This window comes from Streptomyces sp. NPDC047974 (assembly GCF_040653375.1).
In the GTDB taxonomy this organism is placed as follows: domain Bacteria; phylum Actinomycetota; class Actinomycetes; order Streptomycetales; family Streptomycetaceae; genus Streptomyces.
Genome location: NZ_JBEZNU010000004.1, coordinates 125,123 through 180,422, shown reverse-complemented (window position 1 = coordinate 180,422; position 55,300 = coordinate 125,123). Strand labels below are relative to the sequence as shown.

General features: G+C 73.2%; 53 protein-coding genes (2 of these 53 cut by a window edge). 27 read left to right on the top strand and 26 right to left on the bottom strand.

What is annotated here, in order from left to right; all coding sequences use genetic code 11:
- The 6 genes from AB0E19_RS08590 to era form a co-directional block, all read left to right on the top strand.
- Positions 1-377 carry the 3' portion of a helix-turn-helix transcriptional regulator gene (locus tag AB0E19_RS08590; protein WP_362175381.1) on the top strand. It extends 508 nt beyond the left edge of the window, so only the last 377 of its 885 coding nucleotides appear in the window; its start codon lies beyond the left edge, outside the window; the stop codon is at positions 375-377.
- A 27-nt stretch (positions 378-404) separates the two neighbouring features.
- Positions 405-767, top strand: coding sequence for a cytidine deaminase (locus AB0E19_RS08585; protein ID WP_360606212.1), 363 nt, complete (start codon positions 405-407; stop codon positions 765-767).
- A 198-nt stretch (positions 768-965) separates the two neighbouring features.
- Positions 966-1,448, top strand: a complete 483-nt coding sequence (locus tag AB0E19_RS08580; RefSeq protein ID WP_362175377.1) for a hypothetical protein — start codon at positions 966-968, stop codon at positions 1,446-1,448.
- Positions 1,449-1,653: 205 nt separating this feature from the next.
- Positions 1,654-2,991 carry a beta-xylosidase gene (locus AB0E19_RS08575; protein WP_362175374.1) on the top strand — a complete coding sequence of 446 codons (1,338 nt, stop codon included), beginning with the start codon at positions 1,654-1,656 and terminating at the stop codon, positions 2,989-2,991.
- Between the two features lie 93 nt (positions 2,992-3,084).
- Positions 3,085-4,032: a DUF916 domain-containing protein gene (locus AB0E19_RS08570; protein WP_362175371.1), complete on the top strand. Its 948-nt coding sequence runs from the start codon at positions 3,085-3,087 to the stop codon at positions 4,030-4,032.
- 38 nt (positions 4,033-4,070) lie between these two features.
- Positions 4,071-5,021, top strand: a complete 951-nt coding sequence (gene era, locus AB0E19_RS08565) for a GTPase Era (RefSeq protein WP_360606220.1) — start codon at positions 4,071-4,073, stop codon at positions 5,019-5,021.
- Between the two features lie 31 nt (positions 5,022-5,052).
- Here the strand turns inward: era and AB0E19_RS08560 are convergent, their stop codons facing one another.
- Positions 5,053-5,301 (bottom strand): protealysin inhibitor emfourin, encoded by a 249-nt coding sequence (locus tag AB0E19_RS08560; protein ID WP_362175366.1) that lies wholly within the window; start codon positions 5,299-5,301, stop codon positions 5,053-5,055.
- Between the two features lie 22 nt (positions 5,302-5,323).
- Positions 5,324-6,367, bottom strand: coding sequence for a M4 family metallopeptidase (locus tag AB0E19_RS08555; RefSeq protein WP_362175363.1), 1,044 nt, complete (start codon positions 6,365-6,367; stop codon positions 5,324-5,326).
- Between the two features lie 294 nt (positions 6,368-6,661).
- Between AB0E19_RS08555 and leuA the strand changes: the two genes are divergently transcribed.
- The 3 genes from leuA (at position 6,662) to AB0E19_RS08540 (ending at position 10,791) form a co-directional block, all read left to right on the top strand.
- A complete protein-coding gene (gene leuA, locus AB0E19_RS08550) occupies positions 6,662-8,425 on the top strand; it encodes a 2-isopropylmalate synthase (protein ID WP_362175361.1) in 1,764 nt (587 codons plus the stop codon).
- Between the two features lie 205 nt (positions 8,426-8,630).
- Positions 8,631-9,971, top strand: coding sequence for a choice-of-anchor A family protein (locus AB0E19_RS08545; protein ID WP_362175358.1), 1,341 nt, complete (start codon positions 8,631-8,633; stop codon positions 9,969-9,971).
- Positions 9,972-10,098: 127 nt separating this feature from the next.
- Positions 10,099-10,791, top strand: a complete 693-nt coding sequence (locus AB0E19_RS08540) for a TerB family tellurite resistance protein (RefSeq protein WP_362175355.1) — start codon at positions 10,099-10,101, stop codon at positions 10,789-10,791.
- Positions 10,792-10,848: 57 nt separating this feature from the next.
- On the opposite strand, the gene AB0E19_RS08535 is transcribed toward AB0E19_RS08540, so the two are convergent.
- The 4 genes from AB0E19_RS08535 to AB0E19_RS08520 all read right to left on the bottom strand — a co-directional run bounded on the left by AB0E19_RS08535 (position 10,849) and on the right by AB0E19_RS08520 (position 15,376).
- Entirely contained in the window at positions 10,849-12,498 is a 1,650-nt protein-coding gene (locus AB0E19_RS08535; RefSeq protein WP_362175352.1) for a helix-turn-helix transcriptional regulator, read from the bottom strand.
- 93 nt (positions 12,499-12,591) lie between these two features.
- On the bottom strand, positions 12,592-13,959 hold the full coding sequence (locus AB0E19_RS08530) for an FAD-dependent oxidoreductase (RefSeq protein WP_362175349.1): 1,368 nt from the start codon (positions 13,957-13,959) through the stop codon (positions 12,592-12,594).
- A gap of 124 nt (positions 13,960-14,083) precedes the next feature.
- A complete protein-coding gene (locus tag AB0E19_RS08525) occupies positions 14,084-14,902 on the bottom strand; it encodes a hypothetical protein (protein ID WP_362175346.1) in 819 nt (272 codons plus the stop codon).
- Between the two features lie 33 nt (positions 14,903-14,935).
- Positions 14,936-15,376 (bottom strand): hypothetical protein, encoded by a 441-nt coding sequence (locus tag AB0E19_RS08520; protein WP_362175343.1) that lies wholly within the window; start codon positions 15,374-15,376, stop codon positions 14,936-14,938.
- Between the two features lie 668 nt (positions 15,377-16,044).
- Between AB0E19_RS08520 and AB0E19_RS08515 the strand changes: the two genes are divergently transcribed.
- From AB0E19_RS08515 to AB0E19_RS08500, 4 genes are read left to right on the top strand one after another with little or no spacing between them, the layout of a single operon-like run.
- A complete protein-coding gene (locus tag AB0E19_RS08515; RefSeq protein WP_169084979.1) occupies positions 16,045-16,260 on the top strand; it encodes a hypothetical protein in 216 nt (71 codons plus the stop codon).
- A 46-nt stretch (positions 16,261-16,306) separates the two neighbouring features.
- Positions 16,307-17,056 (top strand): DNA repair protein RecO, encoded by a 750-nt coding sequence (recO, locus tag AB0E19_RS08510; RefSeq protein WP_362175340.1) that lies wholly within the window; start codon positions 16,307-16,309, stop codon positions 17,054-17,056.
- A gap of 13 nt (positions 17,057-17,069) precedes the next feature.
- Positions 17,070-17,894: an isoprenyl transferase gene (locus tag AB0E19_RS08505; protein WP_362175337.1), complete on the top strand. Its 825-nt coding sequence runs from the start codon at positions 17,070-17,072 to the stop codon at positions 17,892-17,894.
- A gap of 36 nt (positions 17,895-17,930) precedes the next feature.
- Positions 17,931-18,479 carry a YcxB family protein gene (locus AB0E19_RS08500; protein WP_362175334.1) on the top strand — a complete coding sequence of 183 codons (549 nt, stop codon included), beginning with the start codon at positions 17,931-17,933 and terminating at the stop codon, positions 18,477-18,479.
- Positions 18,480-18,545: 66 nt separating this feature from the next.
- On the opposite strand, the gene AB0E19_RS08495 is transcribed toward AB0E19_RS08500, so the two are convergent.
- Genes AB0E19_RS08495 through AB0E19_RS08480 form a run of 4 tightly spaced genes read right to left on the bottom strand, consistent with a single transcriptional unit; the run spans position 18,546 to position 21,681 of the window.
- Positions 18,546-18,956: a Fur family transcriptional regulator gene (locus AB0E19_RS08495; RefSeq protein ID WP_360606251.1), complete on the bottom strand. Its 411-nt coding sequence runs from the start codon at positions 18,954-18,956 to the stop codon at positions 18,546-18,548.
- Positions 18,957-19,015: 59 nt separating this feature from the next.
- A complete protein-coding gene (locus AB0E19_RS08490; protein WP_362175330.1) occupies positions 19,016-19,912 on the bottom strand; it encodes a metal ABC transporter permease in 897 nt (298 codons plus the stop codon).
- A gap of 2 nt (positions 19,913-19,914) precedes the next feature.
- Positions 19,915-20,682: a metal ABC transporter ATP-binding protein gene (locus AB0E19_RS08485; protein ID WP_362175327.1), complete on the bottom strand. Its 768-nt coding sequence runs from the start codon at positions 20,680-20,682 to the stop codon at positions 19,915-19,917.
- Between the two features lie 12 nt (positions 20,683-20,694).
- Complete coding sequence (locus AB0E19_RS08480) at positions 20,695-21,681, bottom strand: metal ABC transporter substrate-binding protein (protein ID WP_362175324.1); 987 nt, start codon at positions 21,679-21,681, stop codon at positions 20,695-20,697.
- Between the two features lie 166 nt (positions 21,682-21,847).
- Between AB0E19_RS08480 and AB0E19_RS08475 the strand changes: the two genes are divergently transcribed.
- Positions 21,848-23,230 carry a glycine--tRNA ligase gene (locus tag AB0E19_RS08475; RefSeq protein ID WP_360606259.1) on the top strand — a complete coding sequence of 461 codons (1,383 nt, stop codon included), beginning with the start codon at positions 21,848-21,850 and terminating at the stop codon, positions 23,228-23,230.
- A gap of 73 nt (positions 23,231-23,303) precedes the next feature.
- Here the strand turns inward: AB0E19_RS08475 and AB0E19_RS08470 are convergent, their stop codons facing one another.
- Together AB0E19_RS08470 and AB0E19_RS08465 are read right to left on the bottom strand one after the other, a co-directional pair.
- Entirely contained in the window at positions 23,304-23,897 is a 594-nt protein-coding gene (locus AB0E19_RS08470; protein ID WP_362175320.1) for a TetR family transcriptional regulator, read from the bottom strand.
- A 16-nt stretch (positions 23,898-23,913) separates the two neighbouring features.
- Complete coding sequence (locus AB0E19_RS08465) at positions 23,914-24,921, bottom strand: aldo/keto reductase (protein WP_362175317.1); 1,008 nt, start codon at positions 24,919-24,921, stop codon at positions 23,914-23,916.
- A gap of 244 nt (positions 24,922-25,165) precedes the next feature.
- Between AB0E19_RS08465 and AB0E19_RS08460 the strand changes: the two genes are divergently transcribed.
- Positions 25,166-25,345, top strand: coding sequence for a DUF6243 family protein (locus tag AB0E19_RS08460; protein ID WP_362175314.1), 180 nt, complete (start codon positions 25,166-25,168; stop codon positions 25,343-25,345).
- 60 nt (positions 25,346-25,405) lie between these two features.
- Here AB0E19_RS08460 and AB0E19_RS08455 read toward each other — a convergent pair whose 3' ends face one another.
- Positions 25,406-26,896 carry an MFS transporter gene (locus tag AB0E19_RS08455; RefSeq protein WP_362175311.1) on the bottom strand — a complete coding sequence of 497 codons (1,491 nt, stop codon included), beginning with the start codon at positions 26,894-26,896 and terminating at the stop codon, positions 25,406-25,408.
- Positions 26,897-26,949: 53 nt separating this feature from the next.
- Between AB0E19_RS08455 and AB0E19_RS08450 the strand changes: the two genes are divergently transcribed.
- The 4 genes from AB0E19_RS08450 (at position 26,950) to AB0E19_RS08435 (ending at position 33,610) form a co-directional block, all read left to right on the top strand.
- Entirely contained in the window at positions 26,950-27,813 is an 864-nt protein-coding gene (locus AB0E19_RS08450) for a helix-turn-helix domain-containing protein (protein WP_362175308.1), read from the top strand.
- Positions 27,814-27,877: 64 nt separating this feature from the next.
- Positions 27,878-29,014, top strand: a complete 1,137-nt coding sequence (dusB, locus tag AB0E19_RS08445) for a tRNA dihydrouridine synthase DusB (RefSeq protein WP_362175305.1) — start codon at positions 27,878-27,880, stop codon at positions 29,012-29,014.
- Positions 29,015-29,372: 358 nt separating this feature from the next.
- Positions 29,373-32,084: a pyruvate, phosphate dikinase gene (gene ppdK, locus AB0E19_RS08440; RefSeq protein ID WP_362175301.1), complete on the top strand. Its 2,712-nt coding sequence runs from the start codon at positions 29,373-29,375 to the stop codon at positions 32,082-32,084.
- A 497-nt stretch (positions 32,085-32,581) separates the two neighbouring features.
- A complete protein-coding gene (locus AB0E19_RS08435) occupies positions 32,582-33,610 on the top strand; it encodes a winged helix-turn-helix domain-containing protein (RefSeq protein WP_362175298.1) in 1,029 nt (342 codons plus the stop codon).
- On the opposite strand, the gene AB0E19_RS08430 is transcribed toward AB0E19_RS08435, so the two are convergent.
- A complete protein-coding gene (locus AB0E19_RS08430; RefSeq protein WP_362175295.1) occupies positions 33,580-34,740 on the bottom strand; it encodes an alkaline phosphatase PhoX in 1,161 nt (386 codons plus the stop codon). The two genes, AB0E19_RS08435 and AB0E19_RS08430, sit on opposite strands and share 31 nt — an antisense overlap.
- A 167-nt stretch (positions 34,741-34,907) precedes the next feature.
- On the opposite strand from AB0E19_RS08430, the gene AB0E19_RS08425 reads away from it, so the two are divergent.
- A complete protein-coding gene (locus AB0E19_RS08425; protein WP_362175292.1) occupies positions 34,908-35,936 on the top strand; it encodes a hypothetical protein in 1,029 nt (342 codons plus the stop codon).
- Here the strand turns inward: AB0E19_RS08425 and AB0E19_RS08420 are convergent.
- On the bottom strand, positions 35,908-36,474 hold the full coding sequence (locus tag AB0E19_RS08420; RefSeq protein WP_362175289.1) for a hypothetical protein: 567 nt from the start codon (positions 36,472-36,474) through the stop codon (positions 35,908-35,910). The genes AB0E19_RS08425 and AB0E19_RS08420 overlap by 29 nt on opposite strands.
- A 70-nt stretch (positions 36,475-36,544) precedes the next feature.
- Here AB0E19_RS08420 and AB0E19_RS08415 point away from each other — a divergent pair, with 70 nt between their 5' ends.
- Both AB0E19_RS08415 and AB0E19_RS08410 read left to right on the top strand, forming a co-directional pair.
- Positions 36,545-37,012, top strand: coding sequence for a group III truncated hemoglobin (locus AB0E19_RS08415; protein WP_362175286.1), 468 nt, complete (start codon positions 36,545-36,547; stop codon positions 37,010-37,012).
- 118 nt (positions 37,013-37,130) lie between these two features.
- Positions 37,131-37,544, top strand: coding sequence for a VOC family protein (locus AB0E19_RS08410; RefSeq protein ID WP_362175283.1), 414 nt, complete (start codon positions 37,131-37,133; stop codon positions 37,542-37,544).
- 24 nt (positions 37,545-37,568) lie between these two features.
- Here AB0E19_RS08410 and AB0E19_RS08405 read toward each other — a convergent pair whose 3' ends face one another.
- The 6 genes from AB0E19_RS08405 to AB0E19_RS08380 form a co-directional block, all read right to left on the bottom strand.
- Complete coding sequence (locus tag AB0E19_RS08405; RefSeq protein ID WP_362175280.1) at positions 37,569-38,336, bottom strand: SDR family oxidoreductase; 768 nt, start codon at positions 38,334-38,336, stop codon at positions 37,569-37,571.
- A 23-nt stretch (positions 38,337-38,359) separates the two neighbouring features.
- Positions 38,360-39,727 carry an MFS transporter gene (locus AB0E19_RS08400; protein WP_362175277.1) on the bottom strand — a complete coding sequence of 456 codons (1,368 nt, stop codon included), beginning with the start codon at positions 39,725-39,727 and terminating at the stop codon, positions 38,360-38,362.
- A gap of 91 nt (positions 39,728-39,818) precedes the next feature.
- Positions 39,819-40,403 (bottom strand): helix-turn-helix domain-containing protein, encoded by a 585-nt coding sequence (locus AB0E19_RS08395; RefSeq protein ID WP_362175274.1) that lies wholly within the window; start codon positions 40,401-40,403, stop codon positions 39,819-39,821.
- Between the two features lie 38 nt (positions 40,404-40,441).
- Positions 40,442-40,798, bottom strand: coding sequence for a nitrite reductase small subunit NirD (nirD, locus tag AB0E19_RS08390; RefSeq protein WP_362175271.1), 357 nt, complete (start codon positions 40,796-40,798; stop codon positions 40,442-40,444).
- Entirely contained in the window at positions 40,795-43,329 is a 2,535-nt protein-coding gene (gene nirB / locus AB0E19_RS08385; protein WP_362175268.1) for a nitrite reductase large subunit NirB, read from the bottom strand. Before nirB ends, nirD begins: the two co-directional genes overlap by 4 nt.
- Positions 43,326-44,516 (bottom strand): FAD-dependent oxidoreductase, encoded by a 1,191-nt coding sequence (locus tag AB0E19_RS08380; protein WP_362175265.1) that lies wholly within the window; start codon positions 44,514-44,516, stop codon positions 43,326-43,328. Before AB0E19_RS08380 ends, nirB begins: the two co-directional genes overlap by 4 nt.
- 182 nt (positions 44,517-44,698) lie before the next feature.
- On the opposite strand from AB0E19_RS08380, the gene AB0E19_RS08375 reads away from it, so the two are divergent.
- Complete coding sequence (locus AB0E19_RS08375) at positions 44,699-45,484, top strand: TSUP family transporter (protein WP_362175262.1); 786 nt, start codon at positions 44,699-44,701, stop codon at positions 45,482-45,484.
- Between the two features lie 10 nt (positions 45,485-45,494).
- Here AB0E19_RS08375 and AB0E19_RS08370 read toward each other — a convergent pair whose 3' ends face one another.
- The 4 genes from AB0E19_RS08370 to AB0E19_RS08355 all read right to left on the bottom strand — a co-directional run bounded on the left by AB0E19_RS08370 (position 45,495) and on the right by AB0E19_RS08355 (position 48,688).
- Positions 45,495-46,115: a class F sortase gene (locus tag AB0E19_RS08370; RefSeq protein WP_362175259.1), complete on the bottom strand. Its 621-nt coding sequence runs from the start codon at positions 46,113-46,115 to the stop codon at positions 45,495-45,497.
- An 84-nt stretch (positions 46,116-46,199) separates the two neighbouring features.
- Positions 46,200-46,712 carry a hypothetical protein gene (locus AB0E19_RS08365; RefSeq protein WP_362175256.1) on the bottom strand — a complete coding sequence of 171 codons (513 nt, stop codon included), beginning with the start codon at positions 46,710-46,712 and terminating at the stop codon, positions 46,200-46,202.
- Positions 46,713-47,059: 347 nt separating this feature from the next.
- Positions 47,060-47,866: a sporulation protein gene (locus AB0E19_RS08360; RefSeq protein WP_362175253.1), complete on the bottom strand. Its 807-nt coding sequence runs from the start codon at positions 47,864-47,866 to the stop codon at positions 47,060-47,062.
- Between the two features lie 9 nt (positions 47,867-47,875).
- The gene (locus AB0E19_RS08355; protein ID WP_362175250.1) at positions 47,876-48,688 is read right to left on the bottom strand and encodes an aminotransferase class IV; all 813 of its coding nucleotides are present in this window, start codon (positions 48,686-48,688) and stop codon (positions 47,876-47,878) included.
- Between the two features lie 90 nt (positions 48,689-48,778).
- On the opposite strand from AB0E19_RS08355, the gene AB0E19_RS08350 reads away from it, so the two are divergent.
- Genes AB0E19_RS08350 through cutA form a run of 4 tightly spaced genes read left to right on the top strand, consistent with a single transcriptional unit; the run spans position 48,779 to position 53,729 of the window.
- A complete protein-coding gene (locus AB0E19_RS08350) occupies positions 48,779-49,378 on the top strand; it encodes an NAD(P)H-dependent oxidoreductase (RefSeq protein WP_362175247.1) in 600 nt (199 codons plus the stop codon).
- 9 nt (positions 49,379-49,387) lie between these two features.
- On the top strand, positions 49,388-51,145 hold the full coding sequence (locus AB0E19_RS08345; RefSeq protein ID WP_362175245.1) for an ABC transporter ATP-binding protein: 1,758 nt from the start codon (positions 49,388-49,390) through the stop codon (positions 51,143-51,145).
- On the top strand, positions 51,142-53,013 hold the full coding sequence (locus AB0E19_RS08340) for an ABC transporter ATP-binding protein (RefSeq protein WP_362175242.1): 1,872 nt from the start codon (positions 51,142-51,144) through the stop codon (positions 53,011-53,013). The genes AB0E19_RS08345 and AB0E19_RS08340 overlap by 4 nt, the downstream gene beginning before the upstream one ends.
- Positions 53,010-53,729 carry a divalent cation tolerance protein CutA gene (cutA, locus tag AB0E19_RS08335; protein ID WP_362175239.1) on the top strand — a complete coding sequence of 240 codons (720 nt, stop codon included), beginning with the start codon at positions 53,010-53,012 and terminating at the stop codon, positions 53,727-53,729. The genes AB0E19_RS08340 and cutA overlap by 4 nt, the downstream gene beginning before the upstream one ends.
- Before the next feature lie 13 nt (positions 53,730-53,742).
- On the opposite strand, the gene AB0E19_RS08330 is transcribed toward cutA, so the two are convergent.
- On the bottom strand, positions 53,743-55,300 hold the 3' portion of the coding sequence (locus tag AB0E19_RS08330) for a molybdopterin oxidoreductase family protein (protein ID WP_362175236.1). 530 nt of this gene lie beyond the right edge of the window; only the last 1,558 of its 2,088 coding nucleotides appear in the window; its start codon lies beyond the right edge, outside the window; the stop codon is at positions 53,743-53,745.

The following is a 55,300-nucleotide window of genomic DNA, read 5'->3' as shown; positions in this document are numbered from 1 at the left end:
AGATGTACCGGGCACGGATGCGCGGCTGGGAGGAACTGGCGCCGAAGGTGGTGGCGCAGTTCCGGTCGGCGTGCTCGGAGTGCCCGGACGACGAGGGCTTCCGGGCGGTGGTCGAGGAGGCGAAGGCGGTGAGCGCCGAGTTCGCGGAGCTGTGGGAGCGGCGGGACATCCTGCCCGGCGGCCAGAACCGCAAGGAGATGGACCACCCGGTGGCGGGGCTGCTCGTGGTGGAGGCCACCCAGCTGAGGGTGCCGGCCCGTCCCGACCTGGTGATCGTGCTGCACACGCCGCTGCCGGAGGCGCGGACCGCCGAGAAGCTGGAGTGGCTGGTGTCGCCCGAGGGGCGGCGGGGGGCCCTGTACCCGCTGGCGGGCTGAGCCGGCGCCCCGACCTATGCTCGGTCCATGACACTCAGCAGTGAGCACGGCGACCTCGGCCCCGAGGACCAGAAGATCATCACGCTGGCGCGCAGCGCCCGCGCCCGCAACGGCGTGCCCGAGGGCGCGGCCGTACGGGACGAGACCGGCCGCACGTACGTGGCGGGCACGGTGGAGCTGGAGTCGCTGAAGCTGAGCGCGCTGCGGACCGCCGTGGCGATGGCGGTGGCGAGCGGGGCGCAGTCGCTGGAGGCGGCGGCCGTGGTGTCGGCCGCCGAGGCCGCGTCCGAGGAGGACCGGGCGGCCGTGCGGGACCTGGGCGGCCCCGGGACGCCGGTGCTTCTCGCGGGGCCCGACGGACAGCTGCGTTCGGCCGTCACGGCGGGCTGAGCGCCGCACGGGGGGCAGCGGGGTCCGGCCACGGCCGGGCCCTTGCGCGTTTGTGAAGGATCTCCGCGACTTCTCTTGCCTTCCCATGCGGTCTGCGTCTCAATAGGCGGCGGGCGGTCCGACGGACCGTCAGATCTCCGCCATTCCACGCAGTGCCCGCACCCCTGCGTTCGTCATCGGAAGGGGTACGAACCCGCCATGAGAAGAAGCACCTTAGGGGCGGCCGGGGCGCTCGCCGCGGGCCTCGCCAGCATGTCGCTCGTCTTCGCCCCCACGGCGTCCGCCGCGGTCTCGCCGGGCTCGGCGACGGCCACGTACGACTGCGGGAGCTGGGGCGGCGGCACCGCCACGCTCACCATGACCCACTCCGGCACCACCGGCCAGGTCTCCATCGCCGCTCCCGTGACCACGCCGATCGCGGTCGGCGCGGACTCGATCAGCTCCACGCTGATCCTGGACAACGCGACCGGCCCCGACCGGGTCTTCACCGGCAAGAAGAACCCGGCGATCCCGGCCGGTGGTGCGGCGAAGCTGGGGCCGCTGACCGCCACCAACGTGGTCGCCGGCGACAGCCTCAACTCGTACTTCGCCGGAGTCGCCCTCAAGCTGGTGATCTTCGGCGTCACGGTGAACTGCGACGCGGTGACCTCGCAGTCCCCGGGGCCGTTCGTCATCAGCTGATCCACCGCGCACCACCCGTGACCGGTGCCGCCGAGGGCGGCGCCGGTCTTCGGCATGCCCATCCGACATGCCGGAGAAGTCGCCACATCGACCGATCCTGCCATTATCTGATGGGTCATCAGTCAATGGGTTCCGTCGTTATTGACTTCTCTTGCCCCCCGGCCGTCAATGGCGCCCTCTCGACCCTCAGGAGGGGGCACACACTATGGCACTCACCCGAACCCGGGCGGCGGCCCGAAGACGGCGCTGGACCGCCGTACTCGGCGCCACCGCCCTCGCGTTCGCGGCCGGCGGCGCGCTCGCCGCCCCGGCGCAGGCGACCGGCGCCGGACTCTCGGTGGAATTCCCCACCCGCTGCGTCCCGCCGCCCATCGCGGGCATCCCGCCCATCGAGGGCGTCACCACCGCCGTGATCTCGGTCGACAACGCCAGCCCCAAGGTCGGCGACACGGTGAGCGTGACCTACGCGATCACCAAGCCCGCCGCGTCGAACCCGGTGGACCTCGCGCTCCCGGCCGACATCCTCACCCCCACCGGCAAGGTCGTCCTCGGCGGCGCGCAGACCGGCACGGTCAGCGTCACCGGACCCAAGAAGAACCCCCCGGTCCCCGGCAAGGGCGCCTTCCCCGGCTTCTCCATGACCGGCACCTTCACGGTCACCGCCCCCGGCGCGATCACCCTCTCGCCGGGCGACTACAACATCCACACCAGCTACATCATGGAGCTGGACACCCCCTGCACGGTCCTCAACCCGCCCGCCCCCGTCTCCGAGACGGTCCAGGCCGGCGACCAGACCGTGCCCAACGAGCGGACCCTGGAACTCGGTGCCGCCTCCGGCGCCCCCGGCGTCCGGGTCACCGTCACGGGTGCCGGGTTCACCCCGCTCACCGAGGTGACCGTGGCCGCCAGGGCCGGCGCGGCGGAGACCGCCGACCGGATGACCGCCACCACCGACAGCGAGGGCGGCTTCGTCGCCCGGCTCAAGGTGAACGACCTCGCCACCACCGGGATCGTCGCCTACGAGGGCGGTGCTTGGAACGCGGAGAAGGGCGCCGGACCGCTCCCGTACCAGGTGATCGACGACACCCCGGCCCCGCCGAACAGCCAGAAGATCACGGCCACCGTCCAGGCGGGCGAACTCTCCATGACCCAGGCCGGTGACGCCGTCGCCCTCTCCGCGGTCGACTTCGGCCAGGGCGGCGCGGCCACCGGAGCCCTCCAGACGGTGACGGTCAAGGACTTCCGCGGCGGCCCCGCCGGCTGGTCCGTGACCGGCAAGGTCACCGACTTCACCGGACCTGGCGGCGCCATCGGCGCCGACAAGCTCAGCTGGAACCCCGCCTGCGTCGCCAAGGAGGGCAGCCCCAGCGCCTGCACGGCCGGCTCCGCCGGACCCGTCGGCGCCGGCGCCACCCTCGCCTCCACGGCGAACGGCACGGTCACCGGAGGCGAGTTCACCCTCGACGCCGGACTCTCGCTGGACGTCCCGGCGTTCACCGCGCCCGGCAGCTACGCGGGCGTGCTGACGCTGACCCTGTCCTGACGGCGGCCGACGGGCCGGCCGGGCGCACCCCCGGCCGGCCCGTCGGCGGCCCCCCATCCGCCCCTCCCGACCGCACCCCCGGGGGTCCGCACCGTGCGACGCAAGCTGTACGTCCTCCTCCTGAGCGCCGCCCTGCCGCTCCTCGGGGCCCCGGCCGCCCACGCCGCCGAGAACGGCGAATGGGCCGTCTACCCGGCCGCCGCCCGGCTCGGCGAACGCCCCTACTACGTCCTCACCGCCGACCCCGGCGCCACCCTCCGCGACAAGGTGACCGTCGCCAACAAGACCGCCGCCCCGCTCACCTTCCGGCTCTACGGCGCCGACGCCTACAACACCGAGCGCGACGGCGGCTTCGCCGTCCGCACCCTGAAGGAGGAGCAGACCGGCGCCGGCGCCTGGATCGAGCCCGAGCGGACCACGGTCACCGTCCCGCCGCGCTCCGCCGTCACCGTCCCCTTCACGCTCACCGTCCCCGCCGACGCGGACCCCGGCGACCACCCCGGCGCGCTCGTCGCCCTCGACGAGCGGATCACCCCCGCGGGCGGCGGCAGCGTCGCCATGGGCGTCCAGAAGGCCGTCGCCGCCCGCGTCTACCTCAAGGTCAGCGGCCCCGCCGTGCCCGCCCTCGCCGTCGAGGACGTCACCCTGGAGCAGGACCGGCCGCTCGTCCCCGGCACCCGCGACGGCACCACCCTCGTCACGTACACCCTCCACAACCGGGGCAACGTCACCCTCGACCCCAAGGTCGTCCTCAGCGCCGAGGGCCTCTTCGGGCGGACCCTGCTCGAACGCGACCTCGACCGGGTGCCCGCCGAGCTGCTGCCCCGGCAGAAGATCCGGCTCACCGAGCGGTGGGCCGGCTCGCCGCAGCTCGACTGGGGCGAGGTGACCCTCACCGCCACCGCGAAGGACGTCCGCGAGAGCGCCGCCGTCTCCTTCCTCGCGGTGCCCTGGCTCGCCGCCGCGGTGCTCGTCCTGGGGGCCGCCGGAGGCCTCACGGGGTGGCGGATCCGGCGCCGCGGGGCCCGCCGGGGGCACTGAGTGCGTGACCCGGCCGCGCATCGGGGACAATGGCCCCCATGAGCGTGCGCCGTGAAGAGACCGATGAGAACACCGCCCCCCACCGGGCGGGCTTCGCCTGCTTCGTCGGGCGCCCCAACGCGGGCAAGTCCACCCTCACCAACGCTCTGGTCGGCCAGAAGGTGGCGATCACCTCCAACCGCCCCCAGACCACCCGGCACACCGTGCGCGGCATCGTGCACCGCCCGGACGCCCAGCTGATCCTGGTCGACACCCCGGGCCTCCACAAGCCGCGCACCCTCCTCGGCGAGCGGCTCAACGACGTCGTCCGCACCACCTGGGCCGAGGTCGACGTCATCGGCTTCTGCCTGCCCGCCGACCAGAAGCTCGGCCCCGGCGACCGCTTCATCGCCAAGGAGCTCGCCGAGATCAAGAAGACCCCCAAGGTCGCCATCGTCACCAAGACCGACCTGGTCGACTCCAAGACCCTCGCCGAGCAGCTGATCGCCATCGACCAGCTCGGCCGCGAGCTCGGCATCGAGTGGGCGGAGATCGTGCCGGTCTCCGCCGTCGGCGACAAGCAGGTCCAGCTCGTCGCCGACCTGCTCATCCCGCTGCTGCCGAAGTCCCCGCCGCTCTACCCGGAGGGCGACCTCACGGACGAGCCGGAGCAGGTCATGGTCGCCGAGCTGATCCGCGAGGCCGCGCTCGAAGGCGTCCGCGACGAGCTGCCGCACTCCATCGCGGTCGTCGTCGAGGAGATGATCCCCCGCGAGGGTCGCCCCGCCGACCGGCCGCTGCTCGACATCCACGCCAACGTGTACATCGAGCGCCCCAGCCAGAAGGGCATCATCATCGGCCCCAAGGGCAGCCGCCTGAAGGAGGTCGGGATGAAGTCCCGCAAGCACATCGAGGCCCTCCTCGGCACCCCGGTCTTCCTCGACCTGCACGTCAAGGTCGCCAAGGACTGGCAGCGCGACCCCAAGCAGCTCCGCCGCCTGGGCTTCTAGGGCGCGGCGGATCCGGGACGAACGCCCTGGATCACGCGCCTTCCTTGAGGACCCTCGTCACGAGGGTCCGCTGGGCGTTCGTGAGGTGCGGGTCGGCGCACCTCACCGTCCGGCCGTCGACCGTGATCTCGTACGAGAAGCCGTCCGGGACGCCCCGGGCGGCTTCCGGCGCCGCGAGGACGGCGGAGGCCAGGGACTCCCACTCGGGGCCCGAGACCTCCACCTCCGCCGACCGCTCGATGCCCGCGAAACCACCGGTGCGCCGCACTCGAATCCGCATGGGCCCTGTCTACCAGCCCGGCTCAGTCGGTGGGTACGCCCACGGCCGCCCACGCCTTCGTCACGGCCTGGATCTCCGCCGCGTCGCCGTACCGCGCCTTCGCCGCCGCCACCGTGGCCGCCGCGAACTCCGCGAAGCGGGTCTCGGGGGTGAGGGTGCCGCCGGTCATCACGTCGTACCAGATCCGCCCGGCCCGGTCCCAGGCGTGGCCGCCGAGCTCGGTCGCCACCAGGTAGAACGCGTGGTTGGGGATGCCGGAGTTGATGTGCACCCCGCCGTTGTCCTGGCCGGTGCGGACGTAGTCGTCCATGTGGGCGGGCTGCGGGTCCTTGCCGAGGACGTCGTCGTCGTACGCGGTCCCCGGCGCCTTCATGGAGCGCAGCGCCTTCCCCTCCACGTCCGGGTGGAAGAGGCCCTCGCCGATCAGCCAGTCGGCCTGCTCGGCGGTCTGGCCGAGCGCGTGCTGCTTCACCAGCGAGCCGAAGACGTCGGAGACGGACTCGTTGAGCGCGCCGGACTGGCTGAAGTACTCCAGGTTCGCCGTGTACTGGGTGAAGCCGTGCGCCAGCTCGTGGCCGATGACGTCCACCGGGAGGGTGAAGTCGAGGAAGATCTCGTCGTCGCCGTCGCCGAACACCATCTGCTCGCCGTTCCAGAAGGCGTTGCCGTACTTCTCGTCGTAGTGGACGGTCGCGAGCAGCGGCAGCCCGGCGCCGTCCATGGAGTCGCGCCCGAAGGCGTCCCGGAAGAGCGCGAAGGTGGCGCCGAGGCCCGCGTAGGCGCGGTTGACGGTGGCGTCGGCCGTCGCCTCCTCGCCCTCGTCGCGGACCTTCACCCCGGGCAGCCCGGTGCGGCGCTGGGCGTCGTACACGGTCCGGCGCGGGGCCGCGGGTTCCGCGGGCGCGCCGGCGGGGGCCACGGCCGTGCGGGGCAGGACCCGGGCGGTACGGGCCGAGGCGTCGGCGATCAGGGTGCGGCGGGCGGCTTCGGCGACGGCGGGGTTCGTAGACGCCGCGAGGTGCTCCAGGAGGTGGGGCGGGACGATCGTGCAGAAGGGGGAGGTCATACCCGGCAATGTGGCACTGCGCGACGTGACTGTCACGAGTTGTGACAGGGATTGGCGAAATGGAGTGATGGGTCACCTTTCGGGCTTGACGACACCGCCGTCCCGCATACTGAAACAGGACGTCCGCCTTCCCCGGGCCTGGGCTATGGTGACGCACATCATGCGTTTCGGGCTGCTTCTCCTTAGCTGCCGCGGCGAGGGCCTGTAGTCGTAGGCCGACCCCCTCCCCGCGGGTTTCGGTGTTGCGTTCGACAGTCGGCCGTCCCCCGTGAAGGACCCGAGGAGCCCTACGCAATGTCTCAGTCTCCGTTCGTCAGCCGTCCGACGCCGATCACCAACGCGACGCACACGCAGAAGCCGTCCGGGATGCCGATCCACAAGTACGGCCGGTACGAGGCCGTCGAGATCCCCGACCGCACCTGGCCCGAGCGGCGCATCACCCGGGCGCCCCGCTGGCTGTCGACCGATCTGCGCGACGGCAACCAGGCCCTGATCGACCCGATGTCCCCGGCCCGCAAGCGCGAGATGTTCGACCTGCTGGTACGCCTGGGCTACAAGGAGATCGAGGTCGGCTTCCCGTCCTCCGGCGAGACCGACTTCGCCTTCGTGCGCTCCATCATCGAAGAGGGCGCGATCCCGGACGACGTCACCATCTCCGTCCTGACCCAGGCCCGCGAGGACCTGATCGAGCGGACCGTGGAGTCCCTGGTCGGCGCCAACCGCGCCACCGTCCACCTGTACAACGCCACCGCGCCGACCTTCCGCCGGGTCGTCTTCCGCGGCTCCAAGGACGACATCAAGCAGATCGCCGTCGACGGCACCCGCCTGGTGATGGAGTACGCCGAGAAGCTGCTGGGCCCGGAGACCACCTTCGGCTACCAGTACAGCCCGGAGATCTTCACCGACACCGAGCTGGACTTCGCCCTGGAGGTCTGCGAGGCCGTCTGCGACGTGTGGCAGCCCGGCCCCGGCCGCGAGATCATCCTCAACCTGCCCGCCACCGTGGAGCGTTCGACGCCCTCCACGCACGCGGACCGCTTCGAGTGGATGTCCCGCAACCTGACCCGCCGCGAGCACGTCTGCCTGTCCGTGCACCCGCACAACGACCGCGGCACCGCCGTCGCCGCCGCCGAGCTGGCCATCATGGCCGGCGCCGACCGCATCGAGGGCTGCCTGTTCGGCCAGGGCGAGCGGACCGGCAACGTCGACCTGGTCACCCTGGGCATGAACCTCTTCAGCCAGGGCGTCGACCCGCAGATCGACTTCTCGCAGATCGACGAGATCCGCCGCACCAGCGAGTACTGCAACCAGATGGAGGTCCACCCGCGCCACCCCTACGCGGGCGACCTGGTCTACACCGCCTTCTCCGGCTCCCACCAGGACGCCATCAAGAAGGGCTTCGACGCCATGGAGGCCGACGCGGCCGCCCAGGGCAAGACCGTCGACGACATCGAGTGGGCCGTCCCCTACCTGCCCATCGACCCGAAGGACGTCGGCCGCTCCTACGAGGCCGTCATCCGGGTCAACTCGCAGTCCGGCAAGGGCGGCATCGCCTACGTCCTGAAGAACGACCACAAGCTGGACCTGCCCCGCCGGATGCAGATCGAGTTCTCCCGGATCATCCAGGCCAAGACCGACGCCGAGGGCGGCGAGGTCACCCCGGCGGCGATCTGGTCCGTCTTCCAGGACGAGTACCTGCCCAACCCGGAGAACGCCTGGGGCCGCATCCAGCTGCGCTCCGGCCAGTCCACCTCGGACACGGACGGCACCGACACGCTGCGCGTCGAGGCGGTCGTCGACGGCGTCGACACCGTCCTGACCGGTTCCGGCAACGGTCCGATCTCCGCCTTCTTCGACGCCCTGCAGTCGGTCGGCGTGGACGCCCGCCTGCTGGACTACCAGGAGCACACCATGAGCGAGGGCGCCTCCGCGCAGGCCGCCTCGTACATCGAGTGCGCCATCGACGGGCGCGTCCTGTGGGGCATCGGCATCGACGCCAACACCACCCGCGCGTCCCTGAAGGCGGTCATCTCGGCGGTCAACCGCTCCGCCCGCTGACCTCGCGCGCACACGGCGCCCCGTCCCTCCGGCCGAGGGGCGGGGCGCCGTCGTATGTGAGGTGCGTCACGGTTTCAGGTTCACTTAAGGAAGATCATGCGGACATGCCGGAATCGGTGCCATATGCGGGCAGTTGACGGCACATCACGGTCTGACGGATGGTACGGACCATCCCACCCCCGTACTCCCTGACCTGGAGTTCCGCATGCGTACGTCCGCTGCCGTGGCCACCGTCCTCGCGGTGACCGGAGCCGCCCTCGCCTGGGCCCCCACCGCTTCCGCCGCCGGCACGGAATGCGTCGTGACCCCGCTCGGCACCGCCGGGCTGTACGCGGAGTTCGTGGAGAAGGACTCGGTGCGGCACGCGGACTCCGAGGGCGCGGTTGCCGTCGGCGGCGACGCGGTCTTCGGCACCGCGAACCGGTCCGGCTTCTCGGTCGGCTCCCGCCTCACCGACGCCGACCTCGCCCGGCTGCCCGGCGGGCACAGCCTCGTCGTCGGCGGCACCCTCAAGGCCAACGGCGTGGTCCTGGTGAAGGGTTCGGGCACGGCCGGCAAGATCGTGGACGCCTCCGCCGGGGACGGCGGCTTCGGCGTCGACGGCCCCGTGGCCGAGGGCCCGTCCCCGGTCGGCTTCGGGGCGGAGTTCGCGAAGCTGCGGACCCTCTCGGCCGGCTGGGCGGGCGAGCGGCCCAACGGCGAGACGGCCGGCGGCCGGGACGGCCGGAGCCTCTACCTCACCGGCACCGACGCGGAGCTGAACGTCTTCGCCCTGAGCGCCGCCGACCTGGAGAAGGCCGGCGAGATCTACCTCAAGGTCCCGGTGGGCTCCTCCACCCTCGTGAACGTCATCGGCGCCTCGTACGACATGAGCGCCAAGCCCACCTCCGGCGTCTGGATCTCGGAGGGCGGCGCCTACGTCCAGGACGACTACGACCGGCACACCGACGGCCACAAGAGCATCCGCTCCAAGCTCCTGTGGAACTTCCCGCAGGCCGAGACCGTCACGAAGAACTCCTCCGCCTGGCCCGGCGCGATCCTCGCGCCCCGCGCCGCCGTCACCATGACCAGCGGCCACATCAACGGATCCGTCGTCGCCGAGTCCCTGGACACCGCCCCCGGCTCCGAGACCCACCAGATGAACTTCACCGGCTGCCTGCCCCGGGTGACCACCCCCGGACCGGTCGTCACCCCGGAGCCCCCCGCGCCGACCGACACCCCCGCGCCCAGCGCGACGCCGTCCACCACCGCGCCCGCCCCCGAGGGCACCGGCAGTCCTTCCGCCACCCCCTCGGGGCAGCCGTCGGCCACTCCCTCCGGCGCCCCCGCCGAGAGCACCGCGCCCCCGGCAGCGCCCGAGGAGACCGGGGAGACCGAGGAGAACGAGGAGACCGGGGCGGCCCCCGCCCCCTCCGCGACCACCCCGGAGGGTGATCTCGCGACGACCGGTTCGGCCATCGGGCCCGGCGTCATCGGCGCGGCCGTCGGCGCCCTGCTGCTCGGCGGAGGCTTCCTGGCCTTCGCGAAGCGGCGCCGCCGGGCCTGAAACCCGGGCGTCATGTCTCGGCCATCTCCGGTGCGAAGTACGGACGAGGTGCTGACGTCACATCAAGGATGTGGCTAACATCACGCCAACGCACCGGCAGTGCAGCCGGGCCGTTGAGGAGGTGCGCGTGCGTTCTGCCAGGAAAACACGTGGTGGGAAGCTGACCGTCTGCGGGATCCGCACCTCCTGGAACACCATCGGCGACGGCGAGTTCTTCTGCGAGGAGTGCGGCGGCGACCGCAACTACCGGCGCCGCACCGGCCGCCGCCGGTTCGCCGTCCTCGGCGTCCCGCTGGTGCCCCGGGGCTGTACCGGGCCGGTGGTGGAGTGCGCCGCCTGCCAGACCCGCTTCGGCACCGAGGTCCTGGAACGGCCCACCACCGGCCGGTTCTCCGCCATGCTGCGGGACGCCGTCCACACCGTCGCCCTCGCCGTCCTCGCGGCCGGCGGCACCGGCTCCCGCGAGGTCCTCGACCGGGCCGTGCACGCCGTCCGCTCCGCCGGATACGCCGACTGCACGGCCGTCCAGCTCGTCGACCTGGTCGAGGCCCTGGAGGCGGACACCGGGCGCTTCATGCCCGAGATCAACCCCGAGGGCGCCCTCCTCGCCATCGAGATCCACGAGGCCGTCGCCCCGCTCACCTCCCACCTGGAGCCGGCCGGCCGGGAGACGCTGCTGCTCCAGGCGGCCGGGATCGCGCTGGCCGACGGCGGCTACAGCCCGGCCGAGCAGGAGGTCCTGGGCACCGTCGGCACGGCGCTCGGCCTGCCGCCCGAGGACGTCCTGCGGCTGCTCGCCACCGCGCGCACGGTCTCCTGACTCCTGATCTCGCGGGCCCACGGCACGGGGTTCCGGCCGCGCCACCGGAGGGGCCGTTCAGGCCAGGCCGTGCGCGTAGGCGTAGGTGGTCGCGGCGGAGCGGGACGGGACGCCCAGCTTGGCGAGGACGGCGTCGAGGTGCCGGGCGACCGCGTGCTCGCTGATCACCAGGGCGCGGGCGACGCCCTTGTCCGTGGCGCCGCCCGCGACAAGGCGCAGCACCTCGGCCTCCCGGGCGGTCAGTCCGCCCGGCAGCCTGCGCCGGGCGGCCGCCGCGAGCAGTGCGGCGGCCCGGCGGGCGTCGGGTGCGGCCCCGAGCCGCTCGAAGCCTTCCCGGGCGACGGCGAGTTCGAGCCGGGCGGCCTCCTCGTCCCCGGCCGCCCGGTCGGCCGCCGCGACCAGCATCCGGGTCCGCGCCGCCTCGTACGGCACCCGCAGCCGCAGCCAGCCGTCGAGGGCCCGCCGCAGCACCGGCAGCGCCGCCACGGGGTCCTCCGCCAGGGCCACCGCGCCGGTCGCCGTGTCCGCGAGGGCGCGCAGCAGCGGCACGTCACCGGCGAGGGCGTCGAGCCCGGCCGCCGCGCCGGCCGCGTCCCGGGCGGCTCCGGCGGCGAGGGAGACCTCGGTGGCGGCGGCGAGGAGCCGGGCCCGGGCCAGCGGGCCGCGGTGGGTGTCCTGGCAGGCGAGCGCGAGCCGCAGTCCGGCGGCCGCCGCGTCGGCGCGGCCCTGGGCGAGCCGCAGCAGGGCGAGCCCCGGCTGGGGCAGCAGGCCCAGCTCGTGGGCGTGGGAGTAGGAGCGCGCGGCCTCGTCGAGCCGGCCCTGGCGGCGCTGCACGTCGCCGACGGCGCGGTAGGCCGCGGCCGCCGACTCCAGGCAGTCCACCGGCACCTCCCGGCAGGCCCGCCGGGCCTCCTCCTCGGCCGCCGTCCAGTCGCCGAGCAGGTCGAGGACCTCGACCCGGTGGGCCCGGCAGACCCCGCGGAAGGGGTTCCCGCCGTCGTCGGTGCCGGCGCACCACTCCATCGCGGTACGGGTCCACTCCACGGCCCGGCCGAAGTCGGCGGTCTCCATGCAGCGGGTCAGGGCCAGGTGGTACAGCCGGCCGGTGAAGAGGCCGCTCAGCTCGCCGGCCCCGGCCGCGCGCATGGCCTCGTCGAGGAGCGCGAGCCCCTCGGCGCGGCGGCCCTGGGCGAGCAGGGCGGCGGAGGCGGCCTGGCGGCCGAGGGCGAGGAGGTCGGGGCTGCCGGAGCGTTCGGCGAGCCGGGTCAGACGGGCGGTCGCGGCGAGCGCGGCGGTCCCGTCGCCGCGGGCGGTGGCCTCCTCGGCGTCGGTCCAGGCGAGGAAGGACTGCTCGGGGCAGGGCGGCAGGCCGTCCAGGTGGTGGCGGGCGCGGTGCAGCCAGCCCGCGGCGACGGCGGGCCTGCCCAGGCCGGCGTACTCGTGGTGGAGCCACCAGGCGTCCATTCCGGCGCCCCGGTGGTCGCCGGCGGCGACGTGGGCGGAGTGCGCCCGCAGCCGGGCGGCGACGGACTCGTCGAGGTGCCCGGACCACCAGGCGGCGTCGGAGAGCGCGGCGAGGTCCTCGGCGGTCAGCGCCCGGTCCGGATGCCGGTCGCAGGCGTGCAGCAGCGCGTACGCCTCGGCCCAGGCCTCGCGGGCCACGGCGTCCCGGGCCCGCCCGGCCCGGTCGATCACGGGTGCGGACACGTGCCTCACCCCTTCCGGTCCCTCCAGCCTAGGACCGGACGAGGGGAGGGGGCACCCGGTGGGTGCCCCCTCCCCTCGCGGTGCCGTGGCGGGTCAGTCGATCGCGCCGCTCGCGCGGAGCATGTCCTCGCGCTCGACGATCTTCACGCGCTCGCGGCCCTGCGGCTCGCCCAGCGCCTTCTCGGCGGCGTCGAGGGCGTACCAGCCCTCCCACGTGGTGTAGGTGACGCCCTTGCCCTCAAGGAAGGCGACGACCGCGTCGGTCTCCGGGCTGGCCGGGGTGAGGAGCCGGCCGGCGGCGAAGTCCTCCAGGAGGTTCGCGACGGTCTCGTTGGCGTCGCCCTTGGTGTGGCCGATGAGGCCGACCGGGCCGCGGCGGATCCAGCCGGTGACGTAGGTGGAGGCCATGTGGTCCTCGCCCTCCATCACGCGGCCGCCCTGGTCCGGGACGGTTCCGCTGACGGTGTCCCAGGGCAGCTTGGGCAGCTCGTCGGAGAGGTAGCCGACGGCGCGGTAGACGGACCGGACGTCCCAGTCGGTGGTGACGCCGGTGCCCTTCACGTTGCCGGTGCCGTCGAGCTCGGTGCGCTCGGTGCGCAGGCCGACGACCTCGCCGTTCTCGCCGAGGATCTCGACGGGGGACTCGAAGAAGTGCAGGAAGAGCTTGTGCGGGCGGTCGCCGATGTCGCGGATCGCCCAGTTCTCCAGGGTCTTGGCGACCATGTCGGTCTGCTTGTTCTTGCGCCGCTCGGCGATCGAGCCCTCGTCGTAGTCGATGTCCTCGGGGTTGACGATGACCTCGATGTTCGGCGAGTGGTCGAGCTCGCGCAGCTCCATGGGGCTGAACTTCGCCTGCGCCGGGCCGCGGCGGCCGAAGACGTGGACCTCGACGGCCTTGTTGGCGGCCAGGCCCTCGTGGACGTTGGCCGGGATCTCGGTCGGCAGCAGCTCCTCGGCGGTCTTGGCGAGGATGCGGGCGACGTCGAGGGCGACGTTGCCGACGCCGAGGACGGCGACCTTCTCGGCGGACAGGTCCCAGGTGCGCGGGACGTCCGGGTGGCCGTCGTACCAGGAGGCGAAGTCGGCGGCGCCGAAGGAGCCGTCCAGCTCGACGCCGGGGATCCTCAGCTCGCGGTCGAACATGGCGCCGGTGGAGAAGACCACCGCGTCGTAGAAGGAGCGCAGGTCGTCGAGGTGGACGTCGGTGCCGTAGTTCACGTTGCCGAAGAGGCGGACCTGCGGCTTGTCGAGGACCTGGTGGAGGGCGGTGATGATGCCCTTGATCCGCGGGTGGTCGGGGGCGACGCCGTAGCGGATGAGGCCGAAGGGGGCCGGCATCCGCTCGAAGATGTCGATGGACACGCCCGGCTCGGTGGCGGTGTCGGACTTCAGCAGCGCGTCGGCGGCGTAGATGCCGGCGGGGCCGGCGCCGACGATCGCGACCCGGAGGGGGCGGGGCATGACTGGTTCCCTTCGCATACGGCGTGCGGCGGAGCCGCCGACACTTAGGCCACCCTAATTAACCCCCGGCGGGAAGTGGTACCCGACCCTGGTCTATGCCCCCATAAGGCAGACTTATGACTTCTCAAAGTCCCTCTGGGGAGCTGAACGAGATCACGGTCAGCAGCGCGAGCGCGACCGTGCACGCGATCCCGCAGAGGAGCAGGAAGCCGCCGGCGACCGTGTTCACGAGCCGGGTGAACGGCGCCGACGGCACGAGCACGTCCGCCGGGTCCTCCGGCGGGTAGTACACGGGGAGGGCCGCCCCGGCCGGGCCGTGGAGGAAGCCCCGGTAGTCGCCGGAACCGTCGGGGTAGATGTACGCGCCCCGCGTCGTGGCCCGGGTGGCGGTCGCCGCGACTCCGTGCCGCTCCAGCCACCGCTCGCGCCGGCTGCGCCCGACCCCGTACGCGCCGAAGCCGAAGGCCAGCCAGCCGATGCCGCCCACCGGGATCTCGATGATGACGACGTCCCAGTGGCCCAGCGACCCGGCGACCACCGCGAGCGCGATCAGTGCGAGCAGGTGGCCGAGGACGCCCCACAGGAGCCGGCGGCGGAACCTGTCCCGCCAGGTCGGGGCCAGCGAGCGGATCACGGCGAAGCGGGTGCCGTCGACGTCGTCGCGGTCCGTCCGGTTGGCGAGCAGCTCGTTGATCGTGTCGGCGAAGAGGACCGCCCCGTCCGGGTCGACGTCGTCGATCCGGTGGACCCGCGGGGTCGCCCCGGCCTTCGCCCGCAGCTCGATCAGGACCGTCCGCCCCTCGGCGCGGATCCGGCCGAGCCCGTCGGCGGTGAAGGTGATCTGTTCCGTCGGGAGGTCGAGGACCAGGCCGCCGTCCTCGGCGGACAGGGCGGTCCTGTCCCGGCCCACGAGCACCGGGAGGGAGGCGATGGGTATCGGCATGAGCATGATCGTAGAGCCGGGAACGGGCCCTGGTCAGCCCCTCGTCGCGACCACCGCGATCACCGAGAACACCGCGAACACCGCCAGGGCGAGCAGGAGGACGGTGACGGCGACCGGCTTCCAGGGCGCGCCGTGGACGCCGGGGGCTCCGGCGGGCTCCGGCGGGGCGGGCGTGCGGGTGGTGACGAGCGCGGCGCCGTCGGGTGCCGGGTCCGCGGGGAGCGCGGCCGTCACGGCCTCCCCGAAGGCGAGCGCGGCGGCCTCGTCGACCCCCGTGACGCGGTAGATCGTCGGCTCGTTCGCGCCCGAGGCCGTCAGGACGATCGCGAGCGAGCGGCCCTCGGCGTGGACGAAGGAGATCGCCGCCAGCGGTATGTGGTGCTCCTTGTCCGGCCGGTGCAGGGTGACCGGCCCGCCCGCGAAGTGGAGAACCGATTCGCCACCGTGCAGGACCAGGGAAGGGGTGGCCGTCATCGTCCGCTTTCCTCCGCCGCCGTCGGTTCGGTCCCGGGGCGCCTCCGGGCGACAGGGCGACGCTCCCGCGCCGATCGTAGGGGCACCGGCCCGCCCCGCACCACGTCCGGCCCCCGGAAGCCGCCCCGACAGGGCCACCCCGCGCGCTCCCTTCGCGCGCCCCCGGCGTGCGCCGGAGCGAAAACCGAAGGCTCCGGGAACAATTCCAGACGCCCCGGGACGACAGTTCGACAATCCTCCGGATTTACGGGACTTCAGCGATTCCACGACCGACCCGACGGCCGCGAATCGAATCATCCGCTCGAACATCCCGCCCCCGGTGGCGTGCGGGAACGTCCCGAACTCCCTTGGTGCGTCCGACGATTCTACGGAGCACGGGTCACCCGGGAGTGGGGAAGCGGGAAATGGATTCAGAAAGGCATACGTTGGTGAAGGAACACAGCAGAAGAGAACGACCACGGGGGAAGTCGGAGCGAGCGCGGCGCGCGGAGCCGGAATTGCGCGGGAACGGCCCGGAGGGAATCCCCTCCGCCCGGACCCCGCCGCAGCCGGCTCCGCCGCTCCGCCGTCCCCTCGGCCGCTCGTTCGCTCGTTCGCAAGGGACACCGCACGGTGGCCCGGCCCGGCGCACCCCGCCGGCCCGGGGCCGCCGGGGAGGAGGGCCGGTCATGGCACTGCAGATCGGTGCGTACGTCGTGGAGATCCGCACCGGACGGGTCGCGAGAGTGATGGGCCACGAGGGCCCGTACGTCCAGATCCGCCCGCTCGGCGGCGGCCGCGAGTGGGACGTGGCCCCCGAGGAGGTCCGCGAGGCCACCTCCGCGGAGCGCCTCAGCGCCGCCACCGCCCACGCCAACGCCCGCAGCCGCGGCGAGGTCCCCTGAAGACGGGCGGCCCGCGCCGCCACCCGCGTACGGGACAATGGGGCCCATGAGTCTGTTCCGTGACGACGGCGTCGTGCTGCGCACCCAGAAGCTGGGCGAGGCGGATCGCATCATCACGATCCTCACGCGCGGCCACGGGCGGGTGCGGGCCGTTGCGCGCGGGGTGCGGCGGACCAAGTCGAAGTTCGGGGCACGGCTCGAACCCTTCTCCCACGTCGACGTGCAGTTCTTCGCCCGGGGCAGCGAGCTGGTCGGCCGCGGCCTGCCGCTCTGCACCCAGAGCGAGACCATCGCCGCGTACGGCGGCGGCATCGTCACCGACTACGCCCGCTACACCGCCGGCACCGCCATGCTGGAGACCGCGGAGCGCTTCACCGACCACGAGGGCGAGCCGGCCGTCCAGCAGTACCTCCTGCTCGTCGGCGGACTGCGGACCCTCGCCCGCGGCGAGCACGCCCCCCACCTCATCCTCGACGCCTTCCTCCTCCGCTCCCTCGCCGTCAACGGCTACGCGCCCAGCTTCTCGAACTGCGCGAAATGCGGACTCGACGGTCCCAACCGCTTCTTCTCGGTCGCCGCGGGCGGCGTCATATGCGGCGACTGCCGGGTGCCCGGAAGCGTCGTACCCTCGGCGGAGGCCATCGGCCTGCTCAGCGCCCTGCTCACCGGCGACTGGACGACGGCGGACGCGTGCGAGCCGCGTCACGTCAGGGAGGGCAGCGGACTCGTGTCCGCCTATCTGCACTGGCACCTGGAGCGCGGCCTGCGCTCCCTGCGGTACGTAGAGAAAAGCTAGGAGAGACCACGTCATGGCCATCGCACGACTCCTCGGGCGCCAGCGTCGGGAGTACAGGACCCCCGAGCCGCACCCGTCCGGCGCCCGCCCGCCGAAGCTCCAGGCCGAGCTCGTGCCGCAGCACGTCGCGATCGTCATGGACGGCAACGGCCGCTGGGCCAAGGAGCGCGGACTGCCCCGCACCGAGGGGCACAAGGTCGGCGCCGAGCAGGTGCTCGACGTGCTCCAGGGCGCGATCGAGATGGGCGTCGGCGCGATCTCGCTGTACGCCTTCTCCACCGAGAACTGGAAGCGCTCCCCCGAGGAGGTGCGCTTCCTGATGAACTTCAACCGCGACTTCATCCGCAAGACCCGCGACCAGCTCGACGAGCTCGGCATCAGGGTCCGCTGGGTGGGCCGCATGCCCAAGCTGTGGAAGTCCGTCGCCAAGGAGCTCCAGGTCGCCCAGGAGCAGACCAAGGACAACACCAGGCTCACGCTCTACTTCTGCATGAACTACGGCGGGCGCGCCGAGCTCACGGACGCGGCCCAGGCGCTCGCCGAGGACGTGAAGGCCGGCCGCCTCGACCCGGCGAAGATCACCGAGAAGACGATCCAGAAGTACCTGTACTACCCGGACATGCCGGACGTCGACCTCTTCCTGCGCCCCAGCGGCGAGCAGCGCACCTCCAACTACCTGATCTGGCAGAGCGCGTACGCCGAGATGGTCTTCCAGGACGTGCTGTGGCCCGACTTCGACCGCCGTGACCTGTGGCGCGCCTGCGTCGAGTACGCCCAGCGCGACCGCCGCTTCGGCGGCGTCGACCCGGCCGACCTCGCCGTCCTCGACAAGGCCTGAGCGTCCGCCGTACGGGGTGACGCTACGATCCGGCGCGTGAACGGGACAACGGACGACTCCGCGCTCCACGACCGGATCGAGCTCACCTACCTCCCCGTCCTCGCCGACGTGCGCGAGGCGGTACGCGTCACCCTGAACGCCGCCCGCTGGTGGCGGGCGCTGCGCCTGCTCGCGTACGGCGCCGCGGTCCTCGCCTTCCTGATCGCCGCCCTGGAACTGCTGCTCCCGGGCGAGCCGGACCCGGGGACGGTGGCCGAGATGGCGGGGCTCGGCGCGGCCGCCGTCGCCGTGGTCCACCTGATGGGCCGGGCCGTCGCGCGGGCGATCTTCCTCTCCGTCCGCGCGCAGGGCGAGGCCCGGGCCGCCGTCGACGCCGAGGGCGGCCGGTGGACCGCCCGGGACACCGAGCAGGTCATCCGCTGGGCGATGCTTCCCCGGTACGCGGAGACCGACCGGCTCTTCGTCCTGCTCACGCCGCGGAGGACCGGCTCCGGCTTCGCCTACCTGCCCAAGCACGGCCTCGCCGACCCCGCCGACACCGACCGGCTCCGCGCCCTGCTCGACCGGCACAGCACCCGCGTCTGACGGCACGCGCGAGGGCCCGTACCGGTGGACGTCCGGTGCGGGCCCTCGCGCGTGTCAGGTCTCAGCTCACTTCGCCGCGCACTCCGCGCAGGTGCCGAAGATCTCGACGGTGTGCGCCACGTTCACGAAGCCGTGCTCCGCCGCGACCGTCTCGGCCCACTGCTCCACCATCGGGCCCTCGACCTCGACGGCCTTGCCGCAGGAGCGGCAGACGAGGTGGTGGTGATGGTCGTCGGACGAGCAGCGGCGGTAGACCGTCTCGCCGTCGCTGGTGCGCAGCGCGTCCACCTCGCCCGCGTCCGCCAGCGACTGGAGGGTGCGGTAGACGGTGGTCAGCCCGACGGAGTCGCCGCGGTGCTTGAGCATGTCGTGCAGCTCCTGGGCGCTGCGGAACTCGTCCACCTCGCTCAGCGCGGCCGACACGGCGGCGCGCTGCCTGGTCGAGCGGCCGCGTACGGGGGGTCCTGCCGTCGCCACGGGGGCCTCCTTGATGTATCCGTTGCCCCCGCCATTCTGCCAGTCCCCCCTGTGCCGGGTCAGACCCTGACGTCGTCCGCCGGCTTGCGTCCCGCCGGGACCGCGCTGTCGCAGCCCTCCACGGCGGCCGCGGCGGCCGTCCGGGCCCGCCGGCGGGCCAGCGGAGCGGCGAGGAGGGTGAGGAGGACGAAGACGCCGATCGCGTACAGGACGATCGTCGCGCCGGGCGGGACGTCCTGGTAGTAGGAGGTGACCGTGCCGGCCAGGGTGACGGTGATGCCCGTCGCCACGGCGAGGACGAACGTCGCCTTGAAGGACTTCGTCAGCTGCTGGGCGGCCGCGACCGGGACCACCATCAGCGCGCTGACCAGGAGCAGGCCGACGACCCGCATGGCCACCGTGACGGTGACGGCGGCGGTGACCGCGATCAGCAGGTTGAGCAGCCGCACCGGCAGCCCGGTGACCCGGGCGAACTCCTCGTCCTGGCTGACGGCGAAGAGCTGGCGGCGCAGGCCGACGGTGACGAGGACGACGAAGGCCGCGAGGAGGCTGATCGCGGTGACGTCCTCCTCCGAGACGGTGGAGAGCGATCCGAAGAGGTACGAGGTCAGGTTGGCGTTGGAGCCGGTCTTGGACAGGCTGGTCAGCATGACGCCGCCGGCCATGCCGCCGTAGAAGAGCAGGGCGAGCGCGAGGTCGCCGCGGGTCTTGCCGTACGCCCGGATCAGCTCCATGGCGACGGAGCCCACGACGGCGACGAGGGTCGCCATCCACACCGGGCTGGAGTTGAGCAGGAAGCCGAGGCCCACGCCCGTCATGGCCACGTGGCCGATGCCGTCGCCCATCAGCGCCTGGCGGCGCTGGACGAGGTAGATGCCGACGGCGGGGGCGGTGATGCCGACGAGGACGGCCGCGAGGAGCGCCCGCTGCATGAAGGCAGGTTCGAGGAAGTCCATGGTCAGGTCAGCAGTCCCGTGCGGAGCGGCTCTCCGGCCGCGTGGGGGTGGACGTGGTCGTGGCCGGGCAGCGCGTGCTGCCCGAGGGCCTCGGGCGGCGGGCCGTCGTGGACGACGCAGCCGTCGCGGAGGACGACCGCGCGGTCGATGAGGGGCTCCAGCGGGCCGAGCTCGTGGAGGACGAGGAGGACCGAGGTGCCGCCGGCGACCTGCTCGCGCAGGGTCGCGGCGAGGATCTCCTGGCTGGCGAGGTCGACGCCGGCCATCGGCTCGTCCATGATCAGCAGTTCGGGTTCGGACGCGAGCGCGCGGGCGATGAGGACCCGCTGGTGCTGGCCGCCGGAGAGCGCGGAGACGGAGTCCCCGGCGCGGTCGGCGAGGCCGACGAGGTCGATGGCCCGCTGGACGGCGGCCTTGTCGGCCCTGGTCGCCCAGCCGAACTTGCGGCGGGAGAGCCGGCCCGAGGCGACGACCTCGCGGATGGTTGCGGGGACGCCGGCGGCGGCGGTGGTGCGCTGCGGGACGTAGCCGACCCGGGCCCAGTCGCGGAACCGCTTGCGCTCGGTGCCGAACAGCTCGATGGAGCCGCCGGTCAGCGGCACCTGGCCGATGACCGCGCGGACGGCGGTGGACTTGCCGGAGCCGTTGGCGCCGAGCAGGGCGACGACCTCGCCGCGGCGCACGGTGAGGTCGACGCCGCGCAGGACGGGGCGGGCGCCGAGCGCCGCGGTGGCGCCGCGGACGGAGATGACGGGGTCGTCGTCGCGCACAGGGGGGACCTCCTACTTGGCGCCGAGGGCGGTCTTGAGCGCGGCGAGGTTCGCCCGCATGACCTCGATGTAGTCATCGCCCTTGGACCGGTCCGTGATTCCCTCCAGCGGGTCGAGGACGTCGGTCTTCAGGCCGGTGTCCCGCGCCAGGGTCTTCGCGGTCTTGTCGCTCGCGAGGGTCTCGAAGAAGACGGTGGTCACCTTGTCCTCCTTCGCGATGTCCTGGAGCTGCTTGATGCGGGCGGGGCTCGGCTCCGACTCGGGGTCGACGCCGGAGATGCCCTCCTGGTCCAGGTGGTAGCGCTCGGCGAGGTAGCCGAAGGCGGAGTGGGTGGTGATGAAGGTGCGGGTCCCGGTGTTCTTCAGGCCCGTCTCGAACTCGGTGTCCAGGTCGCCGAGCTTCTTCACCAGGGCGGCGGTGTTCTTCTCGTAGTCGGCCGCGTGGTCCGGGTCGGCCTTCGCGAAGGCGGCGCCGACGCCCTTGGCGACCTCGGCGTACTTCACGGGGTCGAGCCAGACGTGGGGGTCGGTGCCGGCCTCGGAGCCGTGGTCGTGGCCCTCGTGGGACGCCTCCTCGGCGTGCTCCTCGCCCTCGTGGTCGTGGCCCTCGCCGGTGCCGTGGGCTTCGAGGGTGGTGAGGGTGGCGGCGTCGACGGTGTGCTCCACGCCGGCCTGGGCGATGGCCTCGTCGACGGCGGGCTGGACGCCCTTGAGGTAGAGGAGGACGTCGGCGTCGGCGAGCTCGCCGATCTGCCGGGGCTTGAGCTCCAGGTCGTGGGGCTCGACGCCGGGCTCGGTCAGGGTCTGGACGGCCACGTGCCCGCCGCCTATCTGCTCGGCGAGGTACTGCACGGGGTAGAACGACGCGACGACGTCCAGCTTGCCGTCCGTCCCCTTGTCGGCGGCCGAGGAGTCCCCGCCGCAGGCGGTGAGGGTGACGAGACCGAGGGCGACGGCTCCGGCGACGGCGGTGGCGGGTATCAGACGGCGTACGTTCATGACACTCATTTTCAACAAAACTGGAAACGGTTGTCAATTGCCCGGGGTGGTTCCGGGGTGTGGTCCCGGCCACCCCGGAGCCACCGGCATACCGATTTGATACGGGCCCCATGGGCGCCGGTAACCTGTGGCATTCGCACTTCGTCGTCGTAATGAAGAGAGCACCGTGGCCGCCGACAAGATCGACACCATCGTCAGCCTCAGCAAGCGCCGTGGCTTCGTTTTCCCGTGCAGTGAGATCTACGGCGGTCAGCGCGCCGCCTGGGACTACGGACACCTGGGCGTCGAGCTCAAGGAGAACATCAAGCGCCAGTGGTGGCGTTACATGGTCACCTCGCGCGAGGACGTCGTCGGCATCGACTCGTCGGTCATCCTGGCGACCGAGGTCTGGGAGGCCTCCGGTCACGTCGCGACCTTCACCGACCCGCTGACCGAGTGCACCTCCTGCCACAAGCGCTTCCGCGCCGACCACCTGGAGGAGGCGTACGAGGAGAAGCACGGCCGCCTCCCCGAGAACGGCCTCGCCGACCTCAACTGCCCCAACTGCGGCAACAAGGGCACCTTCACCGAGCCGAAGAACTTCTCGGGCCTGCTCTCGACCCACCTCGGCCCGACCCAGGACTCCGGCTCCGTCGCCTACCTGCGTCCCGAGACCGCCCAGGGCATCTTCACCAACTTCGCCCAGGTGCAGACGACGGCGCGCAAGAAGCCCCCGTTCGGCATCGCGCAGATGGGCAAGTCCTTCCGGAACGAGATCACTCCGGGCAACTTCATCTTCCGGACCCGCGAGTTCGAGCAGATGGAGATGGAGTTCTTCGTCAAGCCGGGCGAGGACGAGCAGTGGCAGGAGTACTGGATGCAGCAGCGCTGGAACTGGTACACCAACCTCGGCCTGCGCGAGGAGAACATGCGCTGGTTCGAGCACCCGCAGGAGAAGCTCTCCCACTACTCGAAGCGCACCGCCGACATCGAGTACCGCTTCTCCTTCGGCGGCAGCGAGTGGGGCGAGCTGGAGGGCGTCGCCAACCGCACCGACTACGACCTGAACGCCCACTCCAAGGCGTCCGGCGCCAACCTGACGTACCTGGACCAGGAGTCCGGCGAGCGCTACACGCCGTACGTCATCGAGCCCGCCGCCGGTGTCGGCCGCACCATGCTCGCCTTCCTCCTCGACGCGTACACCGAGGACGAGGCCCCCAACGCCAAGGGCGTCATGGAGAAGCGCGTCGTCATGCGCCTCGACCACCGCCTGGCCCCGGTCAAGGCCGCGGTCCTGCCGCTCTCCCGCAACGCGCAGCTCTCCCCGAAGGCCAAGGGCCTCGCGGCGGACCTGCGGCAGAACTGGAACATCGACTTCGACGACGCCGGCGCCATCGGCCGCCGCTACCGCCGTCAGGACGAGATCGGCACCCCGTACTGCATCACCGTCGACTTCGACACCCTCGAGGACAACGCGGTGACCGTGCGCGAGCGCGACACGATGAAGCAGGAGCGCGTCTCCCTCGACCAGATCCAGGGCTACCTGGCCACCCGCCTCATCGGCTGCTGACCTCGGTCGTACGCGTACGGGAAAGCCCCCGGTTCCGAGAACGGAACCGGGGGCTTTCCCGTACGTACGTGGCTCAAGGCCGGCGCAGCGCTCGCAGGACCAGGGAGACGACGGCCTCGAAGGCGGCCTGGATGCCCGGGGTGGACCAGTCGGCGACGTGCACCGGGTCGTGGAAGCGGTCGGTGGCGTCGAAGACGGCCCGGGCGGTGGCGGCGACGTCAGGGGTCGGAGTGGCGAAGATCCCCTGTCGGATCCCGTCCGCGACGATGGCGGCGATCTGCTCCACCAGGTGCTCCACGTGCCGGTCGACCACCGCGCTGTTCTCTTCGAGGAGGACCAGGAACGTCGCCATCAGCTCCGGGTCACCGCCGGCCTTCTGCCGCTTGAGCGCGAAGAGACGGTACAGCCAGCCGGACAGCCGCTCGTCGGCAGGGCCGGGACCCTTGGCGTACGGGCGGAGCTCGACCACGTTCCGCTCCAGCCACCGTTCCGTGACCGCCTCGCGCAGCGCCGCCTTGGTGCGGAAGTGGCGGTAGACGCTGCCGTGGCTCACGCCGAGCACCCGGGCCACGTCCACGACCGTCGCCTTCGCGGGGCCGTAGCGGCGCAGCACCTCCTCGGTGGCTTCGAGGATGCGCTCGGCGGTGAGGGATTCGGTGGCGGCCATGGACCGACAGTACCCGTCAGTGCTCGCTGTCCAGGTGGGCCATCTGCGCGGCCGGGTAGCGCTCGCCCGCGGCGGCGCCCGCCGGGACGGCCTCCTCGACCGCGGCGAGGTCGGCGGCGTCGAGGGTGACGTCCAGGGCGCCGAGCGCCTCGGCCAGCCGGGTCCGGGTGCGGGCGCCGACCAGCGGCACGATGTCGTCGCCCTGCGCCAGGGCCCAGGCGATCGCGGTCTGCGCCACCGAGACGCCCTTGGCCTCGGCGACGGCCCGCAGCCGGTCCACGAGGGCGAGGTTGCGGTCCAGGTTCTCGCCCTGGAAGCGGGGGCTCATGCCGCGGAAGTCGCCCGGGGCGAGCGCCCGGTCGCGGGTGAAGTGGCCGCTGATCAGGCCGCGGGAGAGGACCCCGTACGCGGTGATGCCGATGCCCAGCTCGCGGGCGGCCGGCAGGATCTTCTCCTCGATGCCCCGGGAGATCAGCGAGTACTCGATCTGGAGGTCCGTGATCGGGGCGACGGCGGCGGCCCGGCGCAGGGTGTCCGCGCCGACCTCGGAGAGGCCGATGTGCCGGACGTGCCCGGCTTCGACCAGCTCGGCGATGGCGCCGACGGTCTCCTCGATCGGCACGTCGGGGTCGACGCGGGCGATCCGGTAGACGTCGATGTGGTCGGTGCCGAGCCGCTGGAGCGAGTACGCGGCGAAGTTCTTCACCGCGGCCGGGCGCCCGTCGTAGCCGGTGAAGCCGCCCTCGACGGTGCGCAGCGCGCCGAACTTGACGCTGGTCAGGGCCTGCTCGCGACGGCCGGCGGGGGCGGTGCGCAGCGCCTCGGCGATGAGCAGCTCGTTGTGGCCCATCCCGTAGAAGTCACCGGTGTCGAGGAGGGTCACGCCGGCCTCCAGGGCCGCGTGGAGGGTCGCGATCGACTCGGCGCGGTCGGCCTCGCCGTACAGCGCGGACATGCCCATGCAGCCGAGGCCGAGGGCGGAGACGGCGGGGCCGGTGGTGCCGAGGGAGCGGGTGGGAAGCATGGCGGTCTCCTGAGGGGAGGAGGGGGAGGGGTGCCCTACAACCATGACATGACCGATGACAGATTTCAATATCTGTCATCGGTCATTCGGTAGGGCGTTCCGGACCCGGAAAACCGGATGCCCCGCACCCGGCCGCCCCGCTACCGTGCGGGCATGCATGCACACCTCCCGATCTACGAGTGAGAGCGGCGCCGCCCCGGCGGACCGACGACCCACCGCACACCTCACCGAAGGGGAGAACCCCATGGCCAAGAGCCGCAACAACCTCCTCGGCGTCGGCGGACAGCGCAAGAAGCTGTCCCGCGCCGAACAGCAGGGCGCGGGCGGCAGCCGCGCCGCCGACCGCCGCTCCGCGGAGGAGAAGAAGCAGGACCTCCTGAAGAAGATGCGCGAGCGCAACCACCAGGACGGCGCCGCCGAGTAGTCACCGACACCGGAGGGCCCGGGCCGCACACCTGCGGCCCGGGCCCTCCGCCGTACCCGCTCAGGCCGTCGTCCTCGGCAGCCCGAGGGCGTACAGGGCGGTGAACAGGGCCAGCGCCAGTTGGACGAGGAGGGTCGTCGCCAGGGCCTCGCCCAGGGGAACCGTCGCCGCCAGCGTCAGGAAGAGCGAGCCCAGCGTCGCCACGCCCAGCGCGAGCGCCGACTGCTGGGTCGTCACCATCACCCCGCTGCCCACGCCCGCCCGGTCCGCCGGGACCTCGGCGAGGACCACCCGGAAGAGGACCGGCAGCTGGAGCCCCTGGCCGAGGCCCGCCACCGCCATGCCCGGGGCCAGCGTCCACGGGGTGGCGTCCGGCCAGGAGGACCAGGCCGTCCAGGCCATCATGCCGAGGCCGGCCGCCTGCAGCAGGGCGCCCGCCGGGACGACCCGGGTGCCCCACCGGGCCACCAGGCGAGGGCCCGCCAGCGAGGCGGCGAAGAAGGCGAGCGCCATCGGCGCGAGGGCCGCGCCCGAGGCGACCGGACCCAGCTCCAGGCCCTGCTGGAGCGCCACCGCGATCACCAGGATGAAGCCGCCGAAGCCGCCCGAGAGGGGCAGCACGAGGACGAGGCCCCGGCGCAGCGGCGTCAGGCGGAGGAGGGACGGCGGGACCAGCGGGGTGCCGCCCCCCAGCTCCGTGCGCCGCTCGGTGCGCCAGAACGCCGCCGCCAGGAGCGGGAAGGCGGCGAGCGCGCCCCACGTCCACAGCGGCCACCCCGCCGCCCTGCCCTCCGTCAGCGGGGCGAGCAGCGAGACCAGGGCCAGGGCCAGCAGGACCGTGCCCCGGACGTCCAGCGGCGCCGGGGCCGCCGCGCGGGTCTCCGGGACCGTGCGGAGCGCCAGCGGCAGGACGAGCAGCACCGCCGGCACGTTCACCAGGAAGACCGCGCGCCAGCCGAGGCCCGCCACGTCCGCGGCGACCAGCAGGCCGCCCAGGATCTGGCCGGTGACGAAGGCGAGCCCGGTGGTCGCCCCGTACAGGCCGATGGCCCGCGCCCGGCGGGCGCCTGTCGTCGAGGAATGAAGGGTCGCGAGCACCTGCGGCAGCAGCAGCGCCGCCGTGGCACCCTGTGCCACCCGGGCCGCGACCAGCGACCAGGCGCTCGGGGCGAGCCCGCAGAGCAGGGACGTCACGCCGAAGGCCGCCAGGCCCGCGAGGAAGAGCCGGCGCCGGCCGAAGAGGTCGCCGAGCCGGCCGCCGAGGACCAGCAGGACCGCGTACGCCAGGCCGTAACCGGCGACGACCAGTTCGAGGAGCGACTCGTCCGCGCCGAGGTCGCGGCCGATCGACGGCAGGGCGACGTTGACGATGAAGAAGTCGACCAGGGGCAGCGCGGCCCCCAGGAGGACGGTGAACAGGCCCAGGGAGCCGAGGGCCGGCGCCGGGGCACCAGGGGCGGGGGCGGGGGGACGGGTGCGGGAGAAGCGGGTCGTCGTGGTCACGCCTTCGACCCTCGGCCCGCCGCCTGCCTGGTACCAGAGTCTCCTCATCCTGGTACCGGAACTGCCTGGCACCGGACTCCGCGGCCGGGCAGGCTGGGACCATGAGCATCGTCGTGACGACCGGGCCCGAGGCCCGGCGGCGGGAACTCGCCGCCTTCCTGCGCAGCCGGCGCGAGCGCGTCACCCCCGAACAGGTCGGCCTGGTCCGGGGCCGCCGGCGCCGCACCCCCGGCCTGCGCCGCGAGGAGGTCGCCCAGCTCTCCGCCGTCGGCGTCACCTGGTACACCTGGATCGAGCAGGCCCGGGACATCCAGGTCTCCCCGCAGGTCCTCGACGCCCTCGCCGGGGCCCTCCTCCTCGACCCGACCGAGCGCACCCACCTCTTCGCCCTCGCCGGACAGCCCGACCCCCGGCCCGGCCTGCCGAGCCCGGCCGTCACGCCCGCCGTACGGGCCATGCTCGACCAGCTGGAGCCCGTGCCCGCCGCCGTCCAGAACAGCCGGTTCGACATCCTCGCCCACAACCGCGTCTTCGGGCGGCTCTTCCGCGACCTCGACGCGCTGCCGCCCGAGGACCGCAACACCCTCTGGCTGGCCTGCACCGACCCGGAGTTCCGGGCCGCCGTCACCGACCCGGACCTGATCGTCCGCCTCGCGGGCAAGCTGCGCGCCCGGATGGCCGGGTGCCTGGTCGAACCCGCCTGGAAGAGGCTGGTCCAGCGGCTCGAAGCGGCCTCGCCCGAGTTCCGCGAGGTCTGGGCCCGGCACGACGTGGTCTCCTCCGAGAGCATGGCCAAGGTCATCCGGAACCCGCTGGTCGGGCCGCTGAGCTTCGAGCACACCGACCTGTGGCTCCAGCCCGGCCCCGGACCCGTCCTCGTCACCTACGTGCCGCTCGACGCGGAGACCAGGGCCGGCTGCGCCCGGCTCCTGGAGCTGGTGGCGGGGGAGCGGGCCGCGGCCTGAGGCGTACGAGGGGGCCGGGACGTACGGCAGACGGCCGTTCCCGGCGGTACGGGACAATGGGGCCATGACCGCGTTCTCCCCCCTCTCCATCGGCCCGCACCTCGTGCAGCCCCCGGTGGTGCTCGCGCCCATGGCCGGCATCACCAACGCCCCCTTCCGGACCCTCTGCCGCGAGTTCAGCGGCGGCAAGGGGCTGTTCGTGAGCGAGATGATCACGACTCGGGCGCTGGTGGAGCGCAACGAGAAGACGATGCAGCTCATCCACTTCGACGAGACCGAGAAGCCGCGGTCGATCCAGCTGTACGGGGTGGATCCGGTCACCGTCGGCAAGGCGGTGCGGATGATCGTCGACGAGGACCTCGCCGACCACATCGACCTGAACTTCGGCTGCCCGGTGCCCAAGGTGACCCGCAAGGGCGGCGGCTCCGCGCTGCCGTACAAGCGGCCGCTGCTGCGCGCGATCCTCCACGAGGCCGTGACGAACGCCGGGGACCTGCCGGTCACGATGAAGATGCGCAAGGGCATCGACGACGACCACATCACCTACCTCGACGCGGGCCGGATCGCGGTCGAGGAGGGCGTGACGGCGATCGCCCTCCACGGGCGGACGGCAGCGCAGCACTACGGCGGCACGGCCGACTGGGACGCGATCGCGCGGCTCAAGGAGCACGTGCCGGAGATCCCGGTGCTCGGCAACGGCGACATCTGGTCGGCGGACGACGCGGTGCGGATGATGCGCGAGACCGGCTGCGACGGCGTGGTCGTGGGCCGCGGCTGCCTCGGCCGGCCCTGGCTCTTCGCGGACCTGGTCGCGGGCCTGGAGGGCACCGGGGGGTACCGGACGCCGGGGCTCCGGGAGGTCGCGGAGGTGATGGTGCGGCACGCGACGCTGCTCGGGGAGTGGATCGGCGACGAGTCGCGCGGTGTCATCGACTTCCGCAAGCACGTGGCCTGGTACCTGAAGGGGTTCGCGGTCGGTTCGGAGATGCGCAAGCGCCTCGCGATCACCTCGTCCCTGGACGAGCTGCGCGCTCAGTTGAGCGAGCTGGACCTGGACCAGCCGTGGCCGGTGGGGGCGGACGGCCCCCGGGGCCGTACGTCCGGAAACAACCGGGTCGTCCTGCCGGACGGCTGGCTGAAGGACCCGTACGACTGCGCCGGAGTCAGCGAGGACGCGGAGCTCGACACGTCCGGGGGCTGAGATTTCCGGGCGACCGGGCGAGTGATCCTCGCCACCCTTGAGGGGGGTGGTGCTCAGATGAGCAGGTTAACGAGGGCTGTACGCCTTGAAGGGGTGGCACTGGGTGCCACCCCTTTTGCGTTCAAGAGTTGAACACAAATGCGCAGTGAAGCCGCTCATCTGAGCATGTTGTCCCTGGATTGGGTCAAGCGGGCTTCGGGGCGTGAATACGGAAGCTTCGCCTCGGTAACTTTCGAAGTGGGGGCGGACGGGTGGTTACGACTGCGTGACCGGTAGGCGTACCTCCCCAGAAGCCTTCGATCTGGGTATGTTCCTCGCCGTCAGGGCAGCCAACCGAGTCGTCGAGGAGTCGAGACCCGTGTCGGAAAACAATGATCAGAAGTTCGTGTACGACTTCACCGAGGGCAACAGGGACCTGAAGGACCTGCTCGGTGGCAAGGGAGCCAACCTCGCCGAGATGACCAACCTCGGTCTTCCGGTCCCTCCCGGCTTCACGATCACCACCGAGGCGTGCAAGGTCTACCTCGAGTCCGGCTCGGAGCCCGTCGCCCTGCGCGACGAGGTCACGGCCCACCTCGACGCCCTTGAGCGGAAGATGGGCAAGAAGCTCGGCCAGGCGGACGACCCGCTCCTGGTCTCGGTCCGCTCGGGCGCCAAGTTCTCCATGCCGGGCATGATGGACACGGTCCTCAACATCGGCCTCTCCGACGAGTCCGTCACCGGTCTCGCCCGCCAGGCCGACAACGAGCGCTTCGCCTGGGACTCGTACCGCCGTCTCATCCAGATGTTCGGCAAGACCGTCCTCGGCGTCGAGGGCGAGCTCTTCGAGGACGCCCTGGACGAGGCCAAGGCCGAGAAGAAGGTCGCCAGCGACACCGATCTGGACGCCGCCGACCTCAAGAAGGTCGTCGAGCGGTTCAAGGGGATCGTGAAGGCCGAGACCGGCCGCGACTTCCCGCAGGACCCGCGCGAGCAGATGGACCTCGCCATCGAGGCCGTCTTCAACTCGTGGAACACCGACCGCGCGAAGCTGTACCGCCGCCAGGAGCGCATCCCCGGCGACCTCGGCACCGCCGTCAACGTCTGCTCCATGGTCTTCGGCAACCTCGGCCCGGACTCCGGCACCGGCGTCGCCTTCACCCGCGACCCCGCCTCCGGCCACGAGGGCGTGTACGGCGACTACCTGCAGAACGCGCAGGGCGAGGACGTCGTCGCCGGCATCCGCAACACCGTGCCGCTCGCCGAGCTGGAGTCGATCGACAAGACGTCGTACGACCAGCTCATGGAGATCATGAGCACGCTGGAGACCCACTACAAGGATCTCTGCGACATCGAGTTCACCATCGAGCGCGGCCAGCTCTGGATGCTCCAGACCCGCGTCGGCAAGCGCACCGCCGGTGCCGCCTTCCGCATCGCGACCCAGCTCGTGGACCAGGGCCTCATCGACGAGGCCGAGGCGCTCCAGCGCGTCAACGGCGCCCAGCTGGCCCAGCTGATGTTCCCCAAGTTCGACGAGAACGCGAAGGTCGAGCAGATCGGCCGCGGCATCGCCGCCTCCCCGGGCGCGGCCGTCGGCAAGGCCGTCTTCGACTCGTACACGGCCGTCAAGTGGTCCCGCTCGGGCGAGAAGGTCATCCTGATCCGCCGCGAGACCAACCCGGACGACCTGGACGGCATGATCGCCGCCGAGGGCATCCTGACCTCGCGCGGCGGCAAGACCTCGCACGCCGCCGTCGTCGCCCGCGGCATGGGCAAGACCTGTGTCTGCGGCGCCGAGGAGCTGGAGGTCGACACCAAGCGCCGCCGCATGACCACCGCCTCCGGCGCGGTCATCGAGGAGGGCGACGTCGTCTCCATCGACGGCTCCACCGGCAAGGTGTACCTCGGCGAGGTACCCGTCGTACCGTCCCCGGTCGTCGAGTACTTCGAGGGCCGGATGCACGCCGGCGCCGACGACGCCGACGAGCTGGTCCAGGCCGTCCACCGGATCATGGCCTACGCCGACCGCGTCCGCCGGCTGCGCGTCCGCGCCAACGCCGACAACGCCGAGGACGCTTCCCGCGCCCGCCGCTTCGGCGCCCAGGGCATCGGCCTGTGCCGCACCGAGCACATGTTCCTCGGCGAGCGCCGCCAGTACGTCGAGCGGCTGATCCTGGCCGACACCGACGCCGAGCGCGACGACGCCCTCAAGGCGCTGCTGCCGCTCCAGAAGACCGACTTCGTCGAGCTCTTCGAGGCGATGGACGGGCTGCCGGTCACGGTCCGCCTGCTCGACCCGCCGCTCCACGAGTTCCTGCCCGACATCACCGAGCTCTCGGTGCGCGTCGCCCTCGCCGAGTCCCGCAAGGAGCCGCACGAGAACGACCTGCGCCTGCTCCAGGCCGTGCACCGGCTGCACGAGCAGAACCCGATGCTGGGTCTGCGCGGCGTCCGCCTCGGCCTGGTCATCCCCGGCCTGTTCACCATGCAGGTCCGGGCGATCGCCGAGGCCGCGGCCCAGCGGATCGACGCCAAGGGCGACCCGCGCGTCGAGATCATGATCCCGCTCGTCGGCACCGTCCAGGAGCTGGAGATCGTCCGCGAGGACGCCGAGAAGGTCATCGCCGAGGTCGTGGCGGAGACCGGCGTGGAGCTGAAGCTGGCGCTCGGCACCATGATCGAGCTGCCCCGCGCGGCCGTCACCGCCGGCCAGATCGCCGAGGCCGCCGAGTTCTTCTCCTTCGGCACCAACGACCTCACCCAGACGGTCTGGGGCTTCTCCCGCGACGACGTGGAGGCCAGCTTCTTCACCGCGTACCTGGAGAAGGGCATCTTCGGCGTCAGCCCCTTCGAGACCATCGACAAGGACGGCGTCGGCGCCCTGGTCCGCTCCGCGGTCCAGGCCGGCCGGGCCACCCGCCCCGACATCAAGCTCGGCGTCTGCGGCGAGCACGGCGGCGACCCGGAGTCGGTGCACTTCTTCCACGAGGTCGGCCTCGACTACGTCTCCTGCTCGCCGTTCCGGATCCCGGTGGCGCGCCTGGAGGCCGGCCGCGCGGCCGCCGAGGCGAAGGGCAGCGACAGCCGCTGACCCCGAGGGGCCCCGCGGGGCCCCGCGAAGCCCCCGGGGCCGCCGTCGGCCATCCCTTCCGAACCCTCACCGGCGGACGGCGGCCCCGGAACCGAAAAGGACGGGACGGACACCTTGTGCGGAGGTGTCCGTCCCGTCGTTTTCACGTCAGATTCATGCGTAATTACGTCCGCATTGAATTATTGGAAATTGAACGTCTGTGTTTGCGGGCGTTTCGGTCGCGGCCCCCGGATCCCCACCCGGGGGCCGCTCCCTTTTCACTGTGTCGGGCAGGTGAGCCGCAACCCTCGCCGACCGCCGCCGGACGGGCAAAGCCCCCCACGGTCTTCACCACGTCACCTCGGTCCTGAAGGTTTCCTGCCCGACCCGCACAGCATTTCCGTTGGGCTGTGTTCGCCGCGATGCTTTTCATCTGTGGCTGAAACACCCTGGTAACGTGCTGTGATGGTGTGCATACTCGATCGCGGGGTGGTTGCGAGTGCACAGGTGGGGACTTCATGCTTCGTATTCATTTCACTGCGGACGATCTGGCGGGGGTGCGGATCGCCGCCCGTCCTGACGTCCTGTGGGAAACGATTCTCAGCTTTCACCGTTTAAGGGACCGGCGTGGCCCGGTCGTGTTCGGCGGATGGCGCACGGAAACCAGGGCGCGGCTCGGCGGGGAGACCCGGCTGCTCGCCGCCCTCGTCCCGAGCCGCGGCTATTTTCCCGACTTCCTCACCCCGGCGGAGGGCCTCCACGGCCTCGACGACGGGCTCGGGGCGGTCCGCGCGACGCCCTCCGGCCGGCTCCGCTCGGAGCTCTCCCTGCTGGCCGCCGACCGGTCGGGCGGCCGCACCGTGCCGCACTCGCTGCGGGCCCTCGCCGACGGCGGCCCGGAGCCCTTCGACCGGCTCCTCGGGGCGCTGCGCAGCTACCACCGGGCGGCCGTGGAGCCGTACTGGGCGCACATCCGGGCCCGGGTGGAGGCGGACCGGGCGCGCCGGGGCCGGGCCGTCCTGGACGGCGGCGCGGAGGAGCTCCTCGGCTCGCTGCCGCCGATGCTGAGCTGGCGGGCGCCGGTCCTGGAGGCGACGTACCCGGTCGACCGGGACGTGCACCTGGACGGGCGGGGGCTGCTGCTCCAGCCCTCGTACTTCTGCCGGGGGACGCCGGTGATGCTGCGGGACCCGGCGCTGCCGCCGGTGCTCGTCTACCCGGTGACCCACGGGGAGGCGCCGACGGTCCGGCCGCCCGGCGTCTCCTCGCTGGCGAAGCTGGTGGGCCAGACGCGCGCGGAGGTCCTCCAGGCCATCGGGGACGGCGGGACGACCAGTGAGCTGGCCCGCCGGGCCGGGGTCTCGCTCGCCTCGGCGAGTCAGCACACCGGCGTGCTGCGGGACGCCGGGCTGATCGCGACCCTGCGGCACGGGAACGCGGTGCTGCACACGCTGACGCCGCTGGGCGCCGCGCTCCTCGGGGGAGGCGGGACCCAGCGGCGCCGTGAGGAGCGCTGTTACGCGCGGAACGGGCCGGTCACCTCGTAGGTGATGCCGCCCGAGGAGCTGCCCGAGGTGCCGCGCTGGCTGGAGAAGTACAGCCGCGTGCCGTCGGGCGAGAAGGCCGGTCCGGTGATCTCGGAGCCGGACTGGCCGGTGATCCGCAGGAAGGGCGCGACGGTGTCGTCCGGCGTGATCAGGCAGATCTCCATGTTGCCCCCGTCCTCGGCGATGTACAGGTCGCCGGAGGAGGCGCCGGTGACGTTGTCCACGCCGGTGAGCGGGGCGGCGCCGCCGGGCACCAGCGAGTCGTCGTAGGCGAGCTCGTAGGTGCTGTTCGTGAGGTTCAGCTGCCAGAGGCGGTTGTCGCCCTTGGTGGTGAACCAGACCTTGTCGTCGGCGTAGTGGCAGCCCTCGCCGCCGCTGAACTTCTTCGCGCCGGAGACCTGGGTGCGGGTGGTGGTCGGGGAGCCGTCCGGGTCCGGCACGTTCTGCCAGGTGAAGGAGCCGGAGGTGGCCGTGCCGGCCTTGAGGACCTGGAGGGTGCCGGAGGAGAGGTTGCCCCAGGTGTTCGGTATGAACCGGTAGAAGCAGCCGTCCGACTCGTCCTCGGTCAGGTAGACGACCTTGCGGACCGGGTCGGCCGCGGCGGCCTCGTGCTTGAAGCGGCCCATGGCGTCCCGGCGGACGGCCGCGTTCACGCCGTACGGGTCGGTCTCGTAGACGTAGCCGAGGCTGACCTCCTCGCAGGAGAGCCAGGTGTTCCACGGGGTCTTGCCGCCCGCGCAGTTCTGCCGGGTGTCGGACAGGATGCGGTAGGCGCCGGTGACGGTGCCGGAGGAGGAGAACCGCAGCGCGCCGGCGCCGCCGCTCGGGTTGATCTCCGAGTTGGAGACGTAGATCCAGCCGGTGCCGTCGGCGTAGCAGGCGCCGCCGTCGGGGGCGTTGTGCCAGGTGTACGAGGTGCCGGGGACGGTCTGTCCCGAGCGGGCGACGATCCGGCTGGTGAACCCGGCCGGCAGCATGATGCCGTTCGCGTCCGCCGCGCCGAGCGCGCCGTAGGGGCCGGCGCCGGGCTGGGCGGGGGCCGCGTAGGCGGCGCCCGCCATCAGGGTGCCGCCGAAGGCGGCCGCCGACGTGCCGATGACCGCTCCACGCAGGAAACTGCGTCGCTCCACGTCTTCTCTCCAGGGGTGTGGTGACCGCCCGCCGCACGGTCAGCGGCGGGGCCGCGCGAGGGGAATCTAGGAGGGCGGAGTTGACTGTGCATCAACAAACGGTGACGGGGAAGGGGCGCGGGAGGGGCGGGGGAGTCGCTGTCGGGGGCGGACGCTAGGTTCGCGCCATGACGATCACCGCGCAGTTGCTCGGATCGGTACGGCTGCCGGGTGCGGCGGACCTCGTGGACGGCCCGGTCCGCGCGGCCGGCGCGGGCGGCCTCGCGCTGCGGCGGAGCGACCGCCTGGAGGTCCACCGGCCGGCCGGGCTCTTCTCCGGGGCGCCGGAGCCCGTCGCGGTCTTCCCGGCGCCCTGGCCGGGCTGGGACCGGGGGGTCGACGCGGTCGCCCCGGACCTGGGCTTCGCCGTCTTCTCCGGCCAGCGGGCCGTCCGGGCGGTGGCCGCGGACGGGCGCACGCTGTGGGAGTACCGGCACGGCTGCTGGGGCCCCGTGGTCGGCCACCCGCACACCGGCGACGAGCAGCAGGTCTGCTACGGCCTGGAGCACGGCTCGGTGCTGGTCTCCGCCGACGGGCGGCACGTCTGGGCCCATGTCGTCGGGGAGGACGGGCCGGAGCGGTGGGTCGTGCTCGACGCCCGGGACGGACGCGAGGCCGGCCGGATCCCGCTGGAGGAGAGCGTCGCCTCGGGCTCGTACCAGCTCGCCCTGCCCGACGGGGAGCACATCGCCCTCTCCGTCGGCATGGGGCAGGACGGCTGCCTGCTGTACTGGGCCCGCCGGGACGGCGACGGGATCGTCGTGCGCGACCTCAACGAGGGCCTCGACCGGATCCTGCTCGACGTCCACCCCGACCGGGGCCGCCTCCTCACCGTCGAGCACAACGGGGCGGACCTCCAGGTCCACGGCCTCGACGGCGAGGTGCTCGCGGAGGAGGCGCCGCACCGCACCGGCGCCGTGTCCTGGGACTGGTGCGCGGGCCACGTCGACGCGGACACCGTGCTCGCCCTGGCCGAGACCGACGGCGACGAGGACGGCCCGGGCCACTGGCTCCTCGACGGCGACCTGCGCGTGCTCGGCCGCGTCGCCTATCCCGAACCGGTCACCGGCTACGTCCGTCCCCTCGGCGACGGCACCTGGCTCACCCGCGACCGGGCGGGCGGCACCCTCAGCCGCTGGACTCGAGCAGGGTCTTGAGGGCGGTCAGCCGGTCGCGCCAGAACTCCTTGGACGCCGCCACCGCCGCCGCGTCCGGCAGTTTCAGGTGGCCGAGGCCCACCAGGGTCTTCGTCTCGCCCTTCGGTGTCAGATGGACCGCGATCCGGCTCGGGCCGCCCTCCCAGTCGGCCGTGAGGGACCTCCCGGGCCGGTGGGTGCGGAGCTCCAGACCGCCGTCCGGCAGCCAGCGGCGGCGCAGCTCCGGGTCGACGAAGGCGTCCGTGACCCGGGCGGCGGGGGCGGCCACGGTCCTGCTCGCGCTCGCCTGCCAGTCGCCGTCGCCGGACTGGCCGACCTCCCGCAGGCCCCGTTCCTGCTCGTAGCCGACGGTCACCGACTGGGCGTGCCAGCCGCCGACGCCCTCGTCGTCGACGAGGTGGCGGGCGATCTCGGTGTGGGTGCGGGCGGTCGCGCCCCAGGCGTCGAGCCGGGCGAACCACTCCGCCCAGCCCCGGCCGGTCGCCGCCGTCAGGGCCTCGTCCGAGAGCTTCTCGGTGATGCGCTTGCCGGTGCTCATGGTCCGAAGCTATCCCCGGCGGGGACCTTCGGCACTGGGGGAGGACGTCTCCGCCCGGCAGACTGGGCGCATGCGCGAAACCCGGGAGCCCGCCGACATCGGCGGCCGCGACGACCTCGACGTGCTGCTGCGCCGCTTCTACGCGGCCGCCTTCGCCGACCCCCTCATCGGCCCGTTCTTCACCGAGGTCGCCGGCACCGACCTGGAGGTCCACCTCCCGCGCATCGCCGACTTCTGGGAGCGGGCCCTGTTCCGCACGGCCGTGTACGGGCGGGACGCCTTCGCCCCGCACGCCGCGCTGCACTCGGCCCGCCCGCTCACCCCGGCCCACTTCGGCCGCTGGGTGCAGCTCTGGCACGCCACCGTCGACGGGCTCCACCGGGGTCCGCTCGCGGACCGGGCCAAGGCGACGGGGGAGCGGATCGCCGTCTCGATGCTGAAGCGGCTCGGCGGCCCCGGCGCGCAGGCCGAGGCGGCCGCCGGCGGGACCGGCGGGTTCGTCCCGCTGGCGGCGCTCGCCCTGCGCGCGGCCGCCTGATCGAAAAAACTTCTCCGGGGAGCGATGAGTCCCGGCCGCCCGGCCCGTCTCTCCTTCCGAAAGCACCGCACACGACGGAACCGCACGGCGGACCGCACGACGGAGAAGAGAGCACACCATGGCCCCGCAGATGATCTTCGTGAACCTGCCCGTGAAGGACCTCGACGTCAGCAAGGCCTTCTACGAGAAGCTCGGCTACTCGATCAACCCGCAGTTCAGCGACGACACCGCCGCCTGTGTGGTGGTCAGCGACACCATCTTCGTCATGCTGCTCACCGAGGAGAAGTTCGCCGGCTTCATGGCCCCCGGCAAGGCGGTGGCCGACGCCGCCGCCACCACCCAGGTGATGCTGACCCTGAACGCCGAGAGCCGCGAGAAGGCCGACGAACTGGCCGACCGGGCCCTGGAGGTGGGCGGCAGCCCGGCGAAGGAGGCCATGGACATGGGCTTCATGTACGGCCGCTCCTTCGCCGACCCGGACGGCCACCACTGGGAGGTCTTCTGGATGGACCAGGAGGCCGCCCAGGGCTGAGCGGGCGCTCCGGGGGCGGAGGGCTCAGGCGGAGACGCCTCCGTCGACCACCAGGTCCGCGCCGACGGTGGAGCCCGCCGCGTCCGACGCGAGGTGGAGGACGGCCGCCGCGACCTCGGCGGCCGAGGTGATCCGGCCGAGCGGCGACTGCTCCTTCATCCGGAGCTCCCGCTCGGCCTCGCTCTCGCCGGGCAGCAGCGACATCGTGGACTCCGAGGCGCCGGGGCTGACCGCGTTGATCCGCACCCCGTCGGCGATGTGGTCGCGGGCCGCGGCGCGGGTGAGGGCAGAGACGGCCGCCTTGGAGACCTGGTAGCCGAAGACGCCCGGGATCCGGACGTGCGCGCCCAGGTTGGACGAGATGTTGACGATCGCCCCGCCGCCGTGCGCCCGCATGTGGCCGACCTCGGCCTGGAGGGCGTTCAGGACACCGGTGACGTTGGTGTCGAGCAGGGCCTGCCAGTCGTCGAGGGGGAAGTCGGCGGCGCTGTGCCCGCCCCGGAAGATCCCCGCGTTGTTGACGGCGACGTCGAGCCCGCCGTACGTCTCCACCGTGCGCCGGACCAGCGCGCGGGCGGACGCGGGGTCCGTGACGTCGGCGGTGACGGCGGTGGCGGTACCGCCCTCGGCCTCGATCAGGGCCACGGTCGCGTCGAGGGCCGCGGCGGTGCGCCCCGCGGCCACCACCCTCGCGCCCTCGGCGGCGAAGGCGCGGGCGATCTCGCGGCCGAGGCCGGAGCCGGCGCCGGTGACGAGGACGGAACGGCCGGTGAAGCGGGCGGCTGCGGACATGGGAACTCCCCTGGAATCGATGGTCACTTGGCGAGACGGACGGTGAGGACGGCGAGGGCGGCGAAGAGCGCCGCCGCCGCGGCGAGCGGCGCGGCGGAGCCGCCGAGGGTGAGCAGGGCGGCGAAGAGCACGGTCGGCCCGAGCTCCATCGCCGTGTTCAGGACGCCGCCGGCGAGTCCGGCCCGGTCGGCCGGGACCCGTTCGGTGGCGAGGACGGCGGCGGCCGCGAAGGAGAGCGCCCCGCCGGCGGGCAGCAGGAGCAGCCCGGGCAGCAGCCCGTACGCGTACGGGAGGGCGGGGTCGGTCGTGCCGGCCGCGAGCAGCGCGAGCCCGGCGCCCGCCGTGCCGAGTCCGGCGGCGGTGACCCGGCCGGGCCCGTACCGGCCGAGCAGCGGCCCCGCGAGCCGGCCGGCGCCGAGCAGCGCGGCGGCGAAGGGCACGAAGGCGGCGGAGGTGAGGGCCGCCGAGTAGCCGCGCTGCCGCTGGAGGTCGAGCGAGAGCAGGACGAAGACGGTGGCCGTGCCGGCGGCGGTGAGCGCGATCGCGGCGAGCCCGAGGAGCCGCCGCCGGTCCCGCAGGAAGTCCGGCGGGAGCAGCGGGTCGGGGGCCCGGCGCTCGGCGCGGGCGAAGCCGGCGAGCAGGGCGAGCCCGCCGAGCAGCGGTACGAGGACGGGCGCGGAGCCCCACGGATGGGCGTCGGTCAGCACCAGTCCGGTGCTGGCGAGCACGATCCCGGCGGTGGCGAGCAGGGCGCCCGGCAGGTCGAGGGCGCGGTCCCGGCCGGGCGGGGTGGCGGGCAGCAGCCGGGGCGTGAGGAGCAGGGCGGCGAGCGCGACGGCGACCGGCACGGCGAAGGAGGCGCGCCAGGAGGCGGCGGCGGTGATGGCGCCGGAGAGCAGGTTCCCGGCGGTGGCGCCGAGGACGGAGAGGCCGCCCCAGGTGCCCATCGCCCGCCCGTACGCGGCGGGTTCGGGGTACAGGGCGCGCAGCGCGCCCATCGCGGCCGGGGCGACGAGCGCGGCGCCGGCGCCCTGCGCGAAGCGGGCGCCGAGCAGGGCGGCGTATCCGGTGGCGAGCGGGGCGAGCGCGGAGGCGGCGGCGAAGAGGAGCAGTCCGGCGGTGAGCGCCCGCCGGGCGCCGTACCGGTCGGCGAGCCGTCCGCCGAGCAGTAGGAGTCCGGCGAAGGTCAGTCCGTACGCGGCGCTGAGGAGGATCAGCCTCCCTTGGTCCAGGCCGAATTCGGCGGCGATCCGGGGGAGCGGCACGGCGAGCGAGGCGAGCGTGAAGATGAGCGTCGCCTGCACGGTCCCGAGCAGCGCGAACCCCCGGCGGGCGGCCCGGCCGTCCCCTGGGGGCGTGATCGGTGCCGCTGTTTCCTCGTACGTCGTCATGCCGTCCCCCGTATCATCTGTACTTGACCGTTCATTCCAGAATGAACGCCGAGAAAAGGCGCCCCTCAAGGGCGCCCGTCCTTCCGGCCGCTCAGTCGAGCAGCCGCAGGGCCTCCTCCGCCGCGTCCCGGACCCTGGCCGGGTCCGTCGACGCCTTCCCGACCACCCGGATCCCCTGGAGCAGGACCAGGAGCATCCGGGAGAGGGTGCGCGGATCGCGGCCCTCCGGCAGTTCCCCCTGGGCGCGGGCCCGGGTGAGCGCCGAATGCAGGAGGGTCTCGATCTGTTCCCAGCTGAGCTCGACCCGGCGGGCCACCACCGGATCGCGCGGGGCCAGCTCCGCCGCCGAGTTGGTGACGAAACAGCCGGTCAGGCGCAGGCCCTCCGCCGTCGCCTCGGCGGCGAAGCGGCGGACGAGCGCCCGGACGGCCGGCAGTGCCGGGCCCGGCGCGGACAGCTCCTCGACGAGACCCGGGTCCCGGGTCTCCAGATAGCGGTCCATCGCCTTCAGGTAGAGCTCGTGCTTGTTGCCGAAGGTCGCGTAGATGCTGGCCCGGCCGATCCCGAGGCGCTCCACGAGGTCCGCCATCGACGTCGCCTCGTAGCCGCGCGCCCAGAACAGGTCGAGCGCTGCCTGGAGCGCGGCCTCGGGATCGAATTCCTTGGTCCTGGCCACGTGGTGGACAGTACGCCTTTCTGGAACGATCGGTCAAGCTAGATGGTGCGGACCGGATAGACCGCCACCGTCACCTCGTCGTCGTCCAGGCACCGCCCCGTCTCCAGGTCGAAGCGCTGCTTCAGCAGCGGCGAGGCCACGAACGGCCGCCCGTCCGCCGTCCCGAGCAGCCCCCGGGACAGCACCTGCGCCCCAGTGAAGGGGTCGCGGTTGTCGATCGCGTACGCCCGCCCCGCCCGGTCCCGGAAGACCGCCGCCTGCCGGCCGTCCGGCAGCAGCGCCGCCAGGCCCCGGCCCGGGGTGAGCCGGGCCTCCTCGCAGACCGTCATCCAGGCGTCGGGGGCCGGGGAGAGTTCGAGGCTCGTCGGTGTCGTCGGTGTCGTCGGTGTCGTCATCGGGATGTGGCTCCTTCCAGGGTGCCGATCGTCAGGATCGTGAGGTCGGGCTTGATCTGGTCGCGCTCCGGCACGAAGCGCACCGTCGGGTCGGGCGTCTCCGGCGCGTTCACGAAGGAGACGAAGCGCCGCAGCCGCTCCGGGTCGTCCAGGGTCTGCGCCCACTCGTCCTGGTAGTCGGCGACGTGCGCCGCCATCAGGCCCTCCAGCTCGTCGCAGAGGCCCAGCGAGTCCTTCACGATCACGTCCCGGAGGTGGTCGAGCCCGCCCTCCAGGCGCTCCAGCCACACCGACGTCCGCTCCAGGCGGTCCGCCGTCCGGATGTAGAACATCAGGAACCGGTCGATGAGCCGGATCAGTTCCGCGTCCGACAGGTCCTGGGCCAGCAGGTCGGCGTGGCGCGGGGTCGCGCCGCCGTTGCCGCCGACGTACAGGTTCCAGCCGTTCGCCGTGGCGATCACGCCGAAGTCCTTCGACTGGGCCTCGGCGCACTCGCGGGCACAGCCGGAGACCGCCGACTTCAGCTTGTGCGGGGCGCGCAGGCCCCGGTAGCGCAGTTCGAGCTGGATGGCCATCTTCACCGAGTCCTGGACGCCGTAGCGGCACCAGGTCTGCCCCACGCAGGACTTCACGGTGCGCAGCGCCTTGCCGTAGGCGTGGCCGGACTCGAAGCCGGCGTCCACCAGGCGGGTCCAGATCGCCGGGAGCTGGTCGACGCGGGCGCCGAAGAGGTCGATCCGCTGACCGCCGGTGATCTTCGTGTAGAGGCCGTAGTCGCGGGCCACCTCGCCGATCACGATCAGCTTCTCCGGGGTGATCTCGCCGCCGGGGATGCGGGGGACCACCGAATAGGAGCCGTTGCGCTGGAGGTTGGCGAGGTGGTGGTCGTTGGTGTCCTGGAGCGCGGCCTGCTCGCCGTCGAGGATGTAGCCGCCCAGGCCGATCGCCGGCGCGAGCGAGGCGAGGATCGAGCCGACGGTCGGCTTGCAGACCTCGCAGCCCTCGCCGCCCTTCGCGCCGTCCCGGCCGTGCGAGTCGAGCAGCGCGGCGAAGGAGGTCACCCGCAGGGTGCGGGCGATCTCGTAGAGCTCGCTGCGGGAGTACGGGAAGCAGCCGCAGAGGCCCTTGTCGGCCGCCTTCGGCAGCAGCTTCTCGATGACCTTCACGCAACTGCCGCAGCCCGTGCCGGCCTTGGTGCACTTCTTCACCTCGGGCAGCGAGGTGCACTGACCGATCGCGTGCTTGGTCACGTTGTGGCAGGAGCAGATGACGGCGTCGTCCGGCAGCGCGGACGGGCCGAGCGCCACCGGCGCGCCCGCGCCCGCCGGAAGCACCAGCTGCTCGGGGGAGACCGGCGGCTTGGTGCCGGTCATCGGACGCAGCAGGCCGTACGACTCGGCGTCGCCGACCAGGACGCCGCCGAGGAGCCGGCCCTCGCCGTCCACCACCAGCTTCTTGTAGACGCCGGCGCGGGAGTCGGAGTAGACGACGTCGAGGCAGCCCTCGGTGGTGCCGTGCGCGTCGCCGAAGGAGGCGACGTCCACGCCGAGCAGCTTCAGCTTGGTCGACAGGTCGGCGCCGGTGAAGCCGTCGCCGGGCTCCTCCTCGGCGAGCACCGAGGCCACCGTCTGCGCCATCTCGTACCCCGGCGCGACCAGGCCGTAGACCCGGCCGTCCGCGGCGAGCGCGCACTCGCCGATCGCGAAGACCGCCGGGTCGGAGGTGCGGCAGTGCGCGTCGACGGCGATGCCGCCGCGCTCGCCCACGTCGAGCCCGCAGTCGCGCGCCAGCTGGTCCCGGGGGCGCACGCCCGCCGAGAACACCACCATGTCGACGGCGAGTTCGGCGCCGTCCGACAGCTTCATGCCGGTCACGGACCCGTCGGCCGTCACGACCTCCTGGGTGCCCGTGCCGGTGTGCACGGTCAGCCCCATCTGCTCGATCGTCCGCAGCAGCGCCGCGCCGCCGCCCTCGTCGACCTGCACCGGCATGAGGCGCGGCGCGAACTCCACGATGTGGGTGTCGAGCCCGAGGCCCTTCAGCGCGCCGGCCGCCTCCAGGCCCAGCAGACCGCCGCCGACCACGGCGCCCGTCGTCGCCGTCTTCGCGTACTCCTCGATGGCGAGGAGGTCCTCGATCGTGCGGTAGACGAAGCAGCCGGTGGCGTCCTTGCCGGGCACCGGCGGGACGAAGGGGTACGAGCCGGTGGCCAGCACCAGGTGGTCGTAGGCGACGACCCGGCCGGAGCGGGCGGTCACCGTCCGCGCCGCGCGGTCGATGCCCACGACGGGCTCGTCCGTGTACAGCTCGATGCCGTGCCGCTCCATGAAGCCGTCCTCGACCATCGACAGGTCGTCCGGCGTCTTCCCGGAGAAGTACGAGGTCAGCTGGACCCGGTCGTACGCCGGGCGCGGCTCCTCGCAGAGGACCACGATCCGGGCCCGCTCGGTGACGCCCCGGTCGGCGAGCGCCTCCAGGAACCGCTGGCCGACCATTCCGTGGCCGACCAGGACGATGGTGGGGGTGGTCATGCGGAGCCTCCGTCGTGGGTGAGCAGGTGCAGCAGGGGGGCCTCGGGGAGGGCTTCGTCGCCCTCCCAGGCCCGGGCGAGCGCGCCGACCGCGGCCAGATCGCCGAGGAGGACGCCCCCGACGAGCCGGTTGTCGCGGACGACGACCTTGCGGTAGGCGCCCTTGGTCGCGTCGGCCAGCTGGACGACGTCGTCCCCCGGCCGCGGGGTGGCCTCGCCGAAGGCGGCGAGGTCCAGCGGCTGCGCGCCGCCGAGGGTGAGCCGCGTGAGGGCCCGGGTGCCGGTGTAGCGGGGCCCGGCGGTGCCGGACAGCACGTCGGCGAGGACGTCGGCCTGTTCGAGCGCCGGGCCGGCCAGGCCGTAGACCCGGCCGTCGTGCTCGGCGCAGTCGCCGATCGCGTGGATGTACGGGTCCGAGGTCCGCAGCTCGTCGTCGACGACGACGCCGGAGCGGACGTCGAGTCCCGCCGCGCGGGCCAGCGCCACCCGGGGACGGACCCCGCAGGCCAGGACCACGACCTGCGCGTCCAGGACGAAGCCGTCGGCCAGCTCGACCGCCGTCACCGCCCCGTCCCGCTGCCGCAGGCCAGTGACCCGGCACTCGGTGTGCGTCTCGACGCCGAGCCCGTCCAGGTGCTCCCGGAGCAGCGCGGAGGCGTGCGGGTCCAGGTGCCGCTCCATGAGGCCCTCGCCCTGCTGGGTGAGGACCACCTCGGCGCCCAGCGCGGCCAGCGCCCGCGCCGCCGACACCCCGAGGAGCCCGCCGCCGACGACGACCGCCCGCACCCCGGGCCGGACGACGGCCCGCAGCGCCAGGCAGTCGTCGAGCGTGCGGAAGGAGTGGACGCCCCGGGGGAGCTCCGGCCCGCGCAGACCGCGCAGCGGCGGCAGCACCGGGTTCGAGCCGGTGGCGAGCACCAGCCGGTCGTACGGCACGAGCTCGCCGTCCGAGCACTCCACCGTCCGGGCCGCCCGGTCGATCCCCACCACCCGCACCCCGCGGCGCACCGGCTCGCGCGGTTCGGGCAGGGCGACGACCTCGGGGGCGTACCGTCCGGCGAGGACGTCGGCGAGCAGCACCCGGTTGTACGGGGTGTGCGGCTCCTCGCCGAGGAGGGTGACCGGCAGGCGCTGGGCGAGGCGGAGGCCCGCCGTTCCGCCTCCGACCACCACGATCCGTGTACTCATACCCGGAAGGGTGCGGTCCCGGTGTTTCCCGGTGGCATCCCGACTGTTTCCCGCACGGAACGCTGATCTCCGAGGGGGAGGGGGCGGGCTGTGAGGGCGCGGGGCCGCCCCAAGCTCAGAGCTTGCTCAAGATTCGGGCGATCGATGGCGGGGCCAACGATCTCGTCCCTAGGGTCGCAGTCATGCCCGACATCACCCTCACCACCCTCGTCCTGCTGTGCCTGGCCGCGCTCGTCGCGGGCTGGATCGACGCCGTGGTCGGCGGTGGCGGGCTGCTGCTCATGCCCGCGTTGCTGATCGGGCTGCCGAACGCCTCGTACCCCTATGTCACCGGCACCAACAAGGCGGTCTCGATCGTCGGCACGACGGGCGCGGCGATCACCTACGCCCGCAAGACGAGGGTGCCGGTGCGGACGGCGGTACGGGTCGGGCTCGCGGCCGTCGTGGGGTCGTCGGCCGGAGCGCTGTTCACGACCGCGGTCGACGAGGAGGTCCTGCGGCCGCTGATCATCGTGGTGCTCGTCGCGGTGGCGGCGTTCGTGATCCTGAAGCCCTCGTTCGGGGCGCGCCCGGAGGGCGAGGACCGGGCGCCGCTCACCCGGGCCCGGGTCGTCACGGCGATCGTCGTCGTCGGCGGCGGGATCGGCTTCTACGACGGTCTGTTCGGGCCCGGCACCGGCACGTTCCTGGTGCTCGCGCTGACCGCCGTGCTCCACCTCGACCTGGTGACGGCCTCCGCCACCGCCAAGATCGTCAACGTCTGCACCAACGGGGGCGCGCTCGCCATGTTCGCCTACCAGGGCACCGTCTACTGGCAGCTGGCCGCACTCATGGCGGCCTTCAACCTGGCCGGCGGGATGGCCGGCGCCCGGATGGCGCTGAGCAAGGGCTCGGGCTTCGTCCGGGGGGTGCTCCTCGTGGTGGTCCTGTCGATGGCGGCGAAGCTGGGCTGGGACCAGTGGGCGTGAGGCCGCCGGCTCAGCGCACGCCGATGAGGTGCCCGAAGGCGACCACGTTGCCCTGGTAGCCGCCGCCCTTCTCGGAGAAGCCGCCGCCGCAGGTGATGACGCGGAGCTCGGCGCGGTCGGTGGCGCCGTACACCTTCTCGTCGGGGAAGGCGTCGTTGTCGTAGACCTCGACGGCGTCGACGGTGAAGACGGCCGTCTTCCCGTCCTCCCGGTCGATCTCGATCCGGTGCCCCTTCTTCAGGGCGCCGAGCGTGTAGAAGACGGCGGGGCCGCCGGCGTTGTCCACGTGGCCCGCGACGATCGCGGTGCCCTTGGCGCCGGGCGTGACGCCGTCCCCGTACCAGCCGGCGAGGTTCCGGTCCTCGGCCGGCGGCACCTCCAGGGAGCCGTTCGGGGCGAGGCCGAGCCGGGTCATCGGCGCGTCCACGTCCGTCTCCGGGATGCGCAGCCGCACCGGCGGGGACGACGGCAGCGGGTCGGCGGCGGCGTCGGTGTGGACGCTCGGCCCGGCGGCGAAGGCCTGGGCGGCGGACGGGACGGGCGGGGTGACGTCCTGCGAACCGTTCTGGACGAGCCAGAGGCCGACGCAGGCGGCCACCGCCATGCCCCAGCCCTTGCTCCTGTTGCTCACGTCGTTTCCTCGGGATCGGGGGAAGGGCCCGCCCCCGGCCGGCCGTGTGCGGGAGCCGGGCGGGGGCGGGCCGGGGCGGTGTGATCAGTGGCCCTGGGCGCCGCTCGCCCGGCGCCGCATGAGCCACACACCGCCGACGGCAGCCGCGGCCAGCACCGCCGCGCCCGCCGTGACCTGGGCGGTGTCGGGGCCGATGCTGCCGCCGACACCGGTCTTGACATGACCGCTGGGCTCGCGGTGCTTCACGGTCAGCTCGCCGCGGGCGGTCCGGCCGTTGTCGCAGGCGACGGCGATCCAGTGGGTCCCGGGCTTGGCGTGCTGGGGCAGGGTGAACTGACCCACCACGACCTCCTTGTGCGTGCTCGGGCTGAGCTGGAACTCCCCGGCGCCGACCGAGTTCGCGTCACCGACGCCGTGGCCGTTCTTGCCGCAGGCCAGGGTGTTCACGGTGACGGTGGTGCCGGGAGAGGCGGTGGAGGGATAGATCTCCAGCGTCTCGGGTCCGTCGTTGTTCGCGTACGCGGCCGGCGCGGCGAAGGCGCCGAGCGCGACGACCGTCAGCGCGGTTCCGGTGAGCAGGCGGGTGGTGGGGCGCATGGTGGGGTCCTCCGGGGCGCGCGGTCGTTCGGTCGTACGGTCTTCCGTACGACCGAGCAAACGGCCCCGGCGCGCCCCCCGCCTGCTGATGGCGCGTCAGGATTGCTCCGTCCGATGCGGCGCGTCGGCTGGAATCAGGGCGTTTTCGCAGGTCGGAGCTGGTTATGAGGCGTCAGCTGACATGTCGTGCCGAACGGGTGAGCGGGTCCCCCAGGGGGCACCCGAGCCCCCGGCCGCCGCCCGTCAGCCCTCGTCGTCCCCGTCGCCCGTCAGCCCTCGTCGTCCCCGTCGCCCGTCAGCCCTCGTCGTCCCCGTCGCCCGTCAGCCCTCGTCGTCCCCGTCGCCCGTCAGTCCTCGTCGTCCCCGTCGCCCTTGCCCTGCTGCAGCGCGGCGCCCTCCAGCCACTGGCGGACGTCCGCGCCGAAGTCGCGGGTCCCGACCTCGTGGTGCGCGGCGACGAAGCGCAGCGGCTGCGGCTTGTCCCTCCAGTAGCCGTCGGCGCTCTGCCGGAACCGGCGCAGGAAGATCTCGCAGCCGACCGCGTTGGTGTGGAAGGTCAGCTCCAGCCGCTGCGGGCGGCCTTCCCCGCCCCGCCGGTCGCTCAGCCGGAAGCCCTGCCACAGGTACAGGTGGTACTCCGAGGGGGCGATCGAGTTCTCGTACACCCGGGAGTTCTCGAAGGCGTACCCCTCGGCCTCGAAGGCGTCGAGGACCGCCTCGTGCAGCGGCAGCGTCTCCACCCGCACCGGGTCCAGGTCCGTCGCCGCCTTGACGCCGACGGCCTCGACCTCGGTGCGGACGCCGATCGAGACGCCGAGCCGCTCGCCGCGCGTCTCGTTCGGCGGGGTCTCCCACTTCAGGCGCTCGGAGAACGGGATGCGCCGCTCCTCGCCCTTCTTCAGCTCGAACCAGCCGCTGGCGCTGGGGTAGCAGACGGTCATGCCGTCGTCCGTGCCGTCGCCGTCCCCCTTGTGCGCGAGGGAGGCGTTGACGACCATCCGCATGCGTATCGACTCGATCTTCAGATCGCGTTCGGGGGCGCGGACGACGACCTCGCCGCGCAGCTTGCCGCCCGGACGGACCGGCTCGTCGGGGATGATCGTGTCGATCTCCAGCGGAACGCCGCCATTGCCGAAAAGTCTCTTGAACACCATGGCCGCAGGCTAACCGGCGAGATCGCTCCCGTCACCGGAAACGATCTTCTCGGCCGGCACCTCCGTGTAGGCCCCCAGGACCCGCGCCATCAGCGCCTCGTCCACCGGGTACGCCACCCCGTCGACCGCCGTCACCGGCGCGATCGTCCGCGAGTTGGCGGTGAACGCGGCCCGGAAGTCCGCCAACCCGTCCAGGGGGACCGGGCGGTGGACCGACGGCAGCCGGGGCGCGAGCAGCGCCATGGTGATCCCGGTGAGGTGCGGCGCCGTCGGCCACACCAGCGAAGTGCCGTCCCAGAAGGCGATGTTGGCGACCGCGCCCTCCGCGACCTCGCCCGCCGGCGTGGTCAGCAGCGCCTCGTCGAAGCCCGCCCGGCGCGCCGCGTCGCCGTGGTACCTCTGCCCGAAGCCGCCCAGGTGCTTGAGGTGCGCCGCCGGGCGCAGGTAGTCGACCGCCGTCAGCCGCTGCGGCGCGCCGAGGCCGTCGGGCGCGGCCTCGCGGACGGCGACCGCCGTCAGGAAGCCCGCCCCGTGCTCGTACGCGTACACCCGCGCCGACGCGTCCCGTCGTCCCGCCCGCCCGAGCGCCCGCGCGAGCAGCTCCCGCACGCGCTCCCCGGGCAGCGGTTCGCCGAACAGCTCGCGGGTGGCCCGGTCGAGGCGGTCGAGGTGCAGGCCGAGGCCCTTCACCCGGCCGTCCCGCACCTGCATCGCGGTGAAGTGGCCGTAGCCGCCCATCACCGCCGAGAGGGAGGCGGGATCGGCGGCCGGGACCCCGTCGATCTCGATGTGCGCGGGGGCCGGAAGGGGGGAAGTCGTCATGGCCCCACCGTAGTCACGGAAGACGGCCCGGACGGGTCCCGGAAATCCGTGCTTGACCTCAACCAAACTTGAGGTACCACGATCCTCGGCATGGACATCACCAGCGCCACCACCGCCCCCCTGACCCTCGCCCTCGTCGTCGCCAGCGACCGCGAAGGCCGGTTCGCCCCCGTCATCGCCGACTGGTTCCGCTCCCGCGTCGCCGAGCGCGACGACTTCGCCCTCACCGTCCTCGACCTCGCCGACGTCACCCTCCCCACCTCCCTCTCCTACGACCCCGACCCCGCCGTCCGCGCCGAACTCGCCCGCGTCACCCCCGTCCTGGAGGCCGCCGACGCCTTCGTCGTCCTCACCCCCGAGTACAACCACTCCTTCCCCGCCTCCCTCAAGAACCTCATCGACCGCCACTACACCCAGTGGCGCGCCAAGCCCGTCGGCTTCGTCTCCTACGGCGGGATCTCCGGCGGCATCCGGGCCGTCGAGCAGCTCCGCCAGGTCTACGCCGAGATGCACGCCGTGACCGTCCGCGACGGGGTCGTCCTGCCCAACGCCCACGGGCAGTTCGACGAGGAGGGCCGCTTCAAGGACCCGACCGGTCCCGAGGCCGGCGCCAAGCTCATGTTCGACCAGCTCGCCTGGTGGGGGACCGCCCTGCGCGACGCCAAGTCCGTCCGCCCGTACGCCGCCTGAGGACCCGTCATGACCCTGCTGCGCCTCCTGGCCGGGCGGCTGCGCCCGCACCGCGCCCGGCTCGTCTTACTCGTCCTGCTCCAGCTGGTCCAGAGCCTCGCCTCGCTCGCCCTGCCCGCGCTCAACGCCGGCGTCATCGACGAGGGCGTGCTCCGCGGCGACACCGGCCGCGTGCTGTCCGGCGGCGCCGTCATGGCCGCCGTCACCCTCCTCCAGGCCGCCGCGGCCGCCGCCGTCACCTACACCGCCGCCCGGATCGCCCTCGCCGTCGCCCGCGACCTGCGCTCCGAGGTCTTCCGGCGGATCCAGGACCTCTCCGTCCTGGAACGCGGCCGCTTCGGCACCGCCTCGCTCATCACCCGCGCCACCAACGACGTCCAGCAGGTGCAGACCTTCGCCGTCCTCGCGCTCACCATGCTGGTCGCCGCCCCGCTGCTCTGCGTCGGCGGGCTCGCCATGGCCCTGCGCCAGGACGTGCCGCTCGCCCTCGTCCTGCTGCTCTTCGTCCCCGTCATGACCCTCGCCGTCGGCACCGTCGTGCTCCGCATGCGGCCCCTCTTCCGCGGCATGCAGGAGCACCTCGACGGAGTCACCCGGGTGCTGCGCGAGCAGATCACCGGCGTCCGGGTCGTCCGCGCCTTCGTCCGCGACGGCCACGAGCGCGCCCGCTTCGCCGGCGTCAACTCCGCCCTCCTCGACACCGGTCTGAGGGCCGGCCGCCTCCAGGCCGTCATGTACCCGGTCGTCCTGCTGGTCTGGGAGGCCACCACCCTCCTCCTCGTCTGGGCCGGCGCCCACCGCATCGACTCCGGCGCCGTCCAGGCCGGCACCCTCGTCGCCTTCCTCGGCTACCTCCTCCAGACCGCCATGTCCGTGATGATGGCGCTCTTCCTCCTCATGCACCTGCCCCGGGCCGAGGCCGGCGCCGCCCGCGTCCGCGAACTCCTCGCCACCGCCCCCGCCCTCACGCACCCGACCGCCCTCACGCACCCGACCGCCCCCACCCCTCCCGCCGTCCCCGGCTCCGGACACCTCACCCTGCAGGACGTCACCTTCCGCTACCCCGGCGCCGAGGCACCCGTCCTCGACGGCGTCACCCTGCACGCCGCCCCCGGCGAGACCACCGCGGTCATCGGCGCCACCGGCAGCGGCAAGTCCACCCTCCTCGGCCTGGTGCCCCGGCTCCTCGACGCCACCGAAGGACGGGTCCTCCTCGACGGCTCCGACGTCCGCGCCCTCGACCCCGCGGTCACCGCCGCCACCGTCGGGCTCGTCCCCCAGAAGCCGTACCTCTTCTCCGGCACCGTCGCCTCCAACCTGCGGTACGGGAAGCCCGGTGCCACCGACGAGGAGCTGTGGCACGCCCTGGAGACCGCCCAGGCCGCCGACTTCGTCCGCGCCCTCGACCAGGGACTCGACGCGCCCGTCAGCCAGGGCGGCGCCAACCTCTCCGGCGGCCAGCGCCAGCGGCTCGCCATCGCCCGGGTCCTCGTCGCCCGCCCCCGCCTCTACCTCTTCGACGACTCCTTCTCCGCCCTCGACAACGCCACCGACGCCCGGCTGCGCGCCGCCCTGCGCCGCGAGACCGCCGACGCCGCCGTCCTCCTCGTCGCCCAGCGGGTCTCCACCATCCGCCACGCCGACCGGATCGTCGTCCTCGACCGGGGCCGCGCCGTCGGCACCGGCACCCACGAGGAACTCCTGGCGACCAGCCCCACCTACCGGGAGATCGTCCGCTCCCAGCCCACCGAGGAGGCCGCCGCGTGACCACCGCGACCGCACCCCGCCCCACCGCCCCCGCCCGCCGCGGCCCCGCCCCCCAGCCGGGCGGCGGGCCCGGCGTCCCCGGCACGCCCTCCCTGGAGCGCTCCCTCCGCTTCCGCGCCTCCGCCGTCCGCCTGCTGCGCACCCTCGCCCCCGACCGGGCCCGGCTCGCCGCCGCCCTCGCCACCGGCGCCGCCGCCGTCGGCCTCACCGTCCTGATCCCGCTCCTCCTCGGCCGCGCCACCGACCTCGTCCTCACCGGCGCCGCCGGGCCGGGCGGCGTCGACTTCACCGCCGTCGGCCGCCGGCTCGCCCTCGCGGGCGTCGCCGTCGTCGCCGTCTCCCTCCTCACCTGGGTCCAGCAGCGGCTCGTCACCGACGTCGTCCAGCGGGCCGGCCACCGGCTGCGCGAACGGGCCCAGCACAAGCTGGCCCGGCTGCCGCTCGGCTACCTCGACGGACAGCCGCGCGGCGAGGTCCTCTCCCGCGCCACCAACGACGTCGACAACGTCACCCAGACCCTCCAGCAGGCGCTCAGCCAGATGATCAGGGCCGTCCTCACCCTCCTCGGGGTGCTCGCGATGATGCTCTGGATCTCCCCGGGGCTCGCCCTCGTCGCCCTCGGCACCGTGCCCGTCTCGCTCGGCCTGGCCGCCCTCGTCGCCCGCCGCGCCCAGCCGCAGTTCGTGAAGCAGTGGGCGGTCACCGGCCGGCTCGGCGGCCACGCCGAGGAGACCATCACCGGCCACACCGAGGTCGTCGCCTTCGGCCGCCGCGACGAGGCCGTCCGCCGCTTCGACGAGCTCGGCGAGGAGCTGTACCGGGCCGGGCTCCGCGCGCAGGTCGTCTCCGGCCTCGTCCAGCCCGCCGTCACCCTTGCCGGCAACCTCGGCTACGTCCTGATCGCCGTCCTCGGCGGCCTGAAGGTGGCGAGCGGCACCCTCACCGTCGGCGACGTCCAGGCCTTCGTCCAGTACTCCTACGAGTTCAACGGCCCGGTCAACCAGGTGGCCGCCATGGCGAGCCTGCTCCAGTCCGGCGTCGCCTCCGCCGAGCGGGTCTTCGACCTCCTCGACGCCGAGGAGGAGCGCCCGGACCCGGCCGACCCCGAGAAGCCCGCCGCGGCGCGCGGGCGGGTCGTCTTCGAGCACGTCTCCTTCCGCTACGAGCCGGACCGGCCGCTCGTCGAGGACCTCTCCCTCACCGTCGAACCCGGCCGCACCGTCGCCCTCGTCGGCCCCACCGGCGCCGGCAAGACGACCCTGGTCAACCTGCTGCTGCGGTTCCACGAGCCCACCGGCGGCCGGATCCTCCTCGACGGCGTCGACACCGCCCGGATGGACCGGGAGGAGCTGCGTTCCGGGATCGGCATGGTCCTCCAGGACACCTGGCTCTTCGGCGGCACCATCGCCGAGAACATCGCCTACGGGGTCCCCGGAGAGGTCTCCCGCGAGCGGGTCGTCGCCGCCGCCGAGGCCGTCCACGCCGACCGCTTCATCCGCACCCTGCCCGACGGCTACGACACCGTCCTCGACGAGGACGGCGGCGGCCTCAGCGCCGGCGAGCGCCAGCTGGTCACCCTGGCCCGCGCCTTCCTCTCCGAGCCGGTGATCCTCGTCCTCGACGAGGCCACCAGCTCCGTCGACACCCGCACCGAACTGCACGTCCAGCGCGCCATGTCCGCCCTGCGGGCCGGCCGCACCAGCTTCGTCGTCGCCCACCGGCTCTCCACGATCCGGGACGCCGACACCATCGTCGTCATGGACGGCGGCGGCATCGCCGAGCAGGGCACCCACGAGGAGCTGCTCGCCCGCGGCGGCGCGTACGCCCGGCTGCACGCGGCACAGTTCGCCCGTACGGTGGAGGCGTGATCGTCACCGTCCGCACCACCACCGACGCGCGCGCCAAGGCGGATGCCCTGGCGCGCGGCGCCGTCGAGGCCCGGCTCGCCGCGTGCGCGCAGATCTCGGGGCCCGTCACCTCCGTCTACCACTGGCGGGGCGCGATCGAGACCACCGAGGAGTGGGAGGTGGTGTTCAAGACCACCGAGGCCCGCTACGGGGCCCTGGAGGCCCATCTCACCGCCGCGCACGACTACGAGACGCCCGAGATCCTCGCCACCCGGGTGACCCGGGTGGCCGAGCGGTACGCCCGCTGGGTCGAGGACGAGACGGCGGGCGCCGTCGAGCCGGAGACCCCGGCCCGGGACGAGCGGCCGTTCTTCGTGTACGGGACGCTGCGCCCGGGCGGGTACAACCACGACCGGTTCCTCGCCGGCCGGATCGGCACCGAGGCGGCCGCCGTGCTGCCCGGCGCGGTCCTGCACGACGGGCCCGGCTACCCGTACGTCGTGCCGCAGGCCGGCGGCCGGGTGATCGGCTCGCTGCTGACGCCCTCGTCCGGCGACTACGGCGACCTGTTCGGCCTGCTCGACCGCCTGGAGCTGCCCGTCGGCTACGAGCGGGTGGCCATGGACGTCGTCCGGACGGAGGACGGGGCGGAGGTGTCCGCCTGGGTGTTCGTGGCGTCCCCGGACGCCCCCCTCGGCCCGGTCATCGAGAGCGGCGACTGGTTCGACCGGCCGTAGACCGGCCGGCCGGTCACGTCGCGACCGGTTCCAGACGCACCGCGCACACCTTGAACTCGGGCATCCGGGAGACCGGGTCGAGCGCCGGGTTGACCAGGGTGTTCGCCCGCCCCTCCCCGTACCAGTGGAAGGGCATGAAGACGGTGTCCGGGCGGATCGCGCCGGTGATCCGGGCCGGTGCCACCGCCCGCCCGCGCCGCGAGACCACCGCCACCGGTTCGCCCTCCGCGACCCCGATCCGCTCCGCGAGCCGCGGGTGCAGCTCCACGAAGGGGCCGGGCGCGGCGGCGTTCAGCTCCGCGACCCGCCGGGTCTGCGCCCCGGACTGGTACTGCGAGACGACCCGGCCGGTGGTGAGGACCACCGGGTACTCCGCGTCGGTCTCCTCGGCGGCGGGCCGGTGCGTCACCGGCACGAAGCGGGCCCGCCCGTCGGCGGTCGCGAACCGGTCGAGGAAGAGCCGGGGCGTGCCGTCGTGGCCCTCCTCCGGGCACGGCCAGAAGACGCCCTGCTCCTCCTCGATCCGCCGGTAGCTGATCCCCGCGTAGTCGGCGGGGCCGCCGGCGGAGGCCCGCCGCAGCTCCTCGAAGACCTCCTCCGGGTCGGTGGGGAAGCCCTTCTCCCAGCCGAGCCGCCCGGCGAGCGCGTGCAGCACCTCCAGGTCGGTGCGCACCCCCTCCGGCGGGGTGAGGGCGCGGCGGCGCAGCAGCACCCGCCCCTCCAGGTTGGTCATGGTGCCGGTCTCCTCGGCCCACTGGGTCACCGGCAGGACGACGTCGGCGAGCGCGGCGGTCTCGGAGAGGACCACGTCGGCGACGGCGAGGAAGTCCAGCGAGCGCAGCCGCTCCTCGACGTGCGCGGCGCGCGGCGCGGAGACGACCGGGTTGGAGCCCATCAGGAGCAGGGACCGCACCTCGCCGCCGAGCGCGTCGAGGAGTTCGTAGGCGCTGCGGCCCGGCCCCGGCAGGGTCTCGGGGGCGACGCCCCACACGCCGGCGACGTGGGCGCGGGCGGCGGGGTCGTCGAGCTTGCGGTAGCCGGGCAGCTGGTCGGCCTTCTGGCCGTGCTCGCGGCCGCCCTGGCCGTTGCCCTGGCCGGTGAGGCAGCCGTAGCCGGAGAGCGGCCGGCCGGCCCGGCCGGTGGCGAGGCAGAGGTTGATCCAGGCGCCGACGGTGTCGGTGCCCTTGGACTGCTGCTCGGGGCCGCGCGCGGTGAGCACCATGCCCGTGGGGGCGTCGCAGAACAGCGCGACGGCCTCGCGCAGGGCGGGCACGGGGATGCCGGTGATCCGCTCGACGTGCTCGGGCCAGTGGGCCATCGCGCCGGCCCGGGCGGCCTCCCAGCCGGCGGTGCGCCCGGCGACGAACTCCTCGTCGACGCGGCCCTCGGCGACGACCAGGTGGAGCAGGCCGAGGGCGAGCGCGAGGTCGGTGCCGGGGCGGGGGGCGAGGTGGAGGTCGGCCTGTTCGGCGGTGCGGGTGCGGCGCGGGTCGACGACGATCAGCTTCCCGCCGTTCTCCCGCAGCTCGGTGAGGTAGCGCAGGGCGGGCGGCATGGTCTCGGCGAGGTTG

Excerpts from the sequence above, each read along its gene's own strand:
- AB0E19_RS08585 (WP_360606212.1), top strand. The coding sequence starts at position 405 with ATGACACTCAGCAGTGAGCACGGCGACCTCGGCCCCGAGGACCAGAAG.
- AB0E19_RS08580 (WP_362175377.1), top strand. The coding sequence starts at position 966 with ATGAGAAGAAGCACCTTAGGGGCGGCCGGGGCGCTCGCCGCGGGCCTC.
- AB0E19_RS08575 (WP_362175374.1), top strand. The coding sequence starts at position 1,654 with ATGGCACTCACCCGAACCCGGGCGGCGGCCCGAAGACGGCGCTGGACC.
- era (WP_360606220.1), top strand. The coding sequence starts at position 4,071 with ATGAGCGTGCGCCGTGAAGAGACCGATGAGAACACCGCCCCCCACCGG.
- AB0E19_RS08560 (WP_362175366.1), bottom strand. The coding sequence starts at position 5,301 with ATGCGGATTCGAGTGCGGCGCACCGGTGGTTTCGCGGGCATCGAGCGG.
- AB0E19_RS08555 (WP_362175363.1), bottom strand. The coding sequence starts at position 6,367 with ATGACCTCCCCCTTCTGCACGATCGTCCCGCCCCACCTCCTGGAGCAC.
- leuA (WP_362175361.1), top strand. The coding sequence starts at position 6,662 with ATGTCTCAGTCTCCGTTCGTCAGCCGTCCGACGCCGATCACCAACGCG.
- AB0E19_RS08545 (WP_362175358.1), top strand. The coding sequence starts at position 8,631 with ATGCGTACGTCCGCTGCCGTGGCCACCGTCCTCGCGGTGACCGGAGCC.
- AB0E19_RS08530 (WP_362175349.1), bottom strand. The coding sequence starts at position 13,959 with ATGCCCCGCCCCCTCCGGGTCGCGATCGTCGGCGCCGGCCCCGCCGGC.
- AB0E19_RS08525 (WP_362175346.1), bottom strand. The coding sequence starts at position 14,902 with ATGCCGATACCCATCGCCTCCCTCCCGGTGCTCGTGGGCCGGGACAGG.
- AB0E19_RS08520 (WP_362175343.1), bottom strand. The coding sequence starts at position 15,376 with ATGACGGCCACCCCTTCCCTGGTCCTGCACGGTGGCGAATCGGTTCTC.
- AB0E19_RS08515 (WP_169084979.1), top strand. The coding sequence starts at position 16,045 with ATGGCACTGCAGATCGGTGCGTACGTCGTGGAGATCCGCACCGGACGG.
- recO (WP_362175340.1), top strand. The coding sequence starts at position 16,307 with ATGAGTCTGTTCCGTGACGACGGCGTCGTGCTGCGCACCCAGAAGCTG.
- AB0E19_RS08505 (WP_362175337.1), top strand. The coding sequence starts at position 17,070 with ATGGCCATCGCACGACTCCTCGGGCGCCAGCGTCGGGAGTACAGGACC.
- AB0E19_RS08490 (WP_362175330.1), bottom strand. The coding sequence starts at position 19,912 with ATGGACTTCCTCGAACCTGCCTTCATGCAGCGGGCGCTCCTCGCGGCC.
- AB0E19_RS08480 (WP_362175324.1), bottom strand. The coding sequence starts at position 21,681 with ATGAACGTACGCCGTCTGATACCCGCCACCGCCGTCGCCGGAGCCGTC.
- AB0E19_RS08470 (WP_362175320.1), bottom strand. The coding sequence starts at position 23,897 with ATGGCCGCCACCGAATCCCTCACCGCCGAGCGCATCCTCGAAGCCACC.
- AB0E19_RS08465 (WP_362175317.1), bottom strand. The coding sequence starts at position 24,921 with ATGCTTCCCACCCGCTCCCTCGGCACCACCGGCCCCGCCGTCTCCGCC.
- AB0E19_RS08460 (WP_362175314.1), top strand. The coding sequence starts at position 25,166 with ATGGCCAAGAGCCGCAACAACCTCCTCGGCGTCGGCGGACAGCGCAAG.
- AB0E19_RS08455 (WP_362175311.1), bottom strand. The coding sequence starts at position 26,896 with ATGAGGAGACTCTGGTACCAGGCAGGCGGCGGGCCGAGGGTCGAAGGC.
- AB0E19_RS08450 (WP_362175308.1), top strand. The coding sequence starts at position 26,950 with ATGAGCATCGTCGTGACGACCGGGCCCGAGGCCCGGCGGCGGGAACTC.
- dusB (WP_362175305.1), top strand. The coding sequence starts at position 27,878 with ATGACCGCGTTCTCCCCCCTCTCCATCGGCCCGCACCTCGTGCAGCCC.
- AB0E19_RS08435 (WP_362175298.1), top strand. The coding sequence starts at position 32,582 with ATGCTTCGTATTCATTTCACTGCGGACGATCTGGCGGGGGTGCGGATC.
- AB0E19_RS08425 (WP_362175292.1), top strand. The coding sequence starts at position 34,908 with ATGACGATCACCGCGCAGTTGCTCGGATCGGTACGGCTGCCGGGTGCG.
- AB0E19_RS08420 (WP_362175289.1), bottom strand. The coding sequence starts at position 36,474 with ATGAGCACCGGCAAGCGCATCACCGAGAAGCTCTCGGACGAGGCCCTG.
- AB0E19_RS08415 (WP_362175286.1), top strand. The coding sequence starts at position 36,545 with ATGCGCGAAACCCGGGAGCCCGCCGACATCGGCGGCCGCGACGACCTC.
- AB0E19_RS08410 (WP_362175283.1), top strand. The coding sequence starts at position 37,131 with ATGGCCCCGCAGATGATCTTCGTGAACCTGCCCGTGAAGGACCTCGAC.
- AB0E19_RS08405 (WP_362175280.1), bottom strand. The coding sequence starts at position 38,336 with ATGTCCGCAGCCGCCCGCTTCACCGGCCGTTCCGTCCTCGTCACCGGC.
- AB0E19_RS08400 (WP_362175277.1), bottom strand. The coding sequence starts at position 39,727 with ATGACGACGTACGAGGAAACAGCGGCACCGATCACGCCCCCAGGGGAC.
- nirD (WP_362175271.1), bottom strand. The coding sequence starts at position 40,798 with ATGACGACACCGACGACACCGACGACACCGACGAGCCTCGAACTCTCC.
- nirB (WP_362175268.1), bottom strand. The coding sequence starts at position 43,329 with ATGACCACCCCCACCATCGTCCTGGTCGGCCACGGAATGGTCGGCCAG.
- AB0E19_RS08380 (WP_362175265.1), bottom strand. The coding sequence starts at position 44,516 with ATGAGTACACGGATCGTGGTGGTCGGAGGCGGAACGGCGGGCCTCCGC.
- AB0E19_RS08375 (WP_362175262.1), top strand. The coding sequence starts at position 44,699 with ATGCCCGACATCACCCTCACCACCCTCGTCCTGCTGTGCCTGGCCGCG.
- AB0E19_RS08365 (WP_362175256.1), bottom strand. The coding sequence starts at position 46,712 with ATGCGCCCCACCACCCGCCTGCTCACCGGAACCGCGCTGACGGTCGTC.
- AB0E19_RS08360 (WP_362175253.1), bottom strand. The coding sequence starts at position 47,866 with ATGGTGTTCAAGAGACTTTTCGGCAATGGCGGCGTTCCGCTGGAGATC.
- AB0E19_RS08355 (WP_362175250.1), bottom strand. The coding sequence starts at position 48,688 with ATGACGACTTCCCCCCTTCCGGCCCCCGCGCACATCGAGATCGACGGG.
- AB0E19_RS08350 (WP_362175247.1), top strand. The coding sequence starts at position 48,779 with ATGGACATCACCAGCGCCACCACCGCCCCCCTGACCCTCGCCCTCGTC.
- AB0E19_RS08345 (WP_362175245.1), top strand. The coding sequence starts at position 49,388 with ATGACCCTGCTGCGCCTCCTGGCCGGGCGGCTGCGCCCGCACCGCGCC.